At 59.3% G+C, this 50,173-nt stretch carries 42 protein-coding genes; 24 read left to right on the forward strand and 18 right to left on the reverse strand.

What is annotated here, in order from left to right; genetic code table 11:
• The first annotated feature begins 340 nt into the window (after positions 1 to 340).
• A complete protein-coding gene (locus K9U38_RS14720) occupies positions 341 to 790 on the forward strand; it encodes a helix-turn-helix transcriptional regulator (RefSeq protein ID WP_224495089.1) in 450 nt (149 codons plus the stop codon).
• Between the two features lie 23 nt (positions 791 to 813).
• Here K9U38_RS14720 and K9U38_RS14725 read toward each other — a convergent pair whose 3' ends face one another.
• From K9U38_RS14725 to K9U38_RS14750, 6 genes are all read right to left on the reverse strand, one after another.
• Positions 814 to 1,584 carry a phosphodiesterase gene (locus tag K9U38_RS14725; RefSeq protein ID WP_224495090.1) on the reverse strand — a complete coding sequence of 257 codons (771 nt, stop codon included), beginning with the start codon at positions 1,582 to 1,584 and terminating at the stop codon, positions 814 to 816.
• Between the two features lie 21 nt (positions 1,585 to 1,605).
• Positions 1,606 to 2,652, reverse strand: coding sequence for a LacI family DNA-binding transcriptional regulator (locus tag K9U38_RS14730; RefSeq protein ID WP_224495091.1), 1,047 nt, complete (start codon positions 2,650 to 2,652; stop codon positions 1,606 to 1,608).
• A gap of 4 nt (positions 2,653 to 2,656) precedes the next feature.
• A complete protein-coding gene (locus K9U38_RS14735; RefSeq protein WP_224495092.1) occupies positions 2,657 to 3,466 on the reverse strand; it encodes an ABC transporter permease in 810 nt (269 codons plus the stop codon).
• Entirely contained in the window at positions 3,466 to 4,287 is an 822-nt protein-coding gene (locus K9U38_RS14740; protein ID WP_224495093.1) for an ABC transporter permease, read from the reverse strand. Before K9U38_RS14740 ends, K9U38_RS14735 begins: the two co-directional genes overlap by 1 nt.
• Before the next feature lie 65 nt (positions 4,288 to 4,352).
• Entirely contained in the window at positions 4,353 to 5,489 is a 1,137-nt protein-coding gene (locus tag K9U38_RS14745; RefSeq protein WP_224495094.1) for an ABC transporter substrate-binding protein, read from the reverse strand.
• A gap of 72 nt (positions 5,490 to 5,561) precedes the next feature.
• Complete coding sequence (locus K9U38_RS14750) at positions 5,562 to 6,662, reverse strand: ABC transporter ATP-binding protein (protein WP_224495095.1); 1,101 nt, start codon at positions 6,660 to 6,662, stop codon at positions 5,562 to 5,564.
• 239 nt (positions 6,663 to 6,901) lie between these two features.
• Between K9U38_RS14750 and K9U38_RS14755 the strand changes: the two genes are divergently transcribed.
• Both K9U38_RS14755 and K9U38_RS14760 read left to right on the forward strand, forming a co-directional pair.
• The gene (locus K9U38_RS14755) at positions 6,902 to 7,876 is read left to right on the forward strand and encodes an ABC transporter substrate-binding protein (protein ID WP_224495096.1); all 975 of its coding nucleotides are present in this window, start codon (positions 6,902 to 6,904) and stop codon (positions 7,874 to 7,876) included.
• A 6-nt stretch (positions 7,877 to 7,882) separates the two neighbouring features.
• Positions 7,883 to 9,634: an ABC transporter permease gene (locus K9U38_RS14760; RefSeq protein ID WP_370631949.1), complete on the forward strand. Its 1,752-nt coding sequence runs from the start codon at positions 7,883 to 7,885 to the stop codon at positions 9,632 to 9,634.
• On the opposite strand, the gene K9U38_RS14765 is transcribed toward K9U38_RS14760, so the two are convergent.
• Positions 9,635 to 10,669, reverse strand: a complete 1,035-nt coding sequence (locus tag K9U38_RS14765) for an ABC transporter ATP-binding protein (RefSeq protein ID WP_224495097.1) — start codon at positions 10,667 to 10,669, stop codon at positions 9,635 to 9,637. It lies immediately after the preceding gene.
• Positions 10,670 to 10,906: 237 nt separating this feature from the next.
• On the opposite strand from K9U38_RS14765, the gene K9U38_RS14770 reads away from it, so the two are divergent.
• Together K9U38_RS14770 and K9U38_RS14775 are read left to right on the forward strand one after the other, a co-directional pair.
• Entirely contained in the window at positions 10,907 to 12,115 is a 1,209-nt protein-coding gene (locus tag K9U38_RS14770) for an efflux RND transporter periplasmic adaptor subunit (protein ID WP_224495098.1), read from the forward strand.
• Entirely contained in the window at positions 12,112 to 15,222 is a 3,111-nt protein-coding gene (locus tag K9U38_RS14775) for an efflux RND transporter permease subunit (protein WP_224495099.1), read from the forward strand. The genes K9U38_RS14770 and K9U38_RS14775 overlap by 4 nt, the downstream gene beginning before the upstream one ends.
• Before the next feature lie 7 nt (positions 15,223 to 15,229).
• On the opposite strand, the gene trhA is transcribed toward K9U38_RS14775, so the two are convergent.
• On the reverse strand, positions 15,230 to 15,883 hold the full coding sequence (gene trhA, locus K9U38_RS14780; RefSeq protein ID WP_224495100.1) for a PAQR family membrane homeostasis protein TrhA: 654 nt from the start codon (positions 15,881 to 15,883) through the stop codon (positions 15,230 to 15,232).
• Between the two features lie 279 nt (positions 15,884 to 16,162).
• Between trhA and K9U38_RS14785 the strand changes: the two genes are divergently transcribed.
• The 8 genes from K9U38_RS14785 to metH all read left to right on the forward strand — a co-directional run bounded on the left by K9U38_RS14785 (position 16,163) and on the right by metH (position 28,398).
• Entirely contained in the window at positions 16,163 to 17,179 is a 1,017-nt protein-coding gene (locus tag K9U38_RS14785; RefSeq protein WP_224495140.1) for a LacI family DNA-binding transcriptional regulator, read from the forward strand.
• A gap of 27 nt (positions 17,180 to 17,206) precedes the next feature.
• A complete protein-coding gene (locus K9U38_RS14790) occupies positions 17,207 to 18,262 on the forward strand; it encodes a sugar phosphate isomerase/epimerase family protein (RefSeq protein ID WP_224495101.1) in 1,056 nt (351 codons plus the stop codon).
• A gap of 12 nt (positions 18,263 to 18,274) precedes the next feature.
• Positions 18,275 to 19,447 (forward strand): Gfo/Idh/MocA family oxidoreductase, encoded by a 1,173-nt coding sequence (locus K9U38_RS14795; RefSeq protein WP_224495102.1) that lies wholly within the window; start codon positions 18,275 to 18,277, stop codon positions 19,445 to 19,447.
• Complete coding sequence (locus K9U38_RS14800) at positions 19,447 to 20,997, forward strand: sugar ABC transporter ATP-binding protein (protein ID WP_224495103.1); 1,551 nt, start codon at positions 19,447 to 19,449, stop codon at positions 20,995 to 20,997. The genes K9U38_RS14795 and K9U38_RS14800 overlap by 1 nt, the downstream gene beginning before the upstream one ends.
• Complete coding sequence (locus K9U38_RS14805) at positions 20,994 to 22,010, forward strand: ABC transporter permease (protein WP_224495104.1); 1,017 nt, start codon at positions 20,994 to 20,996, stop codon at positions 22,008 to 22,010. Before K9U38_RS14800 ends, K9U38_RS14805 begins: the two co-directional genes overlap by 4 nt.
• Before the next feature lie 117 nt (positions 22,011 to 22,127).
• Positions 22,128 to 23,072, forward strand: a complete 945-nt coding sequence (locus tag K9U38_RS14810; RefSeq protein ID WP_224495105.1) for a substrate-binding domain-containing protein — start codon at positions 22,128 to 22,130, stop codon at positions 23,070 to 23,072.
• A gap of 213 nt (positions 23,073 to 23,285) precedes the next feature.
• A complete protein-coding gene (locus K9U38_RS14815; RefSeq protein ID WP_224495106.1) occupies positions 23,286 to 24,476 on the forward strand; it encodes an aminotransferase class I/II-fold pyridoxal phosphate-dependent enzyme in 1,191 nt (396 codons plus the stop codon).
• A 133-nt stretch (positions 24,477 to 24,609) separates the two neighbouring features.
• Positions 24,610 to 28,398, forward strand: coding sequence for a methionine synthase (gene metH / locus K9U38_RS14820; protein ID WP_224495107.1), 3,789 nt, complete (start codon positions 24,610 to 24,612; stop codon positions 28,396 to 28,398).
• Here the strand turns inward: metH and K9U38_RS14825 are convergent.
• Positions 28,383 to 29,210, reverse strand: a complete 828-nt coding sequence (locus K9U38_RS14825; RefSeq protein ID WP_224495108.1) for an AraC family transcriptional regulator — start codon at positions 29,208 to 29,210, stop codon at positions 28,383 to 28,385. The two genes, metH and K9U38_RS14825, sit on opposite strands and share 16 nt — an antisense overlap.
• 132 nt (positions 29,211 to 29,342) lie before the next feature.
• Here K9U38_RS14825 and K9U38_RS14830 point away from each other — a divergent pair, with 132 nt between their 5' ends.
• The 3 genes from K9U38_RS14830 (at position 29,343) to K9U38_RS14840 (ending at position 32,470) form a co-directional block, all read left to right on the forward strand.
• A complete protein-coding gene (locus tag K9U38_RS14830) occupies positions 29,343 to 30,563 on the forward strand; it encodes an MFS transporter (RefSeq protein WP_224495109.1) in 1,221 nt (406 codons plus the stop codon).
• Between the two features lie 222 nt (positions 30,564 to 30,785).
• Entirely contained in the window at positions 30,786 to 31,712 is a 927-nt protein-coding gene (locus K9U38_RS14835) for an ABC transporter ATP-binding protein (RefSeq protein WP_224495110.1), read from the forward strand.
• Positions 31,709 to 32,470, forward strand: coding sequence for an ABC transporter permease (locus K9U38_RS14840; RefSeq protein ID WP_224495111.1), 762 nt, complete (start codon positions 31,709 to 31,711; stop codon positions 32,468 to 32,470). The genes K9U38_RS14835 and K9U38_RS14840 overlap by 4 nt, the downstream gene beginning before the upstream one ends.
• A gap of 6 nt (positions 32,471 to 32,476) precedes the next feature.
• Here K9U38_RS14840 and K9U38_RS14845 read toward each other — a convergent pair whose 3' ends face one another.
• The 3 genes from K9U38_RS14845 to K9U38_RS14855 all read right to left on the reverse strand — a co-directional run bounded on the left by K9U38_RS14845 (position 32,477) and on the right by K9U38_RS14855 (position 33,668).
• The gene (locus K9U38_RS14845; RefSeq protein WP_224495112.1) at positions 32,477 to 32,911 is read right to left on the reverse strand and encodes a TA system VapC family ribonuclease toxin; all 435 of its coding nucleotides are present in this window, start codon (positions 32,909 to 32,911) and stop codon (positions 32,477 to 32,479) included.
• On the reverse strand, positions 32,911 to 33,138 hold the full coding sequence (locus K9U38_RS14850) for a CopG family transcriptional regulator (RefSeq protein ID WP_224495113.1): 228 nt from the start codon (positions 33,136 to 33,138) through the stop codon (positions 32,911 to 32,913). The genes K9U38_RS14845 and K9U38_RS14850 overlap by 1 nt, the downstream gene beginning before the upstream one ends.
• 77 nt (positions 33,139 to 33,215) lie before the next feature.
• Entirely contained in the window at positions 33,216 to 33,668 is a 453-nt protein-coding gene (locus tag K9U38_RS14855) for a MarR family winged helix-turn-helix transcriptional regulator (RefSeq protein ID WP_224495114.1), read from the reverse strand.
• 133 nt (positions 33,669 to 33,801) lie between these two features.
• On the opposite strand from K9U38_RS14855, the gene hmgA reads away from it, so the two are divergent.
• From hmgA to maiA, 3 genes are read left to right on the forward strand one after another with little or no spacing between them, the layout of a single operon-like run.
• On the forward strand, positions 33,802 to 35,121 hold the full coding sequence (gene hmgA, locus K9U38_RS14860) for a homogentisate 1,2-dioxygenase (protein WP_224495115.1): 1,320 nt from the start codon (positions 33,802 to 33,804) through the stop codon (positions 35,119 to 35,121).
• A complete protein-coding gene (locus K9U38_RS14865) occupies positions 35,118 to 36,131 on the forward strand; it encodes a fumarylacetoacetate hydrolase family protein (RefSeq protein ID WP_224495116.1) in 1,014 nt (337 codons plus the stop codon). The genes hmgA and K9U38_RS14865 overlap by 4 nt, the downstream gene beginning before the upstream one ends.
• Positions 36,121 to 36,768, forward strand: a complete 648-nt coding sequence (gene maiA / locus K9U38_RS14870; RefSeq protein WP_224495117.1) for a maleylacetoacetate isomerase — start codon at positions 36,121 to 36,123, stop codon at positions 36,766 to 36,768. The genes K9U38_RS14865 and maiA overlap by 11 nt, the downstream gene beginning before the upstream one ends.
• 4 nt (positions 36,769 to 36,772) lie before the next feature.
• Here maiA and K9U38_RS14875 read toward each other — a convergent pair whose 3' ends face one another.
• From K9U38_RS14875 to hppD, 3 genes are read right to left on the reverse strand one after another with little or no spacing between them, the layout of a single operon-like run.
• A complete protein-coding gene (locus K9U38_RS14875; RefSeq protein ID WP_224495118.1) occupies positions 36,773 to 37,150 on the reverse strand; it encodes a type II toxin-antitoxin system VapC family toxin in 378 nt (125 codons plus the stop codon).
• Entirely contained in the window at positions 37,147 to 37,434 is a 288-nt protein-coding gene (locus K9U38_RS14880; protein ID WP_370631950.1) for a type II toxin-antitoxin system Phd/YefM family antitoxin, read from the reverse strand. Before K9U38_RS14880 ends, K9U38_RS14875 begins: the two co-directional genes overlap by 4 nt.
• A 7-nt stretch (positions 37,435 to 37,441) precedes the next feature.
• Positions 37,442 to 38,554, reverse strand: a complete 1,113-nt coding sequence (gene hppD, locus K9U38_RS14885) for a 4-hydroxyphenylpyruvate dioxygenase (protein ID WP_224495119.1) — start codon at positions 38,552 to 38,554, stop codon at positions 37,442 to 37,444.
• A 121-nt stretch (positions 38,555 to 38,675) separates the two neighbouring features.
• On the opposite strand from hppD, the gene K9U38_RS14890 reads away from it, so the two are divergent.
• Positions 38,676 to 39,137, forward strand: coding sequence for an Lrp/AsnC family transcriptional regulator (locus K9U38_RS14890; protein WP_224495120.1), 462 nt, complete (start codon positions 38,676 to 38,678; stop codon positions 39,135 to 39,137).
• Between the two features lie 305 nt (positions 39,138 to 39,442).
• Here the strand turns inward: K9U38_RS14890 and pdeM are convergent, their stop codons facing one another.
• Both pdeM and K9U38_RS14900 read right to left on the reverse strand, forming a co-directional pair.
• Positions 39,443 to 40,138: a ligase-associated DNA damage response endonuclease PdeM gene (gene pdeM, locus K9U38_RS14895; protein ID WP_224495142.1), complete on the reverse strand. Its 696-nt coding sequence runs from the start codon at positions 40,136 to 40,138 to the stop codon at positions 39,443 to 39,445.
• A gap of 17 nt (positions 40,139 to 40,155) precedes the next feature.
• The gene (locus K9U38_RS14900) at positions 40,156 to 42,696 is read right to left on the reverse strand and encodes a ligase-associated DNA damage response DEXH box helicase (RefSeq protein ID WP_224495121.1); all 2,541 of its coding nucleotides are present in this window, start codon (positions 42,694 to 42,696) and stop codon (positions 40,156 to 40,158) included.
• Between the two features lie 169 nt (positions 42,697 to 42,865).
• On the opposite strand from K9U38_RS14900, the gene K9U38_RS14905 reads away from it, so the two are divergent.
• Both K9U38_RS14905 and K9U38_RS14910 read left to right on the forward strand, forming a co-directional pair.
• Positions 42,866 to 43,882 carry a ligase-associated DNA damage response exonuclease gene (locus tag K9U38_RS14905; protein ID WP_224495122.1) on the forward strand — a complete coding sequence of 339 codons (1,017 nt, stop codon included), beginning with the start codon at positions 42,866 to 42,868 and terminating at the stop codon, positions 43,880 to 43,882.
• A 6-nt stretch (positions 43,883 to 43,888) separates the two neighbouring features.
• Positions 43,889 to 45,514 carry a cisplatin damage response ATP-dependent DNA ligase gene (locus K9U38_RS14910; protein WP_224495123.1) on the forward strand — a complete coding sequence of 542 codons (1,626 nt, stop codon included), beginning with the start codon at positions 43,889 to 43,891 and terminating at the stop codon, positions 45,512 to 45,514.
• A 59-nt stretch (positions 45,515 to 45,573) separates the two neighbouring features.
• Here K9U38_RS14910 and K9U38_RS14915 read toward each other — a convergent pair whose 3' ends face one another.
• Complete coding sequence (locus tag K9U38_RS14915; RefSeq protein ID WP_224495124.1) at positions 45,574 to 46,743, reverse strand: TIGR02281 family clan AA aspartic protease; 1,170 nt, start codon at positions 46,741 to 46,743, stop codon at positions 45,574 to 45,576.
• A gap of 190 nt (positions 46,744 to 46,933) precedes the next feature.
• Between K9U38_RS14915 and K9U38_RS14920 the strand changes: the two genes are divergently transcribed.
• Together K9U38_RS14920 and K9U38_RS14925 are read left to right on the forward strand one after the other, a co-directional pair.
• Positions 46,934 to 48,382: a cryptochrome/photolyase family protein gene (locus tag K9U38_RS14920; RefSeq protein WP_224495125.1), complete on the forward strand. Its 1,449-nt coding sequence runs from the start codon at positions 46,934 to 46,936 to the stop codon at positions 48,380 to 48,382.
• Between the two features lie 238 nt (positions 48,383 to 48,620).
• A partial coding sequence (locus tag K9U38_RS14925) for a peptide ABC transporter substrate-binding protein (protein WP_224495126.1) occupies positions 48,621 to 50,173 on the forward strand: 1,553 nt, incomplete at its 3' end.

The raw sequence follows: 50,173 nt of genomic DNA on the forward strand, positions 1-50,173 counted from the left end.
GGTACTCGCTTACAAAATGGCAATTGCTCGGACTGTATGGAATTGTGGTTTACAAAATATGAACCTGGCAGATAGCGGTTTACCTAGCGATCCAATGTCCTGCGGTTGACAGCTGTCAACTGCCTGCCCCTAGCAACCTGAATCGACATCTGCTTGCCCTGCTTGGTCAACTGTCGCCAGAGCGAAGTTGACAGCTGTCAACACTGCCCACTCAACGAATTCGTCTAAGGTCGAATTTTCAGAACCGCAATCATGGTCTATACAATCTAGCGTTTTATTATTTCGTGTTGCTACGTCCGATTGTACCCATCCCCGTTTGAGAGCCAAACAGGATCAGTCAATGTCAGAAAAGCTCCACACCGACCACAGCACCCTGTCAGATCCGGCGTTGTCTAAAGATGCCGTTCAAACTGATAACCGATATGCGCGGCCGCCGTCCAGGAAGGTGACGCGCGCAGCGCAACACCAATTGCAGGCTGCCGAACAGTACATCCGCGCGAATATTTACAATCCCATCACCATCGCGGATATCACCGCCCATACCGGAATTAACATCCGTGCCCTCCAGCGGCTCTTCCGGAAACACTATGATGCCACTCCGGTGCAAATGCTGGCTAACCTGCGCATTGCTGCAGCGCATGCCATGATCCGCGACGAACAGGTCACATCCGTGCGGCATCTGGCGGCGAAGTTCCACTTTTCCAACCCCGGCCGCTTCAGCAAACTCTTCCGCAAGATCTATTCGCGCACGCCATCGGATCACATCCGGGCGATCAACCGCGGCCAGTGACCGCAACGATCATTGTTTGATATCTAGCGATAGGTGGCTGAACGATCGAGGAAGTCATGAAAGTGGGCAATGACGGTGTCTCGATCAATGAATATCACCGCATAGGCTGGTGGCTCATGCGTTACGGCGATCCTGTCCGGTGAGAAATCCAGTGCCGACTGATGATTGGTTCCGCGCAGAACGCTGACCGGAATGCCACGCCAGCTGCCGGCGATTGGCCGATGCGCATGCCCGGCAAAAATATGCCGCACATTGCCATGGTGCTTCAACAGCGCGTGAAGTGCATCAGCCTCGATGATGCCCATTCTATCGAGTAGCGGCATGTGGATGGGAAAGGGCGGGTGGTGCGAGAACAGGAACACAGGACGATCGCGGGCTTCATCCAGTCGCTGCTGCAACCAATGCAAGCGGCCATCGTCCAGCTGCCCTTCCGGCCGCCCCGGAAGCAGCGTGTCGAGCATGATCAACCGGCCCTCCGGCGTATCCTCTACCCCATGGACGAAGCCGTCATCGCCATCGCCCCCGAATACCTGGCGAAAGGCAAGACGATCATCGTGATTGCCGAGCATCAGGCGAAACGGCGGCACGAGCGCCGCCACTTCCTTGGCCAGCGCACGATATGTCATTTCATCGCCGGTTTCGCTGAGGTCGCCTGTAAAAATGACCAGTGCAGCGTCGCTGTGATGTTGGTTGATATCTGCAATACAGGCTTGAAGCCGCGCCAAGGGATCAAGGCCGCACAGCCATTCGCCGGGCGTTACGAGATGCAGATCGGTGACCTGGATGATTTTCATGTAACTGTCTCGAGGATTGTTTCAGGAGGGAATGATCCTGCGGGTCCGCGCGCTGCCACGCTCGATCAAACGCGTGCTCAGGCGCTCATGCACGGGCGGATGGTCTGGCTCCGCCTCGCGCTGATCAAGCAACGCCACCGCGTGCGCCGCCATGATCGTTGCATCTTGCCTGAACGTCGTCAGATTGTAGGCATCCCAGGCCGCTTCGGGGATATCGTCAAATCCGATTACCGACAGGTCCTCCGGTACTTTCAGGCTGGTGTACCGCCTCACATGGTCGATCAGGCCAAATGCAACGAGATCGTTCACGCAGAACACCGCATCGGGCTGGTCCGCACCCGAAAAAAGCTGCTGTGCCGCTTCCTGCCCGCCTGCATAGTTTGAATTGCGGCCATTTCCGATTTTGACGGCAGCCCCCTGGAGGCTCGCCTCATGCTGAAAGCCATATTCTCGCTCCACGGTGGTCGGCGTGCGGGAAAACGCCCCCGCAAATCCGAGCTTCTTGCATCCACTCGCAAGAAAAAGTCGCGCCGCTTCGCGTCCAGCGCCTTCATTGTCGATATTGACGTCGTCTGCGCCGGTCTCGGAACGGCCCAGCACGATCAGCGGTTGGCCGTTGCGGCGTGCGAGTTCCACAAAGGAGGAGGGCGGCGATCCGGACAGAATGATCGTTGCCTCGGCTCGATAACCGAACAGTGTCTTCTGCGCCGCAACCAGTTCATCGTCTGTCCGCCCGGTATTGATGACGATGGGAACGCTTCCGCGCTGGATCAATGCCTTGGTGAGGGCGGCCACCAGGTGCGAGCGGTACCCCAGTTCGGGATTCGTGACAACGAGTCCGACCAGACGGCTCTTGCGTGCAAGCAACCCGCGCGCAAGATCGTTGACCTGGTAGCCGAGCACTTCCGCGGCCTCCATGATCTTCTCACGCTTTTTCGCCGAGACGCTAGCACCCGGTGTAAATGCGCGCGAGACAGCCGAACGCGATACGCCCGCATACTTTGCGACCTGCAGCGCGCTTACATACTGCTTGTCGTCTTTCGATGACGTCTTGTCGTCGGATCCCATTTATCTAATGCCCAACTTTGGAAAGAACATCGGCGCGCAAGAATCGCTCCACGACGAGCATGAAGCCTATCGAGGGAACGAGCAACAGCAGCGCAGTGATTGAAGCGATCTGATAATTGCCGCCAGACCCTGCGGTGTAAAGCAACAGCGGCAGGGTGGTCACATCGGGAGCGCCGACAAAATAGGTCCCGGTAAACTCGTCAAGCGACTCCAGAAACACAAAGATGGCGCTCGCCATCAGTCCAGGGGCCGCGAGCGGCAGCGTCACATCCCGAAATGCACGAAACGGGCCGGCACCAATGGAACGCGCCGCTTCCTCAAGATCAGTATCCACGGCTGAGAACGCCGCGGTCGCGATCCACACCGCATAGACCAGACCGTGGGTCACGTGAACCATCACCACGCCTGCAATCGTTCCGTTAAGCCCAATCTGATAGAAGAACCGGGCTATGTTCACATAGACCGGCAGGTTCGGAAATGCCTGCGGGATGAGGAACGCCAGAAGGATCAACCCGCGGAATGGAAGTTTAAGCCGCGAGAGCGCATAACCGGCCGGGATCGCCAGGGCCAATGAGGCAATGACGGTAAGGATCGCGATGGTAATGCTGGTCAGCAATGATCCCATGGCATTGCCTCGCGGGGCGAACACCCGCTGCCAGAAGCTGAAGCCATATTCCAGGGGCAGCATATGCGGAAAGTACCATTTCTCCGCCACGGTCCAAAGAACGAGATTGGTCAGCGGCCCGAAGATGATGAACGCAAGCAGGCCGAGTATCAACGCACGCGGCAACCACCAGAGATCGACGCGAGCCATCACGAGCGCTCCTTCACCGAGTGACGCAGATATATCAGAGCGGCCCCAGCCGTTAATATCAGCGAGATCAGACCGAGCGCATTGGCCACGCCATAATCACCGTGGGCATTGATGCGAAATGCGATATCGGCGGTCAGCATGGTCGGAGATTGTGCGTTGATCATGAGCGGCACCGACAGGACGGACATCATGGTCACAAAGGACAGGATCAGGCCCACCATGAGCGTTGTCGCAATCTGTGGCAGTACGATCTCAATCAGGATGCGCAGCCGCGAGGCGCCAAGGTTGCGCGCGGCCTCGATCGTGCTGCGGTCAAGCGAAGCCATTGCGCCCGCAACCAGCAATGTGACGAAGGGGGTCTGCTTCCAGACAAAGGCAATGACAATGCCGCGCCAGTCGAGAAACCCGATTGTCTGCAGTGGAGTCAGGAGGCCGAGACTGACGAGTATGTTGTTCATCAGCCCATTCTTGGCAAGGAATGTTCGCATGACCTGGCCGACGACAATGAAGGGGATGAACATGGGCCAGCGATAGAGCCAGCGCAATATAGCCACCGCGCGGGGATTCTCGCCGAGGGTGAGGTATCCGCCGATCGCTATGGACAACAGGCCGATAAGTGCGGTCGAAACCGTCACGATCACGACCGTGAATATCATGTCGCCCGAATAAAGCTCGAACGATTTGGTGAAATTGCCGAGGCCTAGCACACCTCCAACGTCGAACGCTCCCACGACAGAGGCGAAAAGCGGCACGATGAAGAACAGCACGATCATGATCAGTGCCGGCAGGACGAGTGCGATGGCAATAAGGCGTTTCTGCATTGTGAGACCCGGGGGAGGGGAGGGCGCCGCAAGTCATTCTCGCGGCGCCTTGTTCTGCCTGATAATTAGTTGGCTACATTCTTTTCGTAAGCTTCGAGAATAGCCGAATTGTAAGGAGCGATCGGGAATGGCTTTGCCTTGCTGGCAAGGTCGTCCGGCGAGATATCGACGAAGAGCTTGTCCCAGCTCGCCTTGTCGAGTTCCGGCTGCACATATTTCGCGTCGATACCCGGATACCAGTTGAAGCGCTTGACGATACCGTCCGCCTGGATCTTGGGGCTGGTCGCGAGCGCGACAAACTTCTCGGCCAGTTCGGTGTTCGGGCTCTTGGCCGGAATGACATAATGCATCGGCTGTCCGGGCATGCCTGGCGCTGGCAGCACCAGTTTCATTTCGGGCGGCAGCTTGCCGTCCGCCTGCCAGGAATAGAACATGTCCACCCAGACAGGCCCCATGGCGATTTCGCCGCGACTTAGCATGTCGAGCGTTCCGGCATTACCGGGGGTGAGGGTGGCGTTGGTGGTGAAATCCTTAAGGCTCGCGAAGGCCTTGTCCCACTTCTTGGTCTCCGCTTCCTCAAACGGGCCATTCATCAGCTTGTTGGCGTCACCATCACCGAAGGCGTAGATCCAGCCCATGACGAAACTGACACCCGACGCACCGCCCTTGATGCCATTGTAGCCGAACTGCTTCGGATTTTCCTTGGCCCAGGTGACGAGTTCCTCATAGCTTTTCGGCGGGTTGGGTATGAGCGCCGGGTTGTAGGCTATTGCTGTCTGGCTGGAGAACATCGGCATCACATAGCCGTCCACATTCGCGCCGAGCGCCATCTTGGCCTTCTCGCTGGTGACCATTTCGCCCGAAGGGATCTTGGAACGGTAGGATTCGAGATAGCCGTTCTTGACCAGCGGTCCGGCAAACTTTTCATGCACGACTGCAACGTCCGCATCCCATTTGTCGACATTCGCCTTCGCCTGGGCGTCAAACCGCTCGACGATCTTCTGGGAGCCGGCATCGCCCGGGCCAGTGCCGACCACACGCACTGTTGTTCCGGGATTCTCCTTTTCGAAGATGGGGGCAAGATAGTCATTGACATAGTCGACCATGTTCTGGTCGCCGGCTGTCAAGACCGTAAGGTCCGCAGCGGAGGCGGGCGCCGCCGCCAGTCCGAGGATCAGTGAAGTCTGTAGAAGCGTTTTCATCGTTAACTCCCGTGACAAACAATTATGGTTGGCATTCTTTTCAATTGGCGCTCGCGTCACGCCGCCAATATCTCAATGAGCAGTGCCTTCGGACGATGCATTGAATATGAACAACGCCGTGGCCGGTACGCTGATTTTCACAATCTCGCCCTGACCGAAGGGGTTGTCGGAGTCGACAAGGATTTCATCCACTCCCAGCCGAACCGCATGGCGCCAGTGACCGCCCGGATAGCTGACGCTCGTCACCTGACCGCGCAGTTCCAGCGCTCCCGGCTCCACTGCGGCTGTGGCACTGTTGCTCGTCAGGCGCGCCGCCTCGGCGCGGAACCGCAACTCGACCGGTCCGCTGCGCAAATCCCTGCCATTCCTTGCTGTCACAGTCGAGGCATTGAAGGCGCCCTCGTGCAATTCGATCTGTTCGCCCGAAACCCGCGCTTGCATGGACAGGATGTTCTCCGCACCCATGAAAGCGGCCACGAAAGGCGAGGCGGGCATGTTGTAGACCGCCTCGGGCGATCCCTGTTGCTCGATTCTGCCGGCATTCATGATCACAATGCGATCGGCCATCACCATGGCCTCCTCCCGATCGTGGGTAACGTGAATTGCGGTGATCCCGAGGCGCTTTTGCAACGAGCGTATTTCATGACGCACCGTGAGCCGGATGCGCGCGTCAAGATTCGAGAGCGGTTCGTCGAGCAGGAGAATTTCCGGATCGATTGCAAGGGCACGGCCCAATGCCACCCGTTGCCGTTGCCCCCCTGAGAGCTGTCCCGGCTTGCGGCTGCCGAGGCCGGAAAGGCCCAGCAGATCCTGCATCTCCTTGATCCTTGCGTCGATTTCCTCGCGAGAGCGCTTCTGCAACTTCAACCCGTAACCGATATTCTGTGCGACGGTCATGTGTGGCCACAGCGCATAGGATTGAAACACCAGCGCCATGCCGCGCTTGTCTGGCGCCATGTGCGTGACATCGCGTCCGGCAACCCTGATCGATCCGGCGTTGGGCTTGGCAAAGCCGGCGATTGTCCGCAGCAATGTCGTCTTTCCGCAGCCGGACGAACCGAGCAGCGCAACGAACTCGCCTTTGCCAATGCCGAGGTCGAGGTCATCGAGTACGGTCGTTGCACCATAGCCGACACTCATTTTCTCAACCTTGAGGAAAGCCTGTATGGTCATTTCTCATCCCCGATTGCACAGCTGCGCATTTTTTTCTTGTACTGTCCGTTTATAACAGTGGCATGACAAGTGAAAAATCTTGAAGATGCAAACCTGCCTCGTTCTCCTGCTTGGCAAGAAGGTATGTGCCCGGTGCCGGTGTCATAGAACCGTTATCCGGCTTGTATAAATGTTGATCAAACCTTGGAACCTGAGTAACACAACCTCCGGTTTGCATCATCCGACACAAAGGGGTCACCATGCGCCAACTTCTCGTCGCTACCATCCTACTGGCATCCGGGCTTCATCCGGCTCTCGCCGCCGAAGGCACGCTTGTGCTTTATACGAGCCAGCCCAACACCGACGCACAGCAAACGGCCGATGCTTTCATGGCCAAGAACCCCGGAGTCAAGGTGGAATGGGTGCGCGACGGCACGCCGAAGATCATGGCCAAGTTGCGCGCCGAGATCGAAGCCGGCAATCCCCAGCCGGACGTGCTCCTGATTTCCGACGTCGTGACGATGGAGGGCCTCAAGAAAGAAGGCCGTCTGCTTCCATTCAAGGATGCAAACACGACGGGAATCGATTCGGCATTGATCGACAAGGACGGCACCTATTTCTCCACCAAGCTGATCACCACCGGTATCGTCTACAACACGAAGGCACCCTTCGTACCGGAAAGCTGGAACGACCTGACAAAGCCCGAGGCGAAGAACCTCGTCAGCATGCCAAGCCCGCTCACGTCGGGTGCTGCCATGATCCACACGGTCACACTCACCGGAAACCTGCCGCAGGGCTGGGACTACTATGGTGAACTTGCGCGCAATGGTGCTCAGGCTGCCGGCGGCAATGGCGATGTGCTCAAGGCCGTCAGCGGCGGTGACAAGCTCTTCGGCATGATCGTCGACTACATGCCGATTCGTGAAAAGGCCAAGGGTTCGCCGGTCGAATTCGTGTTCCCCAAGGAAGGTGTTTCGGCGGTAACAGAGCCGGTCGCCATTCTCTCGACGGCAAAGAACCCTGATGCGGCCAAGGCATTCGTGGACTTCCTGTTGTCGGAGGAGGGCCAGAAGGTCGCGGTCAGGCAGGGATACATCCCGGCGCGTGCCGATGCGGGCCTGCCTGCCGGCTACCCGGATCGCTCCACCATCAAGATTCTCAACTATGACGCCGCTGCTGCCCTCGCCGGCGACACGGCCAACAAGGAAAAATTCAGTGAAGTGATGGGGCAGTAAGAGCCATTGGTCATCACCCAGTCCAACCATCATGCCATAAGGCCCGCATCCTCCAATGCGGGCCTTGTCGCAATCATGCGACGGCAACATCCCCGGCGTTCATGGCTGCCCGCTATCCTTGTTCTGGGCGTCGTCTTCCTACTCAGCCTGCTGCCGGTCGCACGCCTGCTCCTGGCCGCAATCGCCCCCGGCGGCGAGATCGACCTTGTGGCGTTTGTTGGCCGTCTCTCCAGTCCGTCCGCCATTCGCGCCACCTGGCATACGCTGGATACTGCTGTCCTTGGTGCATTGCTGGCGCTTGCGATCGGCACACCCTTCGCCATCGGCATCGCCATGACAGACCTGCCATCCCGCCGGTTCCTGGGTTTCTTGCTCCTGTTGCCACTGATGATAGCACCGCAGGTCATGGCATTGTCGTGGCTTCACCTTTTCGGCCCTTCCAGCACGCTGCTCGGCGCCCTTGGGCTGGCGCCACCCCCAGGCACAGCCAATCCGCTGCTCGGGCGCAACGGCATCATCCTGCTCTATGCCATCCAGCACGCACCGATTGTCTTTGTCACTCTGCGCGCCGGACTGTCGCGCATACCGCGTGACCTGGTGGAGGCCGCCCGCTCGGCGGGGTCATCGCCGGTTCGGGTACTGCTGACCATTATCCTGCCCATGGTCAGGCCCTATCTGGTCGCGGCCACGGCACTCGCCTTCGTTTCCGGTGTCGGCAATTTCGGGATACCCGCTCTGCTTGGCATGCCCGTCAACTATCTGACACTGACGACGCTGATCTATCAGCGCATCGCCAGTTTCGGACCCAGCGTCCTGCCACAGGTCGCATCGCTGTCGGTTCTGATCGCGGTGCTCGCCATGATGGGTGTCATCCTGCAGGCATTGGCACTGCGAAGGGCAGGCCACCGTTTTGCTACAGCTACGCCAGCCCGCTTTGCCTTGGGGCGATGGCGCATGCCGCTCGCACTGTTTGGCTGGATGGTCATGGTGTTCATGCTGATCCTGCCCGGCCTGGCATTGCTGACCACTGCGCTCATTCCTTCCTTCGGCGTACCCCTTGACTGGACCACGGCAACCCTCTCGAATTTCGAGGAAGTCCTGTTTCGTCAGGCCTCAACCAGCCGCGCCTTTCGCAATTCGGCGATGCTCGCCGGCGGCGCGGCGCTCATCCTCGCCTTTGGATCAATTCCCCTGTCGATCGGTATCGAACGGTTCTCGCGGGTATCGCAGCGCATTCTGCATGGCGCCATCGAGTTGCCCTATGCGCTCCCAGGCATCGTGCTCGCCATTGCATGCATCCTTCTCTTCCTGCGCCCATTGCCCCTCATCGGCAGCCTCTATGCCACCGCATGGATCATCCTGGCAGCCTATCTCATGCGGTTTTTCGCTCTCGCCATGAAGCCGGTCACGACGGCGATAGGTCAGATTTCGCGCGACCTGGATGAGGCTGCCGCGGCTTCCGGTGCGCGGCCGCTGCGCCGCATGCTCACGATCACGACCCCCTTGGCAGCGCCCGCTGCCGTTGCCGGGGCATTGCTTGTCTTCATGAGCGCCTTCAACGAACTGACGGTATCTGCGCTGCTCTGGTCGAGCGGAAACGAAACGCTCGGGGTGGTGCTGTTCAGTCTTGAAGAGGCCGGTCTCGGTACCCAGGCAGCGGCGATCGCCGTGACGACCATCGTGGTCGTGGTCGCGTTGCTCCTTGTTCTGGATCGACTTGGCAGAAGGCTTCCGGCGGGCGTGCTGCCCTGGCGATGATTATGGGATGATCCACGCGTCCTTGACTGCAATGCGCACGAGTCTCCCGGGCGTCAGGGCCACGGGACTGTCGATTGTCAGTCGCTCCCCATTGGCAAGATCAAGCTGCGTCTCGTGAACGGGCCCGCGATAGGTGCTGGCCCGGACGGTTGCTGGAAGCCCTTCCTCCGCCAGTACAAGCGCCTCCGGGCGCAGGAGAACCCGGGCTTGAGGCACTTCGCTGGCGCGTCCTCGCGCATGGATCCGATATCCGCCGATGTCGAGAAGCGTCGATTCGCCGTTCTTTTGCATCACCTGTCCGGACACAACGGCGCCGCGCCCGATGAAGGCAGCCACTCTGGGGTCGGACGGCGAATAATACACATCCGCTGGAGCACCCACTTGCAATATTTTTCCGCCGCTCATGACCGCAATACGGTCGGAAAGGGCAAGAGCCTCCGATTGATCGTGCGTGACATAGACGATCGTTGCGCGGGTACGCTGGTGGATCTCGCGGAATGCTTCCACCATTGAGGCCCTCAGATGCATATCCAGATTGGCGAGCGGTTCGTCAAAGAGGATGATCCTCGTATCCACCACCAAGCACCGGGCAAGGGCGACGCGCTGACGCTGCCCGCCGGAAAGCTCGTCGATCCGCCGGTTAACAAAGCCTCCAAGGCCAACGCTCTCCAAAACGGCGTCAACACGACCGGCAATCTCACGCTTGTCAAACTTGCGCGTTTTCAGTGGGTAGGCGACGTTGTCACCCACATCCATATGCGGCCACAGTGCATAGGATTGGAACACCACTCCGACGCCGCGTTCTTCCGGCAATTTCTGTTGTCGCGCATCGGCAACCAGATTGCCGGCAAAACGAATTTCGCCCTCATCCGGGGCTTCAAATCCCGCGATCAGACGCAACAGCGTTGTCTTTCCGCACCCGGACGGGCCCAGCAATGACGTAAACGAACCCGACTCGAAGCCTAGCGAGATATCGGCGAGGGCAGTGGTCATGCCGAAGCGTTTGGTCAGGTCCTGAATGAGAATTTCAGTCATGCGATGGTTTCGATTTCTTCAGGAGTAAAAGCACTGGCTATGGGTCCTCAGCGTAACAATCATGTGACGATCAGTTGATCTTGAGAACGTACTTCCTGAAAAAGCCAGACGCCACCTGCATGTTGCACAGGAAGCATCGCGATGCAGCCTCAAATCATTACGAAAGTATAATTTGCAACGCAGCGCAGAGGGATTAGTGCTGAAGTATTCGGCTCTTATCAACGAAGAGAACCTCGAATGAAGCGTATGGCCCTTTTGCTTGCGGTCCCAGTCATTGTCGGTGTCGGCTGTTTCCTGGCTTATCCTGACCTCTCCCTGCGCGCCTCGCCTCCGCCAAACGCATCTGTTTCAGCTGACGGTAGCGGCGCCGCCGCGCCGCGCCGCAGGGGAGGGTCTGCCACTCCGACCGTCGTGGTTGCCGAAGCCAGGATCGGCGATGTTCCAGTAACCAAGACTGTCGTCGGTACCATTGAAGCCGTGGATACGGTCGTCGTCCGGCCTCAGGTAGATGGCGTTATCGTTGCCGACAATGTCACCGACGGTCAGATGGTAAAGTCGGGCGACATTCTTTTTCGTCTTGATGACCGCGCCATCCGAGCGATGATCGACAAGGATCAGGCTCAGCTCGCCAAGGATCAGGCCAGTCTGGTGGCAGCGAAACTGGATCTCGCCAGCGCACAGGACCTTGAAAAACAGCGCGTGGATACGGGCCAGCAGGTTTATCAGGCCGATGCGGCCGTGAAGGTGCTCGAGGCCTCGATTGCCATGGACAGGGCGCAGCTGGAGGCCGATCAGGTCCAGCTTTCCTATATGACCATCGCAGCGCCCATCGATGGCCGCGTCGGCGTGGTCAACACGTCAGTCGGCAATCTCGTTCGCAGCGCCGATACTGGCAACGGCCTTCTGACGATCACCAGGATGGCGCCGCTGCGCGTCGCCTTTACCGTCTCTGAAAGCGACCTGCCGTCACTGAGGGCAGCCGTGGCCGACCATCCGACCAGGGTGCAGGTCAAACTTCCCGCACAAAGCGATACGATTGCCACGGGTGAGCTCAACTTCATCGATTCAAGCGTCGACACCGCGTCGGGCACCGTCGTCCTGAAGGCTGACCTCGACAACCGGGATGGCGCTCTCTGGCCGGGCCAATATGTAACGGCGATCGTCGATCTGAGCCTCCAGAAGAACGTTACGACCATCCCGCTGATCGCAGTTCAGCAAGGCAATAACGGCTCCTTTGTCTTCCTTGTTCATGCGGACAAGACCGTAGCCATGCAACCGGTCACGCTTGCCACCACAGCTGGCGATACGGCGGTCATCGCGTCGGGCATCAAGCCCGGCGACCAGGTTGTCATTGATGGCCAGCTCCACCTGCAGGATGGCGCGACGGTCGAGACAACCTCGGGGCAGGCGTCGGCCTTGCCAGCCTCCACCGGAGCCGCGTTATGAACATTTCATCCCTGTTCATCCGGCGCCCCGTCGCAACGATCCTCCTCTCCGTCGCGCTGGCTGCATCCGGCCTGTTCGCCTATCGTTTCCTGCCGGTCGCTGCTTTGCCGGAAGTGGACTTTCCCATCATAACGGTGTCAGCCAAGCTCCTTGGCGCAGCGCCCGATACGATGGCCAATGCGGTTGCAACCCCGCTGATAAAGCAATTCTCGACCATCCAGGCCATCTCGACGATCAGCGCAACCAGTACGCTCGGCTCGACCCAGATCACACTCGAATTCGATCTGAACCGGAATATCGACCAGGCGGCAGCGGACGTCGAAGCGGCCATTGCCAGCACCTTGCGTCGGCTGCCCGCCAACATGACGACGCCGCCGAGCTACCGGAAAACCAACCCGGCCGATGCCCCCGTTGTCCTTGTCGCCCTGCAAAGCGATACGATGCAATTGTCAAAGCTCGACGACTACGCCGAAAACGTGATGTCCCCGGCCTTTTCGACCATTGCCGGGGTGGGTGAAGTCCAGGTTCTCGGTGCCAAGGAATACGCTGTCCGCATCGAGGTCGACCCCAATGCCACAACGGCCCGCGGCATCGGGCTTGACGATCTGACCAATGCCGTGGCTGCCAATAATTCAATTGCGCCGGTTGGCACGATCTCGAGCCCGAGCCAGGAAATGGCGATCGAGGCCGACACGCAGGCCCGGAATGCCGACACCTTCCGGCAGATCATCATTGCCGCGCCGAACGGCAAGCTGGTCCGGCTCGGCGATGTGGCGCGCGTGGTGGACTCGGTCGCCACCACGCAGACTGAGAGCAGATATGACGGCAAGCCGTCGCTGGTGCTGGCAGTATTCCGCCAGCCTGGAGCCAACACGGTGGATGTCGTTGATCGCGTCAAGTCCACACTGCCACAGTTCACGCAAGACCTTGGGCCTTCGGCCAGCATCCATGTCGTGAATGATCGCTCGCAATCGGTACGTCAGGCCGTCTCTGATGTGCAGTTCACGCTCATGCTCACCATCGCTCTGGTGATCATGGTCATTTTCGTCTTCCTGCGCCGGCTATCCGCCACAATGATCCCGATCGTGGCAGTTCCGCTGTCGCTGATTGCGACCTTGGGCGCCATGTACGTGCTCGGCTTTTCCATCGACAATATTTCGCTCCTCGGTCTCACCCTGTCGGTGGGCTTGGTGGTGGATGATGCGATTGTCATGCTCGAAAACATAACGCGGCACATCGAAGAGGGCATGTCGCCATTCGAGGCGGCTCTCAAGGGCAGCGGCGAGATCGGGTTTACCATCGTATCGATCACCACGTCGCTCGTCGCCGTGTTCATACCCATCCTTCTCATGGGCGGCGTTGTCGGCCGCATCTTCAATGAATTCGCCGTTGTCGTTACCGTCGCCATTGTCGCTTCCGCGTTGATATCGCTGACGCTGACACCCATGTTGTGCAGCCACCTGCACGGCGGAAGCCACCAGGAGACCGGTGGGCGAAAGCCTGTGACGGAGCGTGTTTTCGACACAGTGCAATCGGCCTATGCGCGTCTCCTCGACCTGTGTCTGCGCGCTCGGCCAATTATCCTCGCGATATTCGTGTTGACGGTCGTCGCAACCGTCTATCTCTTTGCCACCATCAACAAGGGCTTCCTTCCGACGGAAGATATCGGACAGCTGTCGATCTCGACGGAAGCACGGCAGGATATTTCGTTCGACGCCATGGTTGCCCTGCAAAAACAGGTCGCCGACGCTATATCAGGCCGGCCATATGTTGCGCACGTCGTATCCAATGTCGGCGGTGGATTTAACTCCTCCAGTCTTAATCAGGGACGCTTCTTCGTAGAGTTGAAGCCGAAATCAGAACGCGAGCCCCTGGAGAGTATCCTCAGCGATCTGCGTCGGACGCTGGCAAGAGTTCCGGGCATCAGTAGCTACCCCGTTGCGGTGCAAAACCTGCGTATCGGGGGGGTCTCCTCGAATGCGCAATATCAATATGTCCTGCAAAGCGTCAGCGCCACCGATCTCTACCCCTGGTCACAGAAATTCATGCTGGCCATGCAACAGGACCGGCAGACCTTTATCGACGTGTCGAGCAACCTGCAAAACAATGCACTCCAGGCCAATCTGGTCATTGATCAGGACAAGGCGCATCTGCTCGGTATCAATTCCGATCAGTTGCGCAACACGCTATATTATGCTTTCGGCACCAATCAGGCGTCGACGATATTTTCGACCGGCGACAGCTACCAAGTGATTGTCGAACTCGATCCGGCAATTCCGTGGACCGCGGACAAGCTCGACCAGATGCAGATCCGCTCTACAACAACGAACAGACTGATACCTTTGTCGGCCTTCGCCCATGTGGAACGCAAGGCTGGCCTGCTGGCGGTCAGTCAGCTTGGCCAGTTGCCGGCCGTCACCATTTCCTTCAACCTTCCGCAAGGTGTAGCCCTAGGACAGGCGCTGCAACAGCTCGACACGCTGAGGACGGAACTCGATGTGCCGGCCACCATCACGTCAAGCTTCACGGGTACCGCCCAGGTATTCCAGCAATCTCTTGCCAATCAGGGGCTGCTTGTCGGCGCCGCGATCCTGACGATCTACATCGTGCTTGGTATCCTCTACGAGAGCTTTGTCCACCCGCTCACCATCCTCACCGGGCTACCCGCTGCCGCCGCCGGTGCGCTGGCAACGCTGGGACTCTTCGGCTACGATCTCAGCGTCATCGCGATCATCGGCATTCTGATGCTGATTGGCATCGTCAAGAAGAATGCAATCATGATGATCGATTTTGCGCTGGCCCGCCACAGGGCAGGAGAGACATCTCATGATGCGATACGCGAGGCGTGCCTCGTTCGTTTCCGGCCGATCATGATGACGACATTCGCGGCGTTGATGGGCACGATTCCGATCGCGATAGGAGCTGGCGCGAGTTCCGAGCTTCGCCAGCCGCTCGGCGTCGCAGTCGTCGGCGGGCTCGTCGTATCGCAGGTCCTGACGCTTTTTATCACGCCAGTCCTCTTCCTTTACATGGAAGACCTCTCACATGGCCTGAGGCGTTTGGGACACGCCATGTTTGGCAAGCACGCAACCGCAGCCGCGAAGTGAGCCTTGTCTAGACGACGGCAGAACAGACCGCAGCGTAGTGTATGCTTGCTGCAACCAGGACGAAGCCATGCCAAATCGCGTTATGAAAGGGCAGCCGCTCAAATACGTGGAAGATCACGCCGAGGGAATAAACGATACCCCCTGTCAGAATGAGCCAAAGGATCGATGCTGAAAGCGTGCCAGCGAGATCGTGATAGGCGGCCACCCCGCTCCAGCCGAGGGCGAGGTACAACACGATCGACAACCTGTCGAAGCGGTTGGGCAGAAGAAGCTTGAGAAGAACACCCGCCGCAGCGATGGCCCATACTGTTGCCAGGAGCCACCAGGTCCCGGTCTTGGCAATGAATGGCGTGTACGTTCCAGCGATCAAAAGGTAGATCGCCGAATGATCGAAGCGACGCAGGAAAAGCTTTGCCGGCGAGACCGATAGCACATTGTAAACTGCCGAAATCGTGATCGAGAGGACGAGCGTTGCAAGATAGATGGCCGTCGCGACGTAGGCACCCAGGGCCGTGTGATCGACCATGACCGCCAGAAGCGCGATGGAGCCGGCAATTGCGAGGATGACACCGATGATGTGGATCGCGCCGTCGGCGCGCAATTCGGCAAGCGAATAGTCCCTGTATATGACTGCGGCTGCCGCCTTTCCTGGCTCGCGCATGCTGCTGGGTCCCTGACCATGTTGGTTTCACACCCGCGAACGGCTGCCGGATTTCTCCCATCAGCATCGTCCGTTAAGGACCGATTGTCCAGCACGCAACGCTTGCGCTCAGCCATTTCACGGCCCGTTGATCCGGATGACGTGTCATCGCCTCGGTCGTTTGATAGCAATCTGCAGCGTTCCTGCTGTAAAATTTCCCATCAGAACCACTCAAAAAGAGTTGCACCCCTCAGCCACCTGATCTAAGACTTTGGTTGGAGGAGATTTCTCGTGGTTAAGATGACGCTCGAAGACGTCGCCCGAGAAGCCGGTGTCAGTCTCGCAACGGTTGATCGTGTCGTGAACGGGAGGATTGGTGTGCACGCGCGCACCATCGAACGCGTCAATGCGGCCATCAAGCAGCTTGGCTTCCTTCCGGATCCGCACGCGTCGCGATTGGCGCGCGGACGTGATTATGATTTCCGTATCATCCTGCCCGCAGGCGAGAACGAATTCATGCAGGCCCTGGCCGCCGAGTTTCGTGCGACCCGGGAACGGCAGTTGCAGGAACGGGTGCGCCTGTCGATCCAGCATGTCGACACATTTGATGGCCTGGCTCTTGCCGCCGCACTCGAAAAACTGCCATCCGGCATCGATGGCGTTGCCGTGGTGGCGCTGGACCATCCGGCCGTGACAGAGTCGATCAACGCACTGGCCGATTCCGGCGTGGTCGTTCTCACGCTCGTTTCGGATGTGCCCAATTCGCGCCGGGCGCATTTTGTCGGCATCGACAATTTCGCCGCCGGCCGCACGGCAGCGTCGTTGATCGGCCGCTTTGTTGGCCTGCGGTCCGGCAAGGTCGGCATGATCGCCGGATCGCTCGCATTGCGGGACCATATCGAACGCCAGTTCGGGTTCGAACAGATCATCTCGCGCGAATATCCCAATCTGGAAGTCCTGCCTGTACGTGAGGCCCGCGACGAGAATGCGCGGGTCGAGGCCGTCAGCCGCTCCCTGCTGAAGGATCACTCGGACCTCGTGGCCATCTACAATGCGGGTGGCGGGCAGGCCGGTGTCATTGCCGCACTGGAAGCAACCGGCCACGTATCCGACGTGATCTTCGTCGCGCATGAACTGACCCCCTCGACGCGGCGTCACCTTGTACGCGGCACGATCGACGCACTGATCAATCAGGATGCCGGTCACATGGCCCGCAGTACCGCGCGCATCCTGACTGCCCTGCGGGAGGGCCGCCCGATCGTGTCCGGTCAGGAACATATCCGCATCGACATCTTTCTCAGGGACAACATGCCCTGAATGCAGGCACATTGAAGGAGGAAACTTATGAAGACGATCAAGGGACCAGCCATTTTTCTCGCACAGTTTGCGGGTGACGCGGCGCCGTTCAATTCCTTCGACGCAATCTGCAAATGGGCGGCCGGCCTTGGCTACAAGGGCGTCCAGATCCCGGCATGGGACGGACGCCTGATCGATTTGAAGAAGGCCTCCGATTCAAAGGACTATTGCGATGAACTCGCTGGCACCGCTGCCTCGCACGGTCTGACCATCACCGAACTGTCGACCCATCTCCAGGGACAGCTCGTCGCAGTTCATCCCGTCTATGACGAATTGATGGACGGCTTTGCAGCTCCAGAGGTGCACGGCAATCCGAAGGCCCGGCAGGAATGGGCGGTCGACCAGCTCAAGCGTGCTGCGCGTGCCTCGAAGCATCTCGGCCTCAAGGCCATGCCAACTTTCTCCGGCGCGCTCGCCTGGCCCTTCCTCTACCCCTTTCCGCAGCGTCCAGCTGGTCTGGTGGAAGCGGCTTTCGACGAGCTCGCCAAGCGCTGGACTCCGATCCTGAACTATCTCGATGAGCAGGGCGTCGATGCCGCCTATGAGATTCATCCGGGCGAAGATCTGCACGATGGCGTCACCTATGAGATGTTCCTGGAGCGGGTGAAGAATCACCCCCGCGCCAACCTTCTCTATGATCCGTCCCATTTCGTGCTGCAGCAGCTCGATTACCTCGACTACATCGACATCTATCACGAGCGCATCAAGGCCTTCCATGTCAAGGACGCCGAGTTCAATCCCACGGGGCGGCAGGGCGTCTATGGCGGTTTCCAGTCTTGGGTGAACCGCGCCGGCCGCTTCCGCTCGCTAGGCGACGGGCAGGTGGATTTCGGCGCCGTCTTCTCCAAGCTGACTGCCTTTGATTTTGACGGCTGGGCCGTGCTCGAATGGGAATGCGCATTGAAGCATCCGGAAGACGGTGCCCGCGAAGGCGCTGAGTTCATCAATGCCCATCTCATCCGCGTCACTGAGCGCGCCTTCGATGATTTTGCCGGTGCCGGCACCGATGACGCGGCCAACCGCCGTATTCTTGGTTTGAGCTGAGGGGACTGAATAATGGCAATTGGAGCATCCAAGGAAAAACCCGCAACGCGCCGCATCCGCATCGGCATGGTCGGGGGCGGGCAGGGGGCCTTCATTGGCGCTGTGCACCGCATCGCGTTGCGCATGGACGATCAGTACGAGCTGGTGGCGGGCGCTTTATCCTCCGATCCGGCACGCGCCAAGGCATCCGCCAGGGAAATCGGCATTGCGGATGATCGCGCCTATACCTCATTCGAGGAGATGGCGAAGGCCGAAGCCAAACGTCCTGACGGCATCGAGGCGGTTTCGATCGTGACGCCGAACCATATGCACGGGCCGGCGGCCAAGGCGTTTCTGAAGGCCGGTATCCACGTCATCTGCGACAAGCCGCTGACGACGACTGTCAAGGAGGCGAAGGAACTTGTCTCGCTGGTGAACAAGACCGGCAAGCTCTTTGTCGTCACCCACAATTACACCGGCTATCCCATGATCCGCCAGGCCAGGGCCATGGTGGAGAAGGGATTGCTCGGCACGCTTCGGCTGGTTCAGGCGGAGTACCCGCAAGACTGGATGACCGAAAAGACGGAAGCTACGGGCAATAAACAGGCTGAATGGCGAATTGATCCGAAGCGTTCAGGCGCAGGCGGCGCGATCGGCGATATTGGTACCCACGCCTATAATCTCGCCTGCTTCGTCTCGGGATTGAAGCTGAAGCAGCTTTGCGCCGAACTCACGAGCTTTGGCGAGGGGCGCGTGCTGGACGATGACGTTCAGATCCTCATGCGCTTCGACGGAGGTGCCAAAGGCATGATCTGGGCGAGCCAGGTCGCCCCCGGCAATGAGAACGGTCTGAAGTTGCGCGTCTATGGCACCAAGGGCGGGCTCGAGTGGACCCAGGCGGACCCCAATTATCTCTGGTACACGCCGTTCGGCAAGCCGAAGCAGCTTCTGACCCGCGGCGGCGCCGGGGCGTCTCCGGAAGCCGCGCGCGTCACCCGTGTGCCGGGGGGGCACCCGGAAGGATATCTCGAAGGGTTCGCCAACCTCTATACCGAGGCTGCACAAGCCATCATCGCGGCGCGTTCCGGAAAGAAGACGCCCAAGGACGTCATCTATCCGACGGTAGAAGACGGGCTGGCTGGAATGCAGTTCATTGAAGCAGCCGTAAAATCATCCAAAGCGGGCGGTGTCTGGACGAAAGTGTGATGGAGGAGAACCAAACCACAAGTCCCGGACCGCTCCCCGTTCTCGAAGCGCGCGGCATCGCCAAGGCATTCGGCCCGGTTGAGGTCTTGACCGACATCAGCCTCACCGTCATGCCCGGCGAAGTGCATGCCATTATCGGCGAAAATGGTGCCGGCAAATCGACGCTGATGAAGCTGATGAGCGGACATCTCCAGCCGACGCGCGGTACGGTCGCCATCGATGGTGAGCCGGCACATTTCGCCGGGCCCGTCGATGCGGAGCATCGCGGCCTGGTGCTGGTGCACCAGGAGATATTGCTCGCGCCGGACCTGACCGTCGCACAGAACATCTTCATGGGCCGGGAACTGAAACGCGGTCTTATGGTCAACGACCGTGAAATGAACCGCCAGTCGGCGGAAGCCGTCCGCAGCCTCGGCGCCGACATCGATCCAACCGCCCAGATCTCGCGCCTTTCCATCGCCCGCCGCCAGCTTGTGCAGATCGCGCGTGCCTTGCAGGTGCCGCACCGGGTGGTGATCTTCGATGAACCGACAGCCTCGCTGACACCTTTTGAAACCGACGCATTGCTGAAAGTCATCCGCGATCTGCGCGACAAGGGTGTCGCTGTTCTCTACATCTCGCATCGCCTGCCGGAAGTGGCAGCGATCGCCGACCGCATCACCGTCCTGCGCGACGGCAAGCTGATTGCAACCCGCAATGCTTCGGAACTTCAACCCGTCGACATGGCGCGGCTGATGGTCGGCCGCGACATGTCGAAACTCTATCCCGAGCGCGAAGACACAACGAGCAGCCAGACCGTACTGGACGTAAAGAACTTCGACGTGCCGGGCTATGCGCGCGATGCGTCGTTCACCCTGCGGAAAGGCGAGATACTCGGCTTTGCCGGCCTCATCGGCGCCGGCCGTACGGAGCTTTTTGAGGGCCTCGTCGGCCTGCGCACCGGCCACGGCGAAATCATGCTCAATGGTAGGCCAGTCAAGTTCCACACTGTTCGCGACAGCATGGCGGCAGGCATTGTCTATCTGAGCGAGGACCGCAAGGGCAAAGGGCTGCTGCTGGCGCAAGATTTGCGCACCAACCTCACGCTGGCCACGCTGGAGAAGTTCACCAGGGGCCCGCTGATCGAGCGAAAGCGCGAGGACAACAGCCTCGACAAGGCCATCACCGACTTCGACATCCGCGCCCGACGCCGCGACCTCCTGGCCGGACAGCTTTCGGGCGGCAACCAGCAGAAGCTGCTCCTTGCCAAGATGATGCTGCTCGAGCCCAGCATTGTCATCATTGACGAGCCGACGCGCGGTATCGATATCGGCACCAAGGAACAGATCTACCGGTTCATCTCCGAACTCGCCAAGGCAGGCAAATCGGTTGTCGTCATCTCATCCGAGATGCAGGAACTCATTGGCATCTGCCATCGCATCCTCGTCATGCGCTCGTCGCGCATTGTGGGCGAGGTTACGGGCGAGGCGATGACCGAAGACGAAATCGTCGTTTACGCAACCGGCGTCAAGATCAACGAAGCAGAGCTTTACAGTGCGGGGAACGCATGAGCGACACCAAGGCAACAACCACCACCGACACGCGCGGTTTCGGCCGCAAGTTCGCGGATCTCGACAAGACGGCGGTTGCGCCGTTCCTGGCGCTCGCTGCGCTGTTCCTTCTCGGTGCGCTCGTCAATCCGAACTTCCTGTCGATCGACAATCTGCTCAACGTCCTCACGAGGTCGTCCTTCATAGCGATCATCGCGATCGGCGCGACCTTCGTGATTTCTGCCGGAGGGCTTGACCTGTCAGTCGGGTCGATGGCGGCGCTCGTGGCTGGTATCATGATCCTGTTCCTGAACTCGGGAGCCATCGACGGCGACATGGCCATGCTGGCTGTCGGTGTTCTGGTCGCCCTCGGCGTCGGCGCACTGGCCGGGCTGCTCAATGGCGCGGTCATCACCATCGGCAAGATCGAGCCTTTCATCGTCACGCTCGGCACCATGGCGATCTTCCGTTCAGTCACGGTCTGGCTCGCAGACGGCGGCTCGATCGCCATGAAATCGATCGCGATGCGCAACATGTTCCGCCCCGTATACACCGGCGTCTTCCTTGGCTTGCCCTTCCCGGTCTGGCTGATCATTGCGGTGGGGCTTCTTGGCGCATTCATACTCTACAAGACATCGTTCGGGCGTCATGTGATTGCCGTCGGATCCAACGAGGATGTGGCGCGCTATTCCGGAATCCATGTCAACCGCGTCCGTGCCATGACCTATGTTCTCCAGGGCATTTGCGTGGCGATTGCCGTGGTGGTCTATGTCCCGCGGCTTGGCGCCGCGACGACAACTACGGGCATGTTGTGGGAACTGCAGGCAATCACTGCCGTCGTGATCGGCGGAACTGCCCTGCGTGGCGGTGTCGGCCGCATCTGGGGAACCATCTGTGGTGCCTTCATGCTCGAAATCGTCGGCAATATCATGGTGCTGTCGAACATCGTCAGTGAATACCTGATTGGCGCCGTGCAGGGCACCATCATCATCATCGCCATGCTTGTGCAGCGCACGCTGCAGAAGAAAAAGTGATCCCACGCGATCATCGAAGAAACAAGGGGCGGCAAGCCGCCCCTTCCAACGGGACGGGGGAACAGGGCCACCCACCGAGCCGCAATCAAGGCCCGAATGAAAATTGGGAGAAGACAAATGCGTAAACTTTTGATCGGTCTTGTCGGGGCGGCTCTCGCTTCGTCGATGACCTTCGCCTACGCCCAGGACAAGAAGGTCAATATCGCCGTGTCCATTCCGGCGGCCGACCATGGCTGGACCGGCGGTGTCGTCTATCATGCAGAGCGGGCAGCCAAGATTCTCGAAGCCAATCATCCCGGTCTGAAGATCACCATCAAGACCTCGCCGGATGGCGCCTCGCAGGCCAACGCTCTGGAAGACCTGACGACGCAGGGCATCGATGCGCTGGTAACATTGCCGCACAATTCCGATGAGCTCACCGATCCAATCCGCGCGGTCAAGGAAAAGGGCATATTCGTCACCGTTGTCGACCGCGCCCTGTCCGATCCGAGCATCCAGGATCTCTATGTTGCCGGCAACAATCCGGAACTGGGTCGCGTGGCCGGTGAATATCTGAAGAATACGCTGAAGACCGGTGACGTCGTTGTCATCCGCGGCCTGCCGATCGTTATCGACGAAGAACGCCAGAAGGGCTTCGACGACGCGATCGCTGGCAGCGGCATCAAGGTGCTCGACAAGCAGTTCGGCAACTGGTCGCGTGACGACGCGTTCAAGATCATGCAGGACTATTTGACCAAGTTCCCGAAGATCGACGCCGTATGGTGCCAGGACGATGACATGGCTGTCGGCGTTCTCGAAGCCATCGAACAGGCTAAGCGTACGGACATCAAGCTGGTCATCGGCGGCGCCGGCATGAAGGACATGATCAAGCGCGTGGCCGATGGCGATGCAATGACACCGATCAATGTTCTCTATCCGCCATCAATGGTGGCAACGGCCCTGGAACTCACCGTCGCCAATTTCTATGATCAGGTACCGGTACGTGGCAAGTACATCCTCGACGCAACCCTTGTCACCAAGGACAACGCCAAGGAATTCTACTTCCCGGATTCACCGTTCTGATTGGCTCAGTTGACCAACTGAAAACCGGAAAGGCCTCCCCTGCGGAGGCCTTTTTGTTGGCGCCCTACCCATGGAGATGTCGGTCCCGCGCAGATTGCGCATCCAGAATGTGCAAGAACTTTCTGCTACGCGCATGCAACCAAAAATAGTAATGTGGGCAAGGGGCGGTTTGGTCGAGGGGACATGCGCCGCCCTTAGCAGGGGGAGTGCGCCATGCCAATCGCCACCGTGTCCAGCCGAATGCTCGCCGTTACCGACGAAATGCACACAGTCATGGATTTTGCGCGAAAGGTCATGGAGGGCGACGGCCTCGGGCCTGACGCCTGCGATTTCCTGTTCGGTAATCCGCAAGAAATGCCGTTGCGCGGATTTGTCGATGCTTTGACCCGCCATGTCGAGCCGCAGGATGTTCATTGGTTCGGTTACAAAAAATATGAAACCGTGGCGCGGGAAACGGTAGCTCGTTCGCTCAGCCAGGCGCGCAACAGGGACTATGGGCCAGACGATATTGCGATCACTGCCGGCGGGTTCGGCGCGATAGCGGCCGCGCTGCTTGCGGTGCTCGAGGTGGGGGAGGAGGTCATCTATCCGCGTCCCGGCTGGTTCGCCTATGGCGCCCAGATTCGCGGCGCGGCAGGGACACCTGTCGCCGTCGACCTGGTCCCGGAGACCTATGACCTCGATCTCGAAAGGATCGAGGCAGCGATCACCCCGCGCACCCGCGTCGTGGTTGTCAACACGCCGCACAATCCGACCGGCCGCATCTTTGCCCGCGCTCAGCTGGACGCGCTCGCCGAAAGACTCGCGGCCGCATCCGAACGGTTCGGCAAGGTAATCTATCTCCTTGCCGACGAGCCCTATGCCCGGCTTGTGTTCGATGGCCATGCCCATATCAGTCCGGCCGAAAGCTACCCGCACACGCTGATCGCCTATTCCTTCGGCAAGACCTTGCTCGCGCCCGGCGAGCGCCTCGGTTGGCTCGCATTTGGGGCCGACATGCCCGAGGCTGATCGCATAAGGCTGCGCGAGGCTGTCGACATGGCGCAGGTTTCACACGGCTGGGCCTTCGCCGGTCGTACCCTGCAGCGGGCACTGCCCGACCTCGAGAAACTCAGCATCGATGTCGTAGCGCTGGCGCGGCGCCGCGATCGCATGGTTGAAGGCTTGCGGACAGCGGGATACGACCTGCCCGTGCCCGAAGGTACTTTCTATCTCATTCCGCGCTCTCCGATACCGGACGACATGGCCTTTGCGGCCCGCCTGGCAACCGACGGTGTCTGGGTGCTGCCTGGCAGCGTTGCGCAAATGCCCGGACGACTGCGGATCAGCTTGACGGCAAATGACGGGATGGTGGAGCGCTCCCTGCCAGTCTTTGCGCGGGCAATCCGCGAAGTCGCAACCTAGGCCGTGGCCGGGCGCCATCCTATCCAGTTGCGACATTTCTCGCCGCCAATAGAATTGATTTGTTGACATAAACATATCTTTATGTGAACCTGCCGCCTCTTCCAAAATCATTGGTCATGAGGCATGCTCTGTTATGAATATTGCGGTTGAAAGTCTGGGTGATAACCTGTTTGGGCCCATGGGCGCCCCGCGCGACGGCTCGGAGGTTTTCGCCGCCCTGACCAAGGCGGCGAAGGAACGTATCCTTATCCTTGACGGTGCCATGGGCACGCAGATCCAGGGCCTCAATCTCAATGAAGAGAGCTTCCGCGGCCAACGTTTTGCCGACTGCTCCTGTCATTTGCAGGGCAATAATGACCTCCTGATCCTGACCCAGCCGCAGGCCATCGAGGATATCCACTACGCCTATGCCATGGCCGGGGCGGATATTCTCGAAACCAATACCTTTTCCTCCACCACGATAGCGCAGGCCGACTACAGCATGGAGGAGGTGGTCTATGAACTTAACCGCGATGGCGCACGCCTGGCCCGCCGTGCGGCAATCAAGGCCGAACAGGCGGATGGCAAGCGTCGTTTCGTTGCCGGTGCACTCGGCCCGACCAACCGCACCGCATCTATTTCACCGGACGTCAACAATCCCGGCTACCGCGCCGTAACTTTCGACGACTTGCGCATCGCCTATGCCGAGCAGGTACGCGGCCTCATCGATGGCGGCGCCGACATCATCCTCATCGAGACGATTTTCGATACGCTGAATGCCAAGGCAGCGATCTTCGCGACACAGGAAGTATTCGAGGAAAAGGGCATCACCTTGCCGGTGATGATCTCCGGCACGATTACCGACCGTTCCGGCCGCACGCTTTCCGGCCAGACGCCCACGGCGTTCTGGTATTCGGTGCGCCACGCGAAGCCGTTCACGATCGGCCTCAACTGCGCGCTCGGCGCCAATGCCATGCGCGACCATCTGGCGGAAATCGCCAGCGTCGCCGACACCTTCGTCTGCGCCTATCCCAATGCGGGCCTGCCCAACGAATTCGGCCAGTATGATGAGAGCCCGGAGGCAATGGCGGCGCAGCTTGAAGGGTTCGCCAGGGAAGGTCTCCTCAACATCGTCGGCGGCTGCTGCGGGTCCACGCCCGAACATATCAGGGCGATTGCCGATGCCGTTGGCAAATATGCCCCACGCGAAATCCCCGAGACAGACATCCATATGCGGTTGTCGGGGCTTGAACCGTTCACCCTCACCAAGGACATTGCATTCGTCAATGTCGGCGAACGCACCAATATCACCGGCTCGGCCAAGTTCCGCAAACTCATTACCGCCGGCGACTTCGCAACCGCGCTCGACGTCGCGCGCGATCAGGTGGCGAATGGCGCGCAAATCATCGACATCAACATGGATGAGGGCCTCATCGACAGCGAAAAGGCCATGGTCGAGTTCCTCAACCTGATCGCCGCCGAGCCGGATATCGCCCGTGTGCCCGTGATGATCGATTCGTCCAAATGGGACGTCATCGAGGCCGGGTTGAAATGCGTGCAGGGCAAGCCCCTGGTCAATTCGATCTCGATGAAGGAAGGGGAGCAGGCGTTCATTGATCACGCCAAGCGCGTTCGCGCCTACGGGGCGGCCGTCGTGGTCATGGCCTTCGATACGGATGGCCAGGCCGACACATTGGAACGCAAGGTCGCGATCTCGACACGCGCCTATGAGCTCTTGACCAGGGAAGCAGGCTTTCCACCGGAAGACATCGTGTTCGATCCCAATGTCTTTGCGGTCGCCACCGGCATTGAAGAACACAATGGCTACGGCGTCGCCTTCATAGAGGCGGCACGCCAGATCACCGGCACCTTGCCGCATGTGCACATTTCCGGCGGTATATCCAACCTGTCCTTCTCATTCCGCGGCAACGAGCCGGTGCGCGAAGCCATGCACGCGGTCTTTCTCTACCATGCAATCCAGGCGGGCATGGATATGGGCATCGTCAATGCCGGCCAGCTTGCGGTCTATGAATCCATCGACCCGGAGCTGCGCGAAGCCTGCGAGGATGTGGTTCTCAATCGCCGCGATGACGCCACCGAACGCCTGCTCGATCTTGCAGAACGCTACAAGGGTGCTGCCGGTAAGGAGGCAAGGGAACGCGATCTCGCCTGGCGGGAATGGAGCGTCGCCAAGCGCATCGAACATGCGCTGGTCAATGGCATCACCGAATTCATCGATGCTGACACCGAAGAAGCCCGTCTTTCCGCAGAACGGCCGTTGCACGTCATCGAGGGCCCGCTGATGGCCGGGATGAATGTCGTCGGCGACCTCTTCGGCGCCGGCAAGATGTTCCTGCCACAGGTCGTGAAATCCGCCCGGGTGATGAAGCAGGCCGTGGCCGTGCTGCTGCCCTACATGGAGGCGGAGAAGCTTGCCAATGGGGGTTCGGGCCAGCGCGAAAGCGCCGGCAAGGTATTGATGGCAACCGTCAAGGGCGACGTCCACGATATCGGCAAGAACATTGTCGGCGTCGTGCTTGCCTGCAACAATTACGAGATCATCGATCTTGGCGTCATGGTGCCATCGGCCAAAATCCTGCAAACGGCCAAGGAGCAGAACGTAGACATCATTGGCTTATCCGGCCTCATCACTCCTTCGCTGGACGAGATGGTGCACGTTGCCGCTGAGATGGAGCGGGAAGGTTTCGACATTCCGCTGCTGATCGGCGGCGCGACGACCAGTCGCGTGCACACCGCGGTCAAGATCAACCCGCGCTACAATAAAGGGCAAACCATCTATGTGACGGATGCCAGCCGCGCTGTCGGCGTCGTTTCCAACCTCCTGTCGCTGGAGTCCAAGCCTGCTTATGTCGAGACGATCCAGGCCGAATATCTGAAGGTCGCAGAAGCCCATGCGCGCAATGAGGCCGACAAGCAGCGCTTGAGCCTCGCCAAGGCCCGCGCCAATGCACAGGTTGTTGACTGGGCCTCCTACGCACCGCCACGGCCGAGCTTTCTCGGGACCCGTGTGTTCGAGAACTACGATCTGGCCGCGATTGCCCGCTATATCGACTGGACGCCGTTCTTCCAGACCTGGGAGCTCAAGGGCCGGTACCCCGCCATTCTCGAAGACGAGAAGCAGGGTCCCGCCGCCCGCCAGCTGTTCGACGATGCGCAGGCGATGCTGCAGAAGATCATTGCCGAGAAATGGTTTAATCCAAAGGCAGTGATCGGCCTGTGGCCGGCCGGGGCGGTCGGCGACGATATCCGCCTGTTCGTGGACGAGGCCCGTGGCAAGGAGCTTGCGACCTTCTTCACGCTGCGCCAGCAATTGTCGAAGCGCGATGGCCGGCCAAATGTGGCACTGGCGGATTTCGTTGCGCCGGTAGACAGCGGCAAGCAGGATTATGTTGGCGGTTTTGTTGTCACCGCCGGTATCGAGGAGATCGCCATTGCCGAACGTTTCGAGCGCGCCAATGACGATTACTCCTCCATCCTTGTGAAGGCTCTGGCCGATCGTTTTGCCGAAGCCTTTGCGGAATTGATGCACGAGCGCGTCCGCAAGGAGTTCTGGGGCTATGCGCCCCATGAGAGCCTCTCACCCGAGGAACTGATCGGCGAGCCCTATCGCGGCATCCGCCCCGCACCGGGCTATCCGGCGCAGCCCGATCATACGGAAAAGGAAACGTTGTTCCGGCTGCTCGATGCGGAGGCGAACATCAATGTTCGCCTGACGGAGAGCTATGCCATGTGGCCCGGTTCCTCCGTGTCGGGCATCTACATCGCCCATCCGGACAGCTATTATTTCGGCGTCGCCAAGGTCGAGCGCGACCAGGTGGAAGACTATTCGGCACGCAAATCGATGCCTGTCGCAGAGGTCGAACGCTGGCTGGGACCCATCCTCAATTATGTACCGGCACCCAGGGTTCAGGCCGCGGAATGAAGATAGTGGCGTGGCGGAGCTCCGAGCATGCGTTTGAACATGGTCGTGAACGCCGGCACGCTGCTGTAACCAAGATCCAGTGCAACGCTGGTCACCGGCTCTCCTTCGGTCAGGCGCGGCAGCGCGGACAGGAGACATGCCTGCTGGCGCCATGTCGAAAGGCTGAGGCCGGTCTCACGGCGGAACATGCGGGTGAATGTGCGCCGGCTCATGCCGAGCCGGTCAGCCCAATCATCGATATTGGCATGGGGCGAGGGATCGCTGAGGAAGCCGCGGCATAGCGCGGCAAGTCGCCGGTCTTCAGGAAATGGAAGACCCAGCGGCCGTTCCTCGAGGTTCGGAATCTCATGCAATAACAGGCCCATGACCAGTGTCATGCGTTGGTCGGCCTGCATATCCAGCGGCGCCGCCACCGCTTCGCGAATGAGACTGTCGGTCAGCGGCGTCAGCCCGACCACGTGCAGATGGCTTTTCAGACCTTCGACCGCGTTGGGCCGGACATAGATCGAATGCATGGCGACATCGCCCAGCATGTCCACCGCATGGTCGATCCCCGCCGGCAGCCACAGCGCATGGTGCGGCGGGACCATCCAGCGTCCGAACTTCGTCGTGACCATGGCAACGCCGGTTATGGCATGCAGCAACTGCGACTGGATATGATGGTGATCCGGAATATGAAATCCGGACGGATAAAGACTCGCAAGCGCAACGACATCCCCCTCTGCCTTCTCCAACCAGTCGAGCCGCATCCGATGCTGCTTTTCCAGTTCGAGTCCTGCGGCATGACGCGCCGCGAAAGTCCCATAGCGCATAATTTTTGGCCCACTCGCGAAAGAACTGGACCAAACCACGAAAGCAGGTTTGCTGCAACAAGTATATCAGTGACTGGAGAAGAGCGGCGCGCCTACGCGCCAGCGCTCTCACGTTCAATTTGGAAACGCCAGATGACTGATACCGCCATGCCAGCCCAGCGGGCTTCCGCTGAATCCACAGTGTTTGCGATCATTTTCGCGGTGAGTTTCTGCCATTTCCTCAATGACATGATGCAGTCGCTGCTGGCTGCGATCTATCCGATGCTCAAGCAGAATTATGGCCTCGACTTCAAGCAGATCGGATTTCTGACCCTGACCTTCCAGGTCACGGCATCGCTGTTGCAGCCGGTCGTCGGCACCTACACCGACAAGCGGCCGATGCCCTATTCACTGCCCGTCGGCATGGCTTTTTCGCTGGTCGGCCTTGGCCTTCTGTCCGTCGCAACGCATTATGCAATGCTGCTTGCCGGCGCGGCCTTCATTGGCATTGGCTCATCGATCTTCCATCCTGAGTCGTCGCGGGTGGCCCGGCTGGCATCCGGAGGCCGCCATGGCCTGGCCCAGTCCTTCTTTCAGGTTGGCGGCAATTTCGGCACAGCAAGCGGTCCCTTGCTGGCCGCCTTCATCGTGCTTCCCCGCGGCCAGCAGAGTATCGCCTGGTTCTCGCTGGCGGCGCTTCTCGGCATGATCATTCTGTATCAGGTCGGCAGCTGGTACCAGCGTTACCGTGCTGCCAACGCCAACCGGCCCGCCGCAAGCAAGGTCCTGCGCCTGCCCAGGAAGAAGGTCATCATTTCACTGATCATTCTGACGTTGCTCGTCTTCACGAAGAACATCTATCTTGCCAGCATCTCGAGCTATTACACGTTCTATGTCATCCACAAGTTCGGCATATCCGTGCAGCAATCGCAGATGATGCTGTTCCTGTTCCTCGGCGCCGCGGCCGTCGGCACCGTCCTTGGCGGTCCCATCGGCGACAAGATCGGCACCAAGGCAGTCATCTGGTTCTCTATCCTCGGGGTGCTGCCCTTCACGCTGCTCATGCCCTATGCGAATCTGTTCTGGACCGGCGTCCTGACGGTCTTCATCGGATTCATCCTCTCATCAGCCTTTCCCGCGATCGTCGTTTTTGCGCAGGAACTGGTGCCGGGCCGCGTCGGCATGATCGCCGGAATTTTCTTCGGTTTTGCCTTTGGCATGGCCGGCATCGCCGCGGCGGTGCTCGGTTTCGTCGCCGACATCAAGGGAATCGATTATGTCTATATGGTCTGTTCCTACCTGCCATTCCTTGGCTTGCTGACGATCTTCCTTCCCAGCATGCGTGAAGTGCGGGGCGAATCCGTAGCAATCTAGGCCCAGGCACACGATCAGGTTTGCCCAAATGTGATGCTCACAGGCGAGGACCCGGCAAGCACCGGGTTCTTGTTTCGGCGGACTCGCTTTCGCTCCTGATGCTTATTGTCAGGATGCTGGTTTGAATTTTCTCGAAAGTGCCCATATAAGGAACGCCGTTCCTGCGGTATCTCGCCGTACGCGTGACCACGCGTCCTCACCGAAATCCTCTCGGGTAGTTTCATGTCCTCAGCCATCTCCGTCACCAGCCTGTACAAAACCTATTCGACCGGTTTCGAAGCGCTGAAGAACATTAATCTCGACATTCGCCATGGTGAGATTTTCGCCCTGCTCGGGCCGAACGGCGCCGGCAAGACGACGTTGATCTCGGCCATATGCGGCATCGTCAATCCAACGTCGGGGACAATCCTTGCCGATGGCCATGATGTCATCAAGGACTATCGCGCCGCACGCTCGAAGATCGGCCTCGTTCCCCAGGAACTGACGACCGATGCATTCGAAACCGTATGGGGAACCGTCAGCTTCAGCCGCGGCCTTTTCGGCAAACCCGCCAATCCGGGCCATATCGAGAAGATCCTGAAGGAACTGTCCTTGTGGGACAAGAAGGACTCAAAGCTCATGACGCTTTCCGGCGGCATGAAACGCCGGGTCATGATTGCCAAGGCCCTGTCGCACGAGCCGCAAATCCTCTTTCTGGATGAACCCACAGCCGGCGTGGATGTGGAACTGCGCCGCGACATGTGGAGCGTCGTCCGCGAGCTGCGGGGATCGGGCGTAACCATCATTCTGACGACCCATTATATCGAGGAGGCGCAACAGATGGCCGACCGGATCGGCGTCATCAGCCACGGCGAGATCATTCTTGTCGAGGAAAAGGATGAACTGATGCGCTCGCTCGGCAAGAAGCAGCTTCGGCTGCATCTGCAGGAGAAGCGCGATAGCGTTCCGGAGGCCCTTGCGGCCTATGGGCTGGAGCTTTCCCCCGACGGCTGCGAGCTGATCTACACCTACGATACCCAGAAGGAGCGTACGGGCATCACCGCATTGCTGCAGGATCTGGGCAAGGCAGATGTGCGTTTCAAGGATATCCAGACCAGGGAAAGTTCGCTTGAAGACATATTCGTCAACCTGGTGAGGGAACGCAAATGAACCTATACGCCATCAAGGCAATCTACCTGTTCGAGATGCACCGCACCTGGCGAACGATCATGCAGAGCGTCATTTCGCCAGTGCTTTCGACCAGCCTCTATTTCGTGGTTTTCGGCTCGGCGATCGGCGGCCGCATCCCGGAGATCAACGGGGTCAGCTATGGCGCGTTCATCGTGCCGGGCCTCATCATGCTCTCACTCCTGACGCAGAGCATCTCGAACGCCTCCTTCGGCATTTACTTTCCGAAATTCGTCGGCACGATTTACGAACTGCTTTCGGCGCCGGTTTCCTATGTCGAGATCGTTATCGCCTATGTCGGCGCTGCCGCAACGAAATCGATCCTCCTGGGAGTCATAATTCTCGCCACCGCATCATTGTTTGTGCCGCTGCGAATTGAGCATCCATTCGTCATGCTGCTCTTTCTGGTGCTAACGGCAGTCACCTTCAGCATGTTCGGATTCATCATAGGCATATGGGCTGATGGCTTCGAAAAACTGCAGCTCGTGCCGCTGATGATCATCACGCCGCTCACCTTCCTCGGCGGCAGTTTCTATGCTGTCGACATGCTTCCACCCTTCTGGCAGACGGTGACGCTGTTCAACCCGGTCGTGTACCTGATCAGCGGCTTCCGCTGGAGTTTCTTTGGACTCTCCGATGTCCACATCGGCACCAGCCTCGCCATAACTGCCTTGTTTCTCCTCGCCTGCATGTTGATCCTGCGCTGGATATTCAAGACGGGTTACCGGCTGAAGAGCTAGCGCAGGTCACCGTTCAATGACATGCAGGCTCCTGCTTCCTTCGTGCACGGCGTCCGTCACAAGGCGTCGATCGAACGTGGCAAGCTGGCCGTTGTTTGCCCGCGCAAGTGCAAGGAGATAGGTGTCGGTAACCTGACTTGATGTCAGCAGTCGCGATTGGTCGACCAAGTTTGATTGCATCAGGCTGATGCTATCCGTCCAGAACACATGGCCGGGACGGGACAATAATCCCGTAAGCATCGACGCAATCGCTGCTGGAGTACCGGGCGAATTGCGGTAACGCGGATCACCAATAATGCGGATGACGCCGTTCTCCGTAAGGGGGCAGGTAGCCCAAGCAGTTTGACCAATTTCCGCAAACCAGCCGTGTGCCGAACTGTGGTGGATATGTGCCGGATCAAACAACGCAATCAGTACATTGACGTCAAGCAGGAATGTCATCAGGGCAGTTCATCGCGCAGCTGATTGACGAACTCCATGGTAACCGGCGTTCCATCCTTTACAGTAAGAAGCGGCACTCCGTTGCGCTCGCTCAAGCCGGTGGTTTGCACCTGCAAGGATTTGCGGGCAAGCATCGATATGACCTCGCCAATTGTCTTATTCTGGTGTTCGGCCAGTCCTTTCGCCGCGGCAAGCACGTCGTCATCGATGGCCAAGGTGGTCCGCATTTTCTGGACTCCAGCATCACGCATCAAACATCAGTCATCAAGATAGTCGCACACTCAACCGATATCAAGTGCCAGCCCTACCTGAAGTAGGCCTCCAAAGCAGCCAAACCGGCTTTCAGCTCCTTTTCGCCGTGCGGTCCGAGGTTGGACAGAAGCTCCGCCTCGAATGCGTGCGCTACCTTTGCCAGATCGGCATAGACCTTTCGTCCCGCAGGCGTCAGTTCCAGATTCTCGATGCGACGGTCGGCTTCGTCACGCTTGCGGCGCAACCAGTATCGCTGTTCCAATGCAAACACCGCCCGCGATACCTTCGTCTTGTGCATCGAGGAATGCGTTCCGATCGCAGTGGCCGTGAGAACACCGAACTGGCCAAGCGTGGCAAGCGTACGCCATTCCGGGCGGGTCAGCCCATATTGGTCGCGGTAGAGCCCGGCGAACCGCTGACTGATCGCCTCGGCAGCCTTGTTCAGCCGGTACGGCAGGAAGTCTTCCAGTATCAATGGCGGTTTCTCGGTCGTCTCATCAACCATCGTGCACAAATCCTCGTTTGCGGTTGATAGTTACAAAATAGATCGTCACAATTGCAACTAAATTGATTGGACACCTTCCTTAGGGTCGCCCATCGGGCTGGAACTATAGAAAGGTCAAGCAGGAGGATGTGTGATGGCGCCCAGCAACTATATGCCCGGATTCGGCAATGACTTCGAAACGGAAGCCTTGCCCGGCGCCCTGCCACAGGGGCAGAATTCGCCGCAGCGCTGTGCCTATGGCCTTTATGCGGAACAGCTTTCCGGCTCACCCTTTACCGCTCCACGCGGCATCAACGAACGTTCCTGGCTGTATCGCATCCGGCCGTCGGTCAAGCACAGCGGCCGTTTCTCACCGGTCAAACGCCCGCATTGGAAGACCGCGCCCAATCTCGACGATCATGAACTGCCGATAGGGCAGCTGCGCTGGAACCCGACGCCAATGCCGTCCGAACCGACCAGTTTCATCGATGGTGTCCGCACCATCACTACCGCCGGCGACGTGCACGGCCAGGCCGGCATGGCGGCGCATGTCTACGCCATTAACCGCGACATGCAGGATGATTACTTCTTCAATGCCGACGGCGAGATGCTCCTGGTACCCGAGAAGGGGCGGCTGAGCATCTTCACCGAGATGGGTGTCATCGACATCGAACCCTCGGAGATCTGCGTGGTGCCGCGCGGCATGGTGATCAAGGTCGCGGCAATGGATGGCGAGGCCCGCGGCTACATCTGCGAAAACTACGGGGCAAAGTTCGCCCTGCCGGACCGCGGCCCGATTGGTGCCAACTGCCTCGCCAACCCGCGCGATTTCAAGACTCCGGTTGCGGCTTTCGAAGACAAGGAAGCACCGTGCCGTCTGCACGTGAAATGGTGCGGAAAATTCTATGAAACCCTGCTGGACCATTCACCGCTGGACGTGGTCGCCTGGCATGGAAACTATGCGCCGTACAAATATGACCTGCGCACTTTCTCGCCCGTCGGCGCGATCCTGTTCGATCACCCGGACCCATCCATCTTTACCGTCCTGACCGCGCCTTCCGGAGAGGAGGGGACTGCCAATGTGGATTTCGTGATCTTCCCTCCGCGCTGGCTGGTGGCCGAGCACAGTTTCCGCCCGCCCTGGTACCACCGCAATATCATGTCGGAATTCATGGGCCTGGTATATGGTCAGTACGACGCCAAGGAGGAGGGATTCGTGCCGGGTGGCATGAGCCTGCATAACATGATGCTGCCGCATGGCCCTGACACTATGGGCTTCAACAAGGCTTCGACGCTGGAGCTCAAGCCGCAGCGGCTCGAAAATACATTGGCGTTCATGTTCGAGACGCGCTTCCCGCAACACCTCACCCGCTTTGCTTCGGAACTGGAGTCCCTTCAGGACAACTATGCCGATTGCTGGAAGGATCTGAGAAAGCGCTTTAACGGCACGCCCGAGGGAGACTGGTCCGAATGAAGCTCGCCTCCCTGGATAATGGTACGCGCGACGGCAAACTCGTTCTCGTCTCAAGGGACCTGACCCGCTTTACCAACGCCTCCTTCCTGACACCTACGCTACAGTCAGCTCTCGACAACTGGGCACGCATCGCCCCGCATCTGGAGGCACTCAGCACCAGCCTCGAACTTGGTGCAGTCCCGACGGAGCGCTTTCACGAACATGACGCCCTGTCGCCGCTGCCCCGGGCCTACCAGTGGGCGGATGGCTCGGCCTATGTCAATCATGTCGAACTGGTGCGCAAGGCGCGCGGCGCGGAGATGCCGCAAAGCTTCTGGACCGAACCGCTCATGTACCAGGGCGGCTCGGACAGCTTTCTCAGCCCCCGGGAGCCGATCCGCATGGCCGATGAAGCCTACGGCATCGACATGGAGGGTGAGGTCGCAGTGATCGTTGACGATGTGCCTGCCGGCGCAACGGTCGACGAGGCCCGCAATGCCATTCGCCTCATCATGCTGGTGAACGACGTCAGCCTGCGCGGACTCATTCCGGCGGAGCTCGCCAAGGGCTTCGGGTTCTTCCAGTCAAAACCATCTTCAGCGTTCTCACCCGCTGCGGTGACCCCCGATGAGCTCGGCGATGCCTGGGATGGCAGCCGGGTCCACTTGCCGTTGAACGTCGATCTCAATGGCAGGCCGTTCGGCCGCGCCAATGCAGGGGTCGACATGACCTTCGACTTTCCTGCGCTGATTGCCCATGCGGCAAAGACGCGGCCGCTTGCCGCCGGAACGATCATCGGTTCCGGCACCGTATCCAACAAGCTCGATGGTGGGCCGGGCAAGCCCGTCTCGGAGGGGGGTGCCGGCTATTCCTGCATTGCCGAAATCCGCATGATCGAAACGATCGATCGGGGCACCCCGCAAACCCCGTTCATGCGGTTTGGTGACACCGTGCGCATCGAGATGCAGGACAAGGCTGGCCATTCGATCTTCGGTGCCATCGAGCAGCAGGTGGTGCAATATGGCCGGTAAAGCGATCCTTTATGATTACTGGCGGTCTTCCGCCAGCTATCGCGTGCGGATAGCGCTCAATGTCCTGGGGCTCGACTATGAGACGGTGCCTGTTGACCTCCTCAAGGGCGAGCATAAGGGCATCAACCACCTCACCCGCAACCCGCAGGGTCTGGTACCGGCATTGGCGATGGACGGGCACATGATGACGCAATCACTGGCGATCATCGAATATCTCGATGAAGTCTTTCCCGATGCCGGGTTTCTGCCAGCCGACCCGGTCGGTCGCCAACGCGTGCGGGCACTCTCCTACGCCATTGCCATGGAAATCCATCCTGTCTGCAATCTCGGCGTCATATCGCACGTCATGGAGTTGACAGGTGGCAGTGAGGAAACGCGTGGGCTCTGGATGCGCAAGTTCATCGCCGAGGGGCTGGCAGCCGTCGAAACCATGCTGGATCACCCCGACACCGGCACCTTCTGCCATGGGGACACTCCCGGCATGGCAGATTTCTGCCTGGTGCCGCAGGTCTACAATGCCAGGCGATGGGGTGCCGAAATCGACCATCTGCTCCGCATCAAAGGCATTGTCGACCATTGCGAGGCAGTCGAGGCCTTTACCGCAGCACATCCGGACCGGGTCAAGGCCGAAGTCTAGAGCATCAGACAACCTTCACGTCATACAGGGCGAACGACGTATCCGATGTCAGAATCGTGAGGTTTTCGACCTGTGCCTGGGCGATAAGAACCCGGTCGAACGGATCGCGATGACGGTCGCCCACTCGCTCAGTGCGTGCCGCGTGTTTCTCGTTGACTGGCAGGAAGGGGATATTGTGCATTCTCACCGTCTCGACGATATCGCCGTCCAGTCTGAGCTTTCCCAGTCCCCGCTTGATCGCGATCTCCCAGATCGTCGCTGAACTTACGATCAGACCTTCACCGCGTTGCAGGATCGTCCTCTGAGCTGTTGAAAGCCGCGGATCATCGCCGAGCGCCCATAACAGCACGTGGGTATCGATGAGATAGAGTGGGCGACTCACTTGACGTAGTCGTCCCAATCGGCGCTGAGGTCGTCAAAATCGTCCGCAATCTCAATGCGCCCCTTCATCGCCCCGATCAGGCTTCCTGGCTTCGCATTGCGGCCGGGAAGGGGAGAGATGGTTGCTACGGCCTTGCCGTGGCGCGTCAGGACAATCTCCTCACCGGACTGGGCACGGGCGACGAGTTCGGAAAATTTGGCCTTGGCTTCTGCGATTGAAATATTCAGATCGGGCTCCTTATGACTATAATTTAGGTCATATTTGAGCCCGATGCAATGGAGCAGCGTAGGTCTACTCCGCCGCTTCTATCTTGATAACGCCCCGGCGGATCTGATCCTCTTCGATGGATTCGAACAGGGCACGGAAATTGCCTTCGCCGAAGCCTTCGTCACCCTTGCGCTGGATGAATTCGAAGAAGATCGGCCCGATCACGGTCTTGGAGAATATCTGCAGGAGGATCTTCGTCATGCCGCCATCGATGACGCCTTCGCCATCGATGAGGATGCCATGGCGCTTCATCCGCTCGATCGGCTCGTCATGGCCGTTTACGCGATCGTGTGATTTCTCATAATAGGTCTCGGGCGGCCCAGGCATGAATTTCAGGCCATTGTCGGCGAGCTTGTCGGTCGCGTCGTAGATCGACTCCGTGCCGACAGCGATGTGCTGGATGCCTTCGCCCTTGTACTTGCGCAGATATTCCTCGATCTGGCTCTTGTCGTCAGTCGATTCATTCAGCGGAATGCGGATCTTGCCGCAGGGCGAGGTGATGGCACGCGATACGAGACCGGTCAGCTTGCCGGCAATATCGAAGAAGTGAATCTGCTTGAACCCGAAGAGCTCGCGATAGAACGCCCACCACTTGTCCATGTTGCCGCGATAGACATTATGGGTGAGGTGATCGAGGTAATAGAACCCCACGCCCTCCGGTTTTGGGTCGCGCTCACCCAGCCATTCAAACTCTGCGTCATAGGCCGAGCCCTTGTCGCCATAGGTTTCGATGAAATAGAGCATCGACCCGCCAATACCGACGATTGCCGGGACATCGAGCGTCTTGTCGTCACCTTCATAGGGAGCCGCACCCTTGGCAACCGCGTGGTTGAAGGCGTGTGCGGCATCGACGACCCGCCATGCCATGGAGGGGGCACAAGGTCCATGCTTCTCGACAAACTTGGTCGCATGTGAACCGGGCTCGGCATTGAGGATATAGTTGATGTCGCCCTGGCGCCAGACGGTGATGTTCTTCGTCCTGTGCCGCGCTACAGGTGCATAGCCCATGCGGACAAACAGCTCTTCCAGCTTTTCCGGTTCCGGATGGGAGAATTCGACAAATTCGAAACCGTCCGTTCCGGCGGGGTTGTCCTTGCTGATTACAGCCTTCGGTGCGTCATGCGGAAACGGGCCCATCTCATCCTCCATTCAATTGCTCGCATTATCACTCAAAAAGCCCGCAATGTGCTTGCATTTCAGCGCTCTCGTGGCGTAACTTTCGCACGATATGCGCATATGTACTGCAAAGGATGCACAAATGACGCAACTTGACCCTTCAGACCGCAAGATACTCATCTGTTTGCAGGACGATGGGAGGCTGACGAACAACGAGCTTTCGGAGCGGATCAACCTCTCGCCGTCGCAGTGCTCGCGCCGCCGTTCAAGGTTGGAGGAGGAGGGCTATATTCGGGGTTACCGGGCGGAGATAGACCGGGAAAAGCTTGGCCTTGGCATCGTCAACATTATCTCGGTGACGCTCGCCACGCATAATCGCGACAATGCCCGGCGCTTTTCCGAGCTGATTTCCAATCTGCCGCAGGTCATGGAGGCCCACGCGCTGACCGGCGAGATGGACTACTTCATAAAAGTGGTCACACCTGACCTGCGTGCGCTCTCGGCCTTCGTGAATGAAGTGCTGCTTCCGCACGAATCCGTCCAGAACGTGAAGACGGCCATTGTCCTCGATACGCTGAAGGAAGACGGCCGTTTGCCAATTTGAACCCTCTCACCCTCCGTTATCCTCGGGCTTGACCCGAGGATCCATTGGGATAGTCGAATCGCTGCGCAGAGCTCGTGTTTCTTCGAGACTAGTGCGGGTCCTCGGGTCAAGCCCGAGGATGACGGAGAAGTGGAAGATGGCAGAAAGTAGGGTCAGGCCCCGCATGCGCGGTTTCCGCCCGCGTGAGTGCCACGCTCGCAACGCCGATCAAATAAGCCATTGCGTCACCGGCCTCAAACGTAGCAACATTTGCACCGCTCGCGGTATTGTTGTCTGTCCTTTGCGCGTCAACTTGCTGGTGAGCCTCATGGAAACAGCGCCTTCCTCACCATCGGATAGACGCGAGCATGGCCAAGCATGTAGGCGGTAATGGCGTGGGCGTCGAAAATGCCATGAAACGCCCGGCCGAGAATGTTCAGCCCGCCCGTATAGGCGCCGAAAGCCGGCATGATCATACGCGACCGGTCACTGACGAAACAGCGTCTCTGTACTGACTGTCCGCGTCGCACCACCTTGGCCGCCGGATGCAGATGCCCGGCTATCTCGCCGGGAGAAGGCGATTTCGAGGGCTCGTGCCTGAAGACCAGGTTTCCGAGTGCCAGCTCCGTGAATGTTTCGCCCGGCAGTTCCGCCGGATGGTTGGGATCGTGATTGCCGGTAATCCAGATCCACTCGCGTCCCGCCATAAGCAGGGAGAGTTCCGCCGCATAGATTGCGGGAAGACGGGCAGCCGCATCACCATCATGAAAACTGTCACCAAGGCTGATCACGCAGGCAGGATTGTATCGCGCTATGACCGCTGCCAGTGCGGCCAGTGTCGTTGCCGTATCGTAGGGCGGCAGCAGCATGCCGCGCCGGGCGAAAGACGAGCCCTTTTCGAAATGCATGTCCGAAACCACGAGAATACGGTCATGGGCGAGATAGAGCGCACCTGATGGATCGCAGACGGCGCCATGCCCGGCGACGACCAGTTCGGCCGTCCCGTGCAAAGCTGTCTTCATCGTCTGGAATGCCAGGTTCATGTATTTTCCATCATTTCCCGGGTCAGCTCGTCAGCAATCTCTTCCAGCAGCCTCTCATGCGCCTCACCGGGAACTCGTTCCTTTCCGATTTCCATCATGACGGGAACGGCGAGCGGCGAAATCCGCTCCAGATCCTTGTGGACTATGTGCCCCTTGATTCGGCTTAGCATACGGCCAAGCCGCTCAATGTCGAGCAGGCCCGCCGCCGCATCGGCGCGTGTTGCCTGAATCAGGATGTGGTCCGGCTCATGTTCGCGCAAGACGTCGTAGACAAGGTCCGTCGAGACAGTGACCTGCCGTCCGGTTTTTTCCTGCCCCGGGTGGCGCTTTTCCACCAATCCGGAGATCAGCGCGCAATTGCGGAAGGTGCGTTTCAACATCCAGCTTTCCGCCAGCCAGGCCTCGAGATCGTCACCCAGCATGTCTTCATCGAAAAGGTCCGCAAGGGGCAACTCCCCCTTTTTGAACATGCGCCCCATGTCGCGCAGGCCCCAGACCGTCAGTGCATAGTCCGTGGCGACGAAGCCGAGCGGGCGCGCCTTCGCCCGTTCCAGCCGCCGGGTCAGCAACATCCCGAGCGTCTGGTGCGCCAGCCTGCCTTCGAACGGGTAGGTCACCATATAGGACCGCTCGCCGCGCGGAAACGTCTCGACAAGCAGGCTGCCGGGCTGTGGTATAATCGAGCGATCCTTCTGGATGCGCAGCCAGTCACTGACCTGGTCTGGCAGGGCGCCCCAGCGTTTGGGGTCCGCAAGCATGGCACGCACCTGTTCCGCGAGATAGGTGGTCAGCGGAAACTTGCCGCCGGCATAGGCCGGAATCTTGGCATCAAAGCCCTCGGCATTCGAGACCATGCATTCATTTTCGCGAATGCCCTCGAAGCGCAGCACGCGGCCGGAAAAAAAGAAAGTATCGCCCGGACTGAGCGATTCGACGAAATATTCCTCCACCTTGCCGAGCACAGGGCCGCCCCTGACATTCCCGCCCTTGCCGCGTTGGCGGGTAAGCCGCACGTTGAGGCTCGGCGCCTCGATAATGGTGCCGACATTCAACCGGTACTGCTGGGCGAAACGCGGATGCGTCACACGCCAGGTTCCGTCTGCGGTTTGCCGGATCTTGGCAAAGCGCTCATAGCTTTTCAGCGCGTAGCCACCGGTTGCAACGAACTCGACGATCCGGTCAAAGGTATGCCGGGGCAGCCCGGCATAGGGGAGGGCTGTCTTGATTTCGGCATAGAGATCGTCCGCACGGAACGGCTCGGCACAGGCCATGCCAAGCACGTGCTGCGCCAGCACATCGAGCGATCCTTCACCAAGCGGCGGCGTGTCCTGCGCGCCTATGTAGTTGGCGTCGAGAGCCGCCTGGCACTCCATCACCTCGAAACGGTTGGCCGGAACGAGGATGGCGCGCGAGGGTTCATCCATGCGGTGGTTGGAACGCCCGATGCGTTGGGCAAGCCGGCTCGCGCCTTTCGGTGCGCCGACATGAATGACGAGATCGACATCTCCCCAGTCAATGCCAAGATCGAGCGTCGAGGTGGCAACGACGGCGCGCAGCGCATTGGCCGCCATGGCCTGCTCCACCTTGCGGCGCTTGCTGACATCGAGTGACCCGTGGTGCAGCGCAATCGGCAGATTGTCCTCATTGGCCATCCACAGCTCGTGAAACAACCGCTCCGCCTGGCTGCGCGTGTTGACAAAGATCAGCGTCGTGCCGTGCCGTTTGATGGCATCGTAGATGCCTGGAAGCGCGTAGACCGCCGAATGCCCGGCCCAGGGGACGTGATCATCGGTGTCGAGGATCGTAATGTGCGGCTTCGCCCCACCTTCCACCGTAACAAGGCTCGCCATCGGCGCATCGCCCGTCTGTGGCAGGAGCCAGCGTCGCAATCCATCGGGGTCCGCGACAGTCGCGGAAAGTCCGATCGTCTGTACGCCGGGCTGTAACCGGCGCAGCCGCGCCAGGCCCAAAGAGAGCAGATGGCCGCGCTTCGACGTTACCAATGAGTGCAACTCGTCGAAGATCACATAGCGCAGGTCTTCAAAGAAACGGCCGGCGTCCTTTGCGGCGATCAGCAGCGCGAGTTGCTCCGGTGTCGTCAGCAGGATGTCCGGCGGCGCCAGTTTCTGCCGCTGCCGCTTGTAGGCGGGTGTGTCCCCCGTTCGCGTTTCGAGCGAAATGTCGAGACCGATCTCGTCGATGGGCATTTCGAGGTTGCGGTGGATATCGACTGCCAGCGCCTTCAACGGCGAAATGTAGAGCGTGTGCACGCCGCGGCTCGTCGCATTGCTCCTGCCGCGGGTCGCAAGGTCGACCAGCGCCGGCAGGAACCCCGCCAGCGTCTTTCCCGCCCCGGTCGGGGCGATCAGCAAGGCGGAGTTTCCTTGGCTTGCCTCCTGCAGCAGTTCGAGCTGGTGTGCACGCGGCGACCAGCCCTTGGACTGAAACCAGTTCAGGAAGGGAAGCGGTAGATATGCGGCGCCGATGTCGGCCGGGGGTGATTTGCTGGTGCTCACTGCAGCGAATGTAGTGGCCATCGTTCAATGCGCCAAGTTCTCTTTGTCAGGATTGCGCGGAGCAAAATGCGGCCTATCTTCGTTAGGTCACGGGAGTTGTGAAAAGATTGATGATACTTGTCTTTGGCCAAAGCGTTCCACGTCATACCCTCCCCACGAGGGGGAAGGCCAGAGGCGGCACGGTTACGCCATGCTGAAACGTCCCGAAGCCCTGCTGTGTTCGACACCCGCTGGCCTTTATTCTCCGGCCGGTGATTTCCACATCGACCCGGTCCATCCCGTTGACCGCGCATTGATCACCCATGGCCATTCCGACCACGCCCGCTCCGGTCATCGCAAGGTGATGGCTACGCAGCAGACACTCGATATCATGGGTTTGCGCTATGGCGCGAATTTCGCGGGCGAAACACAGGCCGCGGGTGTAGGCGAGACCATAAGTATCAACGGCGTTTCGGTCAGCTTTCACGCGGCCGGCCACGTGCTGGGGTCGGCACAGATCGCGGTGGAAAAGGACGGCATGCGCATTGTCGCCTCCGGCGACTACAAGCGACGTGCCGACCCGACCTGCGCGGGTTTCGAGCCGGTCGCCTGCGATGTCTTCATCACCGAGGCCACCTTTGCCCTGCCGGTATTCCGTCATCCCGACAGCCGCGACGAGATTGCCAAGCTGCTCAAATCTGTCGAACAGTTCCCGGAGCGCTCGCATCTGGTTGGGGCCTATGCGCTGGGCAAGGCCCAGCGCGTCATCCGCATGCTGCGCGACGCGGGCTATGACCGGACAATCCACATCCATGGTGCACTCGAGAAGCTCTGCCAATACTACCAGTCGCAAGGGATAGACCTTGGCCCCCTTGCGCCAGCAACCACGGAGGCAGGCAACGTGCAGGATTTTGCCGGTGCCGTTGTCATTGGTCCACCCTCGGCATTTCTAGACCGCTGGGCGCGGCGTTTTCCCGACCCCGTCTCCTGTTTCGCCTCCGGCTGGATGCGCATTCGCCAGCGGGCACGCCAACAGGGCGTGGAGCTGCCGATCATCCTGTCCGATCATTGCGATTGGGACGAGCTGACCGGCACGATTGCCGAACTCGGACCCTCGCAGGTTTGGGTCACCCATGGACGCGAGGAGGCGCTGGTGCGCTGGTGCGAGCTGAATGGCTTTGCAGCACGGCCGCTCCACCTGGTCGGTTATGAGGACGAGGGGGACTAGATTGTAATGGAAGAGTTCGCGCAACTCCTCGACCGGCTGGTCCTCACTCCGGCACGCAACGGCAAGCTCACGCTGCTGGTGGATTATTTTCGCGATACGCCTGATCCGGACCGGGGCTATGCCCTTGCCGCGCTCACTGGCGATCTAGACATCGCCAATGTCAAGCCAGCTATGATCCGCGGGCTCATCGCCGAGCGCATGGATGCACAGCTCTTCGCCTATTCCTATGATTATGTTGGGGACCTTGCAGAAACGATCGCACTGGTCTGGTCCACCGATGAGCCCGTCCTTGCCAATTCCGTTCCGACTCTTGGCGATATCGTCACCTCGCTGGCGCTGGCCTCGCGCAGCGACGCTGTGCGGCTCGTCGAGAAATGGCTTGATCAGCTCGACGCCTCGGCCCGCTATGCCCTCCTGAAACTCGTCACCGGCGGCCTGCGCATTGGCGTTTCGGCGCGGCTGGCCAAACAGGCACTGGCACAATTCGGCGATGTCGATGTCACCGAGATCGAGGAATTGTGGCACGGCCTGAAGCCCCCCTATGAAGCGCTCTTTGCCTGGCTCGAAAGCAAGGCCGACAAACCGCAGAGCCTTGCGGCCGCGCCGTTCCGGCCGGTCATGTTGTCCACGCCCCTCGAAGAGCCGGATTATTCAAGGATCAACCCCGAAGAATATGCCGCCGAATGGAAATGGGACGGTATCCGCGTGCAATTGACGGCAGAGTCCGGCAAGCGCCGCATCTATTCGCGTACGGGCGACGATATCAGCCAGGCCTTTCCCGACATTACCGATTTCATGACCTTCGAAGGCACGCTGGATGGCGAATTGCTGGTCGCAAGGAGCACCGGAACGGGCGTTGAGATCCGTGCCTTCGGTGATTTGCAGCAACGCCTCAACCGCAAGACCGTCTCGGCGAAGCAGCTCGAAAGCCATCCCGCTTTCGTCCGCCTGTATGACCTGCTCATCGATGGCGGCGATGACCTTCGTGGATTGATGTTCAGCGAGCGGCGGGCCCGGCTTGAAGATTTTGTCGCGCAGCTGGAGCCGACACGCTTCGATCTGTCACCGCTTGTACCCTATCGCTCGTTTGACGAGCTTGCGACATTGCGCAAGAATCCGCCCCATCCGATCATCGAGGGGCTGATGCTCAAGCAGCGCGCCTCCATCTACGTTCCCGGCCGTCCGAAGGGGCCGTGGTTCAAATGGAAGCGCGACCCCTTCACGATCGATGCCGTGCTGGTCTATGCGCAGCGCGGCCATGGCAAGCGCTCGAGTTACTACTCCGATTATACATTCGCGGTCTGGACCGGGCCGGAAGCGGAACCTCATCTGGTTCCGGTCGGCAAGGCCTATTTCGGCTTTACCGACGAGGAACTGAAGCAGCTTGATGCCTTTGTGCGCAACAATACCACCGAACGATTCGGTCCCGTTCGTTCCGTTCGCGCGGAACCGGCACATGGTCTGGTCCTTGAAGTCGCGTTCGAAGGCCTCAACCGTTCGAAGCGGCACAAATCGGGCGTTGCCATGCGCTTTCCCCGCATCTCGCGCCTTCGCTGGGACAAGCCGCCGATCGAGGCCGACCGGCTGGAAACCCTCGAGGCGCTCCTGCGCGATTCCGAAACGGCGAGCTGACCGTTTTCGGCTTCACCGGAGCCGCCGCCACCACGCAACCTGAAAGGCGCAATGCATGCCTACTGCTTCTTGCTTTCGATGCGCCATTCCCTTGGGCTGAATGTGACATCGAACCGGGACAGGAACGAGCGGCCGAGGAGCCCGTCAACGCCGTCACCGAGCGCGTTTTCCGCATGCACCACAGCGGCAACGTCATTGGCCGTGACGCGCCCGACCTTGACTTCAGCCGCCGAGCTACGCTGTGCCATCGAGATGCCGTTCGCCGTATTCATGCGAACCGGATAATCACCCGACAACGGCATTTTTGCCCGCTCGGCAAAATCCTTCGACATCGAGACAAAGCTAGCGCCCGTATCGACGATGAAGTTGCCAGGCGTCCCATTGATGCTGACCTTGGCGGTGATCACATCCTTCCCTTGCGTGGGGAAGCGATCACTGCCCTTGGCGTAGGCATGATCGCATTTGCCTTTCTTGTTGTATTCCCTGAGGATCGCCTGCGTGCGCGGCGTATCGTTCTGCGTCGGGTCGATTGATACCCAGGTCTGGATGGGCGTGATCGCTTCGCAGTATTTGCCTAGTGCCGCGTAGCTCAAGGAAGCACCCCGGAAGACCTCGCCATTGAGCGTGCTGATGTCCGCGGAAAGACCGATCGCGGAATCGTAAGCATTGATCGCCTCGTCATAACGCTTTGCGTCTTGAAGTATCTGGGCCCGCAAATAGTGGAATTGCGGCAGGTCCGGTGACAGGGCAAGCAGATCATCTGACACCTTGAGGGCGGCGGCAAAGTCGCTCAAGCCATAGAGAATATCTGCTGCATGGTAGAGTGCCACGTCCGATGGCCGGCACTTCGTGGAATAGGCCTGGAATATCTTGGCCGCCTCGCGCTGATAACCTGCGTTCTGCAAGGCTATGGCAAGATCATATGTTGCATTCCAGTCGCAAGGTTCCCGGAACAGGACGGCAAGATGTCCAGCGACAGGATCCCGACCAGCTACGCTTCTCGGCAAGGGCTCCATTTCGAGACGCGCGTAAAACGCTTCGGCACGGGGATCCGGTTTAAATCCGGCAAGATCCATGGCTTTGTCTTCAATGGCTTCGGATCCCAACCACAACGTTGCCGTGATCCCGGCGAGAATGCAGACAACAAAAATGATATGGATGTATTCTTCCCAGACACTGGATCGCGGCGGAATCCCGCCGTTTCTGTCTTCCGACTCTGCTTTGAGCATGTAAATGACTTTCAATATCAATAAAAAAACCAGGCAATATCCGGATATTCTTGACCATGCGCGGGCGTGATGGCAAGTCCTCAGTGTGCAATTCACCGCCATATTTCCGTGACCGCACGTTCCTCATGGTCAATCCGTCAAGAACATTATAAGGGTTGGGCGTGATCGTCATCTCGCAGGATGTGCAGCTATGAGCGATACCGGCACCGAAAAGCCTGTCATTGTCTTGTTCCGCCACGATCTGCGGCTTGCAGACAATCGCGCCCTCTGCGCCGCGGCGCAGAGCAGGAAGCCGGTCATTCCGGTGTTTCTGCGCGATGAGCGGGTGAGCGGCGATCATCGTCCCGTGGGCGGCGCCAGGCGATGGTGGCTTCACCATTCACTGTTCGCACTTGCCGCTTCCCTTAATGCTCTCGGCGCTCCGCTCGTTCTCAGGCGCGGCAGGACCGACGACATCATCGACCACCTGATCGAAGAGACTGGAGCGGATCTGGTTGTCTGGAACCGCCGCTACGATCCCCCGGGGGCCGAGATTGACGAGGCGCTGCACACGGCGCTGGCGCAGCGATCCATCGCAACGAGAAGCTTCGAGGGGCAGCTGCTGCACGAGCCCTGTGCGCTCAAAACCGGTGCAGGCGGGCACTATCGTGTCTACACGCCATTCTGGCGCGCGCTCAATGCCATGCCCGAGCCGCGCGATCCGTTACCGGCGCCGGCGGCGCTGAAGTGCTGGTACCGCAAGGTCGCCTCTGACAATCTCGATGATTGGGCCCTCCTGCCGCAGGAGGCGGACTGGACCAAGGGATTTTCCGAAGCATGGACGCCCGGGGAGGAGGGGGCAAACAACCGGCTGCAGGGTTTTCTCGATGGCGCGGTCGGCGATTACACCGAGGATCGCGACCGGCCGGATATCGATGCGACGTCACGCCTGTCGCCCTACCTTGCCAATGGCGAGATCACGCCCTTCCAGATCTGGCACGCCACGAAGGGTCAGGGCCATGCCGGGGACCGGGCAGGGCTGGAGAAATTCCGCCAGGAGCTCGGATGGCGCGAGTTTTCCTATCATTTGCTGGTCAACAATCCGAAACTGCGCTCTGAAAATTACACCACCTCATTCGATGCATTCCCCTGGGAAAACCGGCCGGACCATCTCAGTGCCTGGAAGCATGGCAAGACCGGTTATCCGATCGTCGATGCCGGTATGCGGCAACTGTGGCAGACCGGCTGGATGCACAATCGTGTGCGCATGATCGTAGCTTCCTTCCTGATCAAGCACCTGCTCATCGATTGGCGCATCGGGGAGGGATGGTTCTGGGATACGCTGGTCGACGCGGACCCGGCCAACAATGCCGCGAGCTGGCAATGGGTGGCCGGGTCCGGCGCCGATGCCGCACCTTATTTCCGCATCTTCAATCCCGTCCTGCAGGGAGAGAAGTTCGACCCGGAAGGTATCTATGTGCGCCAGTTCGTGCCGGAGCTGACTGCTCTGCCGAACAAGTACCTGCATCGGCCATGGACTGCGCCCGAAACTACGCTTGCAGAGGCGAAAGTTGAACTCGGCGAAACCTATCCGCGACCCATTGTCGACCACCAGCGAGCCCGAAAAAGGGCTCTGGAAGCCTTTGAGACGACTCGATAACCCCGGTTTTCCACAAAATCGGGAAAATTTATGCCCGAACCGAATTTTGCCGCATATTCATCAAAAAGCGCCGCCAAATGGCGCTTTGGTCCATATGGTGCAACTTTTCTTTGACGTGATCGTAAGCCCCATCCACGAAAAATATTACAACGAAAGCATTATACCCTCCTTGCCTTTGGGAAAATTTTGGCATTTGTTCATGCCTTCGCAATTCTCTTAGAGGGGAAGGAAAAGAAAAATGACCTTTATGAAACTTAATCTCCGTGCGGCCTTGCTGCTTGGATCACTGATGATCGGCGCAAGCCCGGCCCTGGCCGAAATGGTACTCCATCGCGGCAACAGCGGCGAACCGCAAACCCTCGACCAGTCGCAGACCTCGATCGATATCGAGGCCTTCATCGTCAAGGACCTCTATGAGGGGCTGACTGTCTATGACGCCAACGGCAAGATCGTTCCAGGCGCTGCTGAAAGCTGGACGGTATCGGATGATGGTACGGTCTACACGTTCAAGTTGCGCGCTGACGCAAAGTGGTCCGATGGTTCGCCAGTGACCGCCGAAGACTTCGTCTTCTCGATGCGCCGCGTCGAAGATCCGAAGACCGCAGCCGGCTATGCCAATATTCTCTATCCGATCAAGAATGCCGAAAAGATCAACAAGGGCGGACTGCCCGTAGATCAGCTCGGCCTGAAGGCCGTCGACGACAAGACCCTCGAGATCACGCTGGAACGTCCGACCCCCTTCTTCATCGAACTCCTGTCGCATCAGACCGCGCTGCCAATCAACAAGGCAAGCTTCGAAAAGAACGGCGCAGATTTCGTCAAGCCAGGCAAGCTGGTCGGCAACGGTGCCTTCAAGCTCGCCGAGCATGTGCCCAATGACCATCTGACCGTCGTAAAGAACGAGCACTATTGGGACGCCGCAAACGTCAAGCTCGACAAGGTTATCTTCTACCCGATCGATGACCAGGCTGCGAACGTGCGTCGCTACGAAGCCGGCGAACTCGACCTCGTCTACAATTTCTCGTCCGACCAGATCGATCGTCTGCGCGCCGCCAATCCGAAGCAGGTGCACGTCACGCCGGCTGCGGCAACCTATTACTACCCCTTCGATACGCGCACCGAACCGTTCAACGACGTTCGCGTCCGCCAAGCCCTTTCGATGGCGGTCGACCGCGACTTCCTTGCCAAGGACATCTACAACGGCACGAAACTGCCGGTCTATTCCATGGTTCCTCCAGGGCTCGAGACCTATGGCGAACCAGCCAAGCCTGACTTTGCCGGGCTGTCGCAGCTCGACCGTGAAGACAAGGCCCTGGAACTGATGAAAGAGGCCGGCTACGGCGAAGGCGGCAAGCCGCTCAACATCGAGATCCGTTACAACACCAATCCGAACCATGAACGCGTCGCTACGGCTGTCGCCGACATGTGGAAGAAGACGTTCGGCGCCAATGTGACGCTGATGAATCTCGATATTTCGTCGCACTATGCCTACCTGCAGGAAGGCGGCAAGTTCAACGTTGCCCGTGCCGGCTGGACCGCCGACTATGCGGATGCGGAAAACTTCCTGAACCTCAGCGTCAGCACCAACAAGACATTCAACTACGGGCATTACGAGAACCCCGAATTCGATGCCTTGATGAAGAAGTCCTACGAAGAGCGCGACCCTGCGGCCCGTTCGAAGATCCTGCATGAGGCAGAAGCTCTGATCATGCGCGACCAGCCGATCGCACCGCTGATGAACGACGCCAACCTGTGGCTCGTGGCCGACAAGGTCAAGGGTTGGGGCGACAA

This window comes from Phyllobacterium lublinensis, from assembly GCF_020164435.1.
GTDB classification, from domain to species: domain Bacteria; phylum Pseudomonadota; class Alphaproteobacteria; order Rhizobiales; family Rhizobiaceae; genus Phyllobacterium; species Phyllobacterium lublinensis.

Coding starts and splice junctions, on each gene's coding strand:
- K9U38_RS14850 (WP_224495113.1), bottom strand. CDS start 33,138: ATGCGGACCACCTTGGCCATCGATGACGACGTGCTTGCCGCGGCGAAA.
- K9U38_RS14910 (WP_224495123.1), top strand. CDS start 43,889: ATGGAAGAGTTCGCGCAACTCCTCGACCGGCTGGTCCTCACTCCGGCA.
- K9U38_RS14835 (WP_224495110.1), top strand. CDS start 30,786: ATGTCCTCAGCCATCTCCGTCACCAGCCTGTACAAAACCTATTCGACC.
- K9U38_RS14720 (WP_224495089.1), top strand. CDS start 341: ATGTCAGAAAAGCTCCACACCGACCACAGCACCCTGTCAGATCCGGCG.
- K9U38_RS14825 (WP_224495108.1), bottom strand. CDS start 29,210: ATGCGCTATGGGACTTTCGCGGCGCGTCATGCCGCAGGACTCGAACTG.
- K9U38_RS14810 (WP_224495105.1), top strand. CDS start 22,128: ATGCGTAAACTTTTGATCGGTCTTGTCGGGGCGGCTCTCGCTTCGTCG.
- K9U38_RS14920 (WP_224495125.1), top strand. CDS start 46,934: ATGAGCGATACCGGCACCGAAAAGCCTGTCATTGTCTTGTTCCGCCAC.
- K9U38_RS14800 (WP_224495103.1), top strand. CDS start 19,447: ATGGAGGAGAACCAAACCACAAGTCCCGGACCGCTCCCCGTTCTCGAA.
- K9U38_RS14785 (WP_224495140.1), top strand. CDS start 16,163: ATGACGCTCGAAGACGTCGCCCGAGAAGCCGGTGTCAGTCTCGCAACG.
- K9U38_RS14905 (WP_224495122.1), top strand. CDS start 42,866: ATGCTGAAACGTCCCGAAGCCCTGCTGTGTTCGACACCCGCTGGCCTT.
- K9U38_RS14915 (WP_224495124.1), bottom strand. CDS start 46,743: ATGCTCAAAGCAGAGTCGGAAGACAGAAACGGCGGGATTCCGCCGCGA.
- K9U38_RS14790 (WP_224495101.1), top strand. CDS start 17,207: ATGAAGACGATCAAGGGACCAGCCATTTTTCTCGCACAGTTTGCGGGT.
- K9U38_RS14890 (WP_224495120.1), top strand. CDS start 38,676: ATGACGCAACTTGACCCTTCAGACCGCAAGATACTCATCTGTTTGCAG.
- K9U38_RS14755 (WP_224495096.1), top strand. CDS start 6,902: ATGCGCCAACTTCTCGTCGCTACCATCCTACTGGCATCCGGGCTTCAT.
- hppD (WP_224495119.1), bottom strand. CDS start 38,554: ATGGGCCCGTTTCCGCATGACGCACCGAAGGCTGTAATCAGCAAGGAC.
- metH (WP_224495107.1), top strand. CDS start 24,610: ATGAATATTGCGGTTGAAAGTCTGGGTGATAACCTGTTTGGGCCCATG.
- pdeM (WP_224495142.1), bottom strand. CDS start 40,138: ATGAAGACAGCTTTGCACGGGACGGCCGAACTGGTCGTCGCCGGGCAT.
- K9U38_RS14830 (WP_224495109.1), top strand. CDS start 29,343: ATGACTGATACCGCCATGCCAGCCCAGCGGGCTTCCGCTGAATCCACA.
- K9U38_RS14855 (WP_224495114.1), bottom strand. CDS start 33,668: ATGGTTGATGAGACGACCGAGAAACCGCCATTGATACTGGAAGACTTC.
- maiA (WP_224495117.1), top strand. CDS start 36,121: ATGGCCGGTAAAGCGATCCTTTATGATTACTGGCGGTCTTCCGCCAGC.
- K9U38_RS14815 (WP_224495106.1), top strand. CDS start 23,286: ATGCCAATCGCCACCGTGTCCAGCCGAATGCTCGCCGTTACCGACGAA.
- K9U38_RS14805 (WP_224495104.1), top strand. CDS start 20,994: ATGAGCGACACCAAGGCAACAACCACCACCGACACGCGCGGTTTCGGC.
- hmgA (WP_224495115.1), top strand. CDS start 33,802: ATGGCGCCCAGCAACTATATGCCCGGATTCGGCAATGACTTCGAAACG.
- K9U38_RS14865 (WP_224495116.1), top strand. CDS start 35,118: ATGAAGCTCGCCTCCCTGGATAATGGTACGCGCGACGGCAAACTCGTT.
- K9U38_RS14730 (WP_224495091.1), bottom strand. CDS start 2,652: ATGGGATCCGACGACAAGACGTCATCGAAAGACGACAAGCAGTATGTA.
- K9U38_RS14735 (WP_224495092.1), bottom strand. CDS start 3,466: ATGGCTCGCGTCGATCTCTGGTGGTTGCCGCGTGCGTTGATACTCGGC.
- K9U38_RS14845 (WP_224495112.1), bottom strand. CDS start 32,911: ATGACATTCCTGCTTGACGTCAATGTACTGATTGCGTTGTTTGATCCG.
- K9U38_RS14750 (WP_224495095.1), bottom strand. CDS start 6,662: ATGACCATACAGGCTTTCCTCAAGGTTGAGAAAATGAGTGTCGGCTAT.
- K9U38_RS14900 (WP_224495121.1), bottom strand. CDS start 42,696: ATGGCCACTACATTCGCTGCAGTGAGCACCAGCAAATCACCCCCGGCC.
- K9U38_RS14725 (WP_224495090.1), bottom strand. CDS start 1,584: ATGAAAATCATCCAGGTCACCGATCTGCATCTCGTAACGCCCGGCGAA.
- K9U38_RS14765 (WP_224495097.1), bottom strand. CDS start 10,669: ATGACTGAAATTCTCATTCAGGACCTGACCAAACGCTTCGGCATGACC.
- K9U38_RS14745 (WP_224495094.1), bottom strand. CDS start 5,489: ATGAAAACGCTTCTACAGACTTCACTGATCCTCGGACTGGCGGCGGCG.
- K9U38_RS14775 (WP_224495099.1), top strand. CDS start 12,112: ATGAACATTTCATCCCTGTTCATCCGGCGCCCCGTCGCAACGATCCTC.
- trhA (WP_224495100.1), bottom strand. CDS start 15,883: ATGCGCGAGCCAGGAAAGGCGGCAGCCGCAGTCATATACAGGGACTAT.
- K9U38_RS14740 (WP_224495093.1), bottom strand. CDS start 4,287: ATGCAGAAACGCCTTATTGCCATCGCACTCGTCCTGCCGGCACTGATC.
- K9U38_RS14840 (WP_224495111.1), top strand. CDS start 31,709: ATGAACCTATACGCCATCAAGGCAATCTACCTGTTCGAGATGCACCGC.
- K9U38_RS14795 (WP_224495102.1), top strand. CDS start 18,275: ATGGCAATTGGAGCATCCAAGGAAAAACCCGCAACGCGCCGCATCCGC.
- K9U38_RS14770 (WP_224495098.1), top strand. CDS start 10,907: ATGAAGCGTATGGCCCTTTTGCTTGCGGTCCCAGTCATTGTCGGTGTC.